This window comes from Pseudomonas sp. GW456-L12 (assembly GCF_059424045.1).
Genome location: NZ_JBWKZA010000021.1, coordinates 1 through 55,804, shown reverse-complemented (window position 1 = coordinate 55,804; position 55,804 = coordinate 1). Strand labels below are relative to the sequence as shown.

Genomic DNA, 55,804 nt, shown 5'->3' with positions numbered 1-55,804 from the left:
GCTGTGGATCAGGTCGTGCTCCAGCTCGTGGGTCAAGGAGGCGAAAAACGCGTTGAGCAGCAGGCAGGCCCACCAGGCCATGTACCCGCCGATATAGAGCGCCGCCGTGCCGATCATCCCGGCCAGGGCCAAGGCCAGGATGCCTGCGCCCAGCGCGTCCTGATGCTTGAGCAGCGGGTAGCGCTCGCGCAACTCGACGCCCCTGGCCAGCACCACCTCGCGAATACGCGCCGATCGTTGCTGTGCATTCAGCCGGTCGGGACTTGCAGAAGTACCGTACATGCTTCCATCCTCTGGTTATTGATGTTCGCATCCTGCCCTGCGCCCGCGCGCCGGGCGCTAGCCGCGGACGCCAACCTGTTGACCGGACGCGCCAACCGCCATGACCGAACCCACTTCCCTCGCCAGCTGGACCCGCGCCCTGCGCAAGCAGCTCGATGCCCTGGGCCTCGACAGCACCGCCTTGTGCCACCAGGCCGGCCTCGACCCACAGCTGATGGACGATCCCAACGCGCGTTACCCGCTGTCGGCCACCACCCGCCTGTGGCAGCTGGCGGTGCAGGCCAGCGGCGACCCGGCCATAGGCCTGCGGGTCTCGCGCTTCGTCAGCCCGACCACCTTCCATGCCCTGGGTTATGCGCTGGTGGCCAGCGGCAGCCTGCGGGAAGTGTTCGAGCGCATCGTGCGTTATCACCAGGTGGTCAGCGACGCCCTGGAGCTGGAGCTGACCCGCACCGAGGACCGCTATCGCTTTCGCCTGAAGGTCCCCGAGGGCAATCCGGAGCCGGCGGTCGAGGCCATCGACGCCTTTGTCGCGATCTACGTGCGCACCTGCCGCAACCGCCTGGGCCGCGACTACGCGCCGCTGGCGGTGTACCTGCGGCGCCCCGAGCCGGCGGACCCCAGGCAATGGCACACGGTGTTTCGCGCGCCGGTGTTTTTCGGCGCCGACGAGGATCGCCTGGAGTTCGGCCTGCACGATTTCGACAGCCACCTGGACGACGCCAACCCGGAACTGGCCGAGCACAACGAGGCGGTGCTCAAGCGCACCCTGATGCAACTGCAACCTTTGACCTGGGAGCGCAAGGTGCGCGGGGTGATCGAGGCCCAGCTGCCGGAAGGCGAACCTTCGGCCGAACGTGTGGCCCAGGCCCTGCACCTGAGCCTGCGCAGCCTGCAACGCCACCTGGCGGACGAGGGTTGTCGCTTCGACACCCTGCTCAACGAATGCCGGGAGAACCTCGCCCTGCTGCACCTGCGCGATCCGCAGTGCTCCCTGAGCGAGATCAGCTACCTGCTGGGGTTCGCCGACGCCAGCAGCTTCAGCCGCGCGTTCAAGCGCTGGACCGGGATGACCCCGGGGCAGTTTCGCGATGGGTTGCGTTAGCCGTGGATTGGCGGTGGTAAGGCCGGCCTCATCGCGATCTGCAGGTCAAACTCCGGCCAATACCCGCAACCGCGCTTCGTCGAGGATCTCAATCTCGCCGTAACCCAGCTTGAGAATGCCTTGCCCCTGCAAGTCCTTGAGGATCTGGTTGGTGGTCTGGCGCGACAGCGACAGCAGCAGCGCCAGTTGCTCCTGGGGCAGGTGCAGGACCCGCCGCGGGGTGTCGGTCTCGCCGTAGCCGCGGGCGATCATCAACAGCCGGTTGGCCACCCGCGCCGGGGCCGGCATCAGGCTCAGCTGTTCGAGGTTGATAAAGGTCAGGCGCAGTTTATGGCTCATCAACAGCGCCAGCTGCCGCCAGTATTGCGGGTGTTCGTCCAGCAGTTCGAGCAGCGCCGCCTGGGGCACATTGAGCAGGCTGCACGGGCCCACGGCATAGGCGTCATGGGTGCGCGGCTGGCCGTCGAACAGGCATATCTCGCCGAACCAGTGCGGCGCCTCCACCAGGCTCAACAGCGCCTCCTTGCCCTCCTCGCTGACCGCGCCGATGCGCACCGTGCCTTCCAGCACCGCGTACAGGCCGCAGGGCGGATCGCCGCGCTGGAACAGCCGTTGGCCCGGCGCCAGCGAGCGCAAACGGGCATTGGCCAGCAGACTATTCTGTAATTGAACGGGCAAGCGGCTGAACCACTGGCCACTCATCAGGCGCTCACGCCAGACCTGCATCTTCATCGATAGCGTTATCCAAACGGGCAGCGAGCCGATTGTCGCCTAGCCGACAGAACCGGCGACCGGCGCAGGGCATGATTCGATCACCCTACAGGAGGAACAACAATGAAAAGCCTCGTCGACCATCTCAGTCAATACGCCGCCTACCACCGTGATCCGCGCAACATCGCCAGCCACTTTATCGGCATTCCGCTGATTGTGCTGGCCGTCGCGGTGCTGCTGTCGCGCCCCGCCTGGCCGGTCGCCGGGCTGTGGCTGTCGCCGGCGCTGCTGCTGGCGCTGGCGTCGTGCGCGTTCTACCTGCGCCTGGAACTGCGCCTGGGCCTGCTGATGACGCTGCTGATGGGGCTGTCGGTGTGGGCCGGCCATGGGCTGGCGCAGCAAAGCACCCTGGTCTGGCTGGCCAGCGGGGTGGGCATGTTCGTGATCGGCTGGGTGATCCAGTTCGTCGGCCATTACTACGAAGGACGCAAGCCGGCCTTTGTCGATGACGTCTCGGGGCTGATCGTCGGGCCGTTGTTCGTGGTGGCGGAGCTGGCGTTTCTGCTGGGGCTGCGCCAGGCGCTCAAGCATGAGATCGAGGCGCGGGTGGGAGGGGTGCGGGTCAATCCGAAGCGTGCCGCTGTTTGAAATGGCTATCGCGAGCAAGCTCGCTCCTACAAGGGATGGGGTTGACCATAAGTTCATGGGTCATCCCCGGATCATTGTAGGAGCGAGCTTGCTCGCGATGCTTTCGGCTTTTAGATATTGGCGACCTTCTGCCAGACCTTGGGCTTGAAGAACAACGTCTCGCCCTTGGCCAGCCCGACCAGGCTGTCATGGTCTTTCACCACTTCGGCCTCGATCAGTTCGCTCTGCCCTTCGACCTTCAAGGTCACCCGGGTGGTGGCGCCCAGCGGACGGATATCGCGCACTTCGGCGGCGTGGTGGTCGGCCAGTTCGGAGCGCGACAGCGACACTTCGTGCGGGCGGAACAGCACATGGTGGTCCTCGCCCAGGTGCAGGCGGTTGGAGTCGCCGAGGAAGTGGTAGACGAAGTCGCTGGCCGGGTTCTCGTACACCTCGCCCGGCGAGCCGATCTGCTCGATCACGCCCTTGTTCATCACCACGATACGGTCCGCCACTTCCATGGCTTCTTCCTGGTCGTGGGTGACGAATACCGAGGTCAGGTTGATGTCTTCGTGCAGCCGCGCCAGCCAGCGCCGCAGCTCCTTGCGCACCTTGGCATCCAGGGCGCCGAAGGGTTCGTCCAGCAGCAGCACTTTCGGCTCCACCGCCAGGGCGCGGGCCAGGGCGATCCGCTGGCGCTGACCACCGGACAGCTGTTCCGGGTAGCGGTCGGCGAGCCAGTCCAGCTGCACCATATTCAACAGCTCATGGACCTTCTCGGCGATCTTGCTTTCGCTCGGGCGCTGGTTCTTCGGCTTCATGCGCAGGCCGAAGGCGACGTTGTCGAACACGCTCATATGGCGAAACAGCGCGTAGTGCTGGAACACGAAACCGACGTTGCGATCGCGCACGTCGTGGCCGGAGACGTCCTCGCCGTGGAACACGATGCTGCCGGCGTCCGGGGTTTCCAGGCCGGCGATGATCCGCAGCAGGGTGGTCTTGCCGCAGCCGGACGGGCCCAGCAGCGCCACCAGCTCGCCGCTCTGGATGTCCAGGTTGATGCTGTTCAGGGCCTTGAAGGCGTTGAAGTTCTTGCTGACGTTACGGACTTCGATCGACATGATTCATTCCTCCGCGGCGCTGGCGCGCAGGCGGTTGATACGGTTTTCGCTCCACTGCTTGAGCAGCAGGATGAAGAGCGCCAGGATCAGCAACAGGCTCGCGACGGCGAACGCGGCGACGTGGTTGTATTCGTTGTAGAGGATCTCGACGTGCAGCGGCAGGGTGTTGGTCACCCCGCGAATGTGCCCGGAAACCACCGACACCGCGCCGAATTCACCCATGGCCCGCGCGGTGCAAAGCACCACGCCGTAGATCAGGCCCCACTTGATGTTCGGCACGGTCACATGCCAGAACATCTGCCAGCCGTTGGCCCCCAGCAGCCGCGCGGCTTCCTCTTCCTGGGTGCCCTGCTCCTGCATCAGCGGGATCAGCTCACGGGCGACGAAGGGCACTGTGACGAAGATGGTCGCCAGGACGATGCCCGGCAGGGCGAACACGATCTGGATATCGTGATCCTGCAACCACGGCCCGAACAGGCCCTGGGCGCCGAACATCAGCACATAGACCAGGCCGGCGATCACCGGCGAGACCGAGAACGGCAAATCGATCAGGGTCACCAGGATGCTCTTGCCGCGGAAGGTGTATTTGCTCACGCACCAGGCGGCGCTGACGCCGAACACCAGGTTCAGCGGCACCGAGATCAGCACGGCGATCACCGTCAGCTTCAGGGCCGACAGCGCGTCCGGCTCGAAGATCGCGGCGAAGAACGCGCCGAGGCCGAGCTTGAGCCCCTGGGACACCACGATAAACAGCGGCAGCAGCAGGAACAGGGCGAAGATCAGCCAGCCGAGGCCGATCAGGATGCGCCGCGAGGTGGCGCTGCCACGACGGTCGGCGTTGGCCGAAGAGGCTGCGGAAATGGACGATTGGGACATGGTTCGCGCCTCCTTAAGGTCGTTCGATGCGCCGCTGCAACAGGTTGATCAGCAGCAACAGGACAAAGGAAACCACCAGCATCAACACGCCGATGGAGGTCGCGCCGGTGTAATCGTACTGGTCGAGCTTGACCATGATCAGCAGCGGCAGGATTTCGGTTTTCATCGGCATGTTGCCGGCGATGAAGATCACCGAGCCGTACTCGCCGACGCCCCGGGCAAAGGCCAGGGCAAAACCGGTCAGCCAGGCCGGCAGCAGCGCCGGTACCAGGATGTGGCGGAACACCTGCCAGGGCTTGGCGCCGAGGCAGGCGGCGGCTTCTTCGACCTCACGGGGAATGTCGGCCAGCACCGGCTGCACGGTGCGCACCACGAACGGCAGGGTGACGAAGGTCAGCGCCAGGGTGATGCCCAGGGGGGTGTAGGCGATCTTGAAACCCAGGTCGGTGGCGAACTGGCCGACCAGGCCAGTCGGCGCGTACAGCGCGGTCAGCGCAATACCGGCCACCGCGGTGGGCAAGGCGAACGGCAGGTCGATCATCGCATCGATGATCTTGCGCCCAGGAAAGCTGTAGCGCACCAACACCCAGGCCAGCAGCGTGCCGATCACGCCATTGATGATCGCCGCGTACAGCGCCGTGCCGAAGCTCAGCTTGAGCGCGGCGAGGACCCGCGGCGCCGAGACAATGGCCCAGAACTGATCCCAGGTGAGTTGGGCGGCATGCACGAACATCGCCGCCAGGGGTATGAGCACAATCAGGCTGAGGTACACCAAGGTGTAGCCCAGCGTCAGCCCGAAGCCGGGTATGACGGGGGAGATACGACGCGACATAAAAGTCCTTGGTTAGCGGGTAGATACCATTGTAGGAGCGAGCTTGCTCGCGAAGAACTCAAGGGCACCGCGCTCAATCAGAATGTACGCGTTATCGTTGACGATCTTCGCGAGCAAGCTCGCTCCTACAGGTAGTGTTGCTTACTGCGCCTGGTAGATCTGGTCGAACACCCCGCCATCGTTGAAGAATTTCGGCTGGGCAGTTTTCCAGCCGCCGAAGTCCTTGTCGATGGTCACCAGGTCCAGTTTGGGGAACTGCTGAGCGTATTTGGCCGCGACGTCCTTGTCCCGTGGACGATAGAAGTTCTTCGCCGCGATCTCCTGGCCAGCCGGGCTGTACAGGTGCTTGAGGTAGGCCTCGGCGATCTCGGTGTTGCCCTTTTTCTCGGCGTTCTTGTCCACCACCGCCACGGGCGGCTCGGCGAGGATCGACAGCGAAGGCACCACGATGTCGAACTTGTCGGCGCCGCCGTCTTCCTTCAGCGCCAGGAAAGCTTCGTTTTCCCAGGCCAGCAACACGTCGCCCTGACCGTTGTTGACGAAGGTGATGGTCGAGCCGCGGGCGCCGGTGTCCAGTACCGGTACGTGCTTGAACAGCTCTTTCACGTATTCCTGGGCCTTGGCTTCGCTGCCACCGGCTTTCAGGCCATAGGCCCAGGCGGCGAGGAAGTTCCAGCGGGCGCCACCGGAGGTTTTCGGGTTCGGCGTGATCACCGACACGTCTTTCTTGATCAGGTCGCCCCAGTCCTTGATGCCCTTGGGATTGCCCTTGCGCACCAGGAACACGATGGTCGAGGTGTAGGGCGTGCTCGCATCCGGCAGGCGTGTTTGCCAGTCGGCCGGCAGGGTCTTGCCGAGCTTGGCGATTTCATCGATGTCGCCGGCCAGCGCCAGGGTCACCACGTCGGCGCGCAGGCCGTCGATCACCGCGCGGCCCTGCTTGCCCGAGCCGCCGTGGGATTGCTGGATCTTGACGTTGTCGCCCGGGTGTTCCTTTTTCCAGAAGCTTGTGAATTCGCTGTTGTAGTCCTGGTACAGCTCGCGGGTCGGGTCGTACGACACGTTGAGCAACTCGTAATCCTTGGCAACGGCGGAACCGGCAAAAACGGCGCTGGCGAGGGCGGCCAGGGCATAACGGCGAATCGACGACATGATGGAGCTCCCGAAATTTTTTAATGTGCTGGCATTTTTCTTATGGCGAATCAGGCCCGCATTCGTGGGCGAACGCTGGGGTTCAGGCTGGGGGTCATGGATGACGCCCTCCGGTGGTCCAGTCGGGCCTCTCGTGCGAGAGGTGGTGCGAAATTCAGCTTGGCTTGTTGCCGGGGTTTTGCAGGCGGAATTTTTCCTTGCGTTCGATCTGCACGACCTGGGCGTTGTGCACGGTGATTTCCACCGCGCCGAAACGCAGGTCGCGCAATGCGCTTTGAATCTCGCGCAAGATGGTTTGTTCGTCCTGGCCGTCAACGCTACGAAGAGATGCGCTCATGGTGTTGCTCCTGAATGAGATGTGCCTGGCAGTGGCGGCACTGCTTGCGGCGTGAGGGCAATAGTAGATAGGCGCAGATATTCTTAAAAATACTATTTAAGAATGTTTATATAACCAGAAGAAATTATTTGAATTGACGCGGGGTTGCGTGAGATTGCACCACCAACCCGCCTCTGTAGGAGCGAAGCTTGCTCGCGATCGAGGCACCACGGTGCATCAGACAGGACGCCATCGCGGGCAAGCCTCGCTCCTACAGAAACGAGCGCCTGCCCGCGATGCCTCGACAGGATCAGTGAATTTGCGGCGCCCGGTTCCATTGCAGTTGCGCCGCCGGCACCGGGCGGCCGAACCAGTAGCCCTGGCCCAGGTCGCAGCCCTGGTCGAGGAGGAAGCGCGCCTGTTCCACCTGTTCGATGCCTTCGGCGTGCACCTGCATGCCCATGCTCTGGGCCAGGGCGATGATCACCCGGGAGATCGCCGCGTCGTCTTCGTCCCCCGGCAGGCCGGCGACAAAACCCTGGTCGATCTTCAGCTTCTGCACCGGCAGGCGCTTGAGCCGCAGCAGCGAGGAATAACCGGTGCCGAAGTCGTCGATGGCCAGGCGCAGCCCCAGTTCGCGCAGGCGGTGCATCTGCTCCAGGGCGACTTCCGGGTCTTCCATCACCGCGCTTTCGGTGACTTCCAGCTCCAGGTAGGCCGGGTCCAGGCCGGTGTCGTGCAGCACCTGGGCCACCTGCTGGTACAGCTCGCGGCGGGCGAACAGGCGGCTGGAGACATTCACCGCGACGAACGACAACGCCATGCCCTCCGCCTGCCATTGGCACATCTGCCGGCAGGCCTGCTGCATGACCCAGGCATCGATCTCGGCGATCAGCCCGGCGCGCTCGGCAATCGGAATGAACTCCCCAGGCGGTACCAGGCCGCGTTGCGGATGCTCCCAGCGCACCAGCGCCTCAACCCCGACCAGGCGGCTGCTGGCAAGGTCGTGCACCGGCTGGTAGAACACCCGCAGCTCCTGCTGCTCCAGGGCGCGGCGCAATTCGAAGGCAATTTCCACCCGTTGCTGGGCGTGGGCCGTCAGTTCCTCGGTGTACAGCGCGTAACTGTCGCGCCCGGCGCTCTTGGCCTTGAACAGCGCCGTGTCGGCATTGCGCAGCAGTTGCTCGGCGCTCAGGGCATCGCTGGGAAACAGGCTGATGCCGATGCTGGCATTGATGAACAGCTGGTTCTCGTCCATCAGGAAAGGCTGCTTCACCCCGTCGATGATGCGCTGCGCCAGCACCGCGGCCTGCCCCGGCTGCGCGCAGCTCTCGACCAGCACCGCGAACTCGTCACCGCCCAGCCGCGCCAGGGTGATACCCGGGCCGAACATGCCTTGCAGGCGCTGGGCCACGGCCTTGAGCAGGCGGTCGCCGATATTGTGTCCGAGGCTGTCGTTGATCATCTTGAAGTGATCCAGGTCGACCATCAGCAGCGCACAGCCGCGCTTGTGGATCTGCGCCGACGCCAGGGCCTGCTCGGCGCGGTCGGTGAACAGCAGGCGATTGGGCAGGTCGGTCAGCGGGTCGTGGTGCGCCAGGTGGGCCAGTTCGTGCTCGGAATCCTTGATCGCGCTGATGTCGGAAAACACCGCGACATAGTGGCTGAGCAGGCCGTCGTCATCGCGGATGGCGCGGATGGTCTGCCACTGCGGGTAGATCTCGCCGCACTTGCGCCGGTTCCAGATCTCGCCGCTCCACTCGCCCGTGGCGCTCAGCGAATCGAACATGGCCTGGTAGAAATCCGCCGTGTGATGCCCGGACTTGAACAGGCTCGGCTGGCGGCCCAGCACCTCGTCGCGCTGATAGCCGGTGATCTCGATGAACGCACGGTTCACGTGGACGATCTGGCCCCGGCGGTCGCTGACCAGCACCCCTTCGCGGGTGCAATCGAACACGGCGGCCGCCTGGCGCAGACGCTCGCGGTCCTCGCGCTGGTGATGCAGCCAGGAGTCGGCACCCAGCAAACGCAGCAGACGGCCCCGCGCGATGAAGATCAGGACCGCGCTGACCAGGGCCCAGAGATACCCGTTGATCAGTTGCCAGCGCGCCAGATCGTTCGACTCATCGAAGAAACTGCTCAATAAATGACCACTGAGCTGCAACCACACCACAGACAACAAGAGATAGAGCAAGGCTGCGCGCAAAGCGTCGCGGGAAGAAACCGACATAAGGTCGTCAATGTCCTTACGGAAAGCTTGGGATTATAGAGGAAGAAACATCTCGCCACTCTTATCTGAAAGGGCGACTGGTTTTCTCTGTGGGCTCGGTGATAATGCGACTGCTGTTTTTTCTTTATCGAGGGCCCTACAGCCTATGTGGTACGAAGGTTTTCTTGGCTTGTCGGCCTGGCAACTGGTGGCAGTCACCCTGTTAATGACTCACGTGACCATCGTTGGCGTCACGGTTTACCTGCATCGCTATTCAGCCCACCGCTCCCTGGAGCTCAATGCCGGCCTGAAACATTTCTTCCGCTTCTGGCTGTGGCTGACCACGGCGCAGAACACCCGCGAGTGGACCGCCATCCACCGCAAGCACCACGCCAAATGCGAAACCGAGGATGACCCCCACAGCCCGGTGATCAAGGGCCTGTCCACGGTGCTGCGCAAAGGCGCCGAGCTGTACCGCGAAGAGGCGAAAAACCCGGAAACCCTGCGCATCTACGGCAAGAACTGCCCGGACGACTGGATCGAACGCAACCTCTACTCACGCTACAAGCTGGGCGGCGTGGCGCTGATGGCGGTGATCGACCTGCTGCTGTTCGGCACCATCGGCATCACCATCTGGGCGATCCAGATGATGTGGATCCCGGTCTGGGCCGCCGGGGTGATCAACGGTCTGGGCCATGCGGTCGGCTATCGCAACTTCGAATGCCGCGACGCGGCCACCAACCTGGTGCCCTGGGGCATCCTGGTCGGCGGCGAAGAGCTGCACAACAACCATCACACCTACCCCAACTCGGCCAAGCTGTCGGTGAAGAAGTGGGAGTTCGACCTGGGCTGGGCCTGGATCAAGGTGTTCAGCTTCCTGCGCCTGGCCAAGGTGCAGCGGGTCGCGCCGATCGCCCACCGGGTCGAAGGCAAGGGCCACCTGGACATGGACACGGCGATGGCGATCCTCAACAACCGTTTCCAGATCATGGCCCAGTACCGCAAGCTGGTGATCGCGCCGCTGGTCAAGCAGGAGCTGGACAAGGTCGATCACTCGGTGCGCCACCAGTTCCATCGCGCCAAGCGCCTGCTGTCGCGGGAGACCAGCCTGCTGGAAGAGCGCCACCATGCGCGTATCCAGAACATGCTGGAGCACAGCCAGGCCCTGAAAGTGATCTACGAAAAGCGCCTGGCGCTGCAGCAGATCTGGGCCAAGACCAGCTCCAACGGCCACGACATGCTGGCGGCGATCAAGGACTGGGTCCACGAAGCCGAGGCCAGCGGGATCCAATCGCTGCGCGACTTCGCCAGCCAGTTGAAAACCTACTCGCTGCGTCCCGCCAGCCTCTGACGCTGGCCCGTTCACCTGCCATGGCAAGCCCGGCTGCCGTGGCGGGTGGGCTTCGCTGCCCTCCCCGCCCCATGAGCTCCAGCCCGTCCTCCGCGCCACCGTGACCGCCCAGCGGCTGCCGGCTCCCAGACCGCGGCAAACGGGAACTTCGTCGCCAATCCCCTATCTCAAGCAACACTTCGCCATCCAGGCGGGCTTTCCGTGGCCGCTTCGTTTCCCGAGCGGCGAGCGCTTTGAGATCGGTGCCGATGGTCAACAAGAACCCACAACTCCCATCCGCTTTTCCCCAGTGGCCCGAGGCCGCGCAAACCCTGATGGCGCTGATGCATGCCCAGGGCGAGGTCGCCCGGCTGACAGAACGCGAACAGCTGTTCAGCTCGTTGCTGGTCAGCGTCAATGCCGTGCTCTGGGCCTTCGACTGGGAAGCCCGCCAGGTGCTGTATGTCAGCCCGGCGTATGAACGCATTTTCGGCCGCTCCGCCGGCCTGCTGCTGGCCGACGCCAACGAATGGCGCGACAGCGTCTACCCCGACGACCTCGAATACGCCGAGCGGACCCTGGCCCAGGTGCTGGAAAAAGGCGCGGTGGAAGACCGCGAATACCGCATCATCGATGCCCAGGGCCAGGTCCGCTGGCTCAGCGACAAGTGCTTCATCAATCGCAATGCCGCCCCCGGGGACCGGGTGATTATCGTCGGCCTGGCCGAGGACATCACCGAGAAAAAGCACCTGGAAACCGAGCTGCAACGCCTGGCCACCACCGACGTGCTGACCCAGAGCAGCAACCGCCGGCACTTCTTCGAATGCGCCAACCGCGAATTCGAGCAGGCGTGTCAGCAAGGCACGCCGCTGGCCTTCCTGCTGCTGGATATCGATGACTTCAAGGTGGTCAACGACACCTACGGCCACCCCGAGGGCGATAACGTCCTGCAACGCATCGCCGAGACCGGCCGCGCGACCCTGCGCCGTGGCGATCTGTTCGGGCGTATCGGTGGCGAGGAATTCGCCGCCCTATTCCCCGGTTGCGCCCCGGACATGGCGCGCCAGGTTGCCGAACGCCTGCAGCGGGAAATCCAGCGCCTGACCTTCAACCATGGCGAGGAGCAGTTCAGCATCACCGTCAGCCAGGGCCTGACCAGCCTCACCGCCGACGACGAAAACCTCGACAGCCTCTTCGCCCGCGCCGACGCGGCGATGTACGAAGCCAAGCGCCAGGGCAAGAACCGGATCGTTTCGGGGTAGGTCGCAACTGCAACCCACCGTAGCCGCTGCCGAGGTACGGGGGGTCATGAATTGGCCAAACGCAATAAGAGCTGCGAAAAGAGGTACTGCGAAAGCTCAGCACCTCAGCCGGCTGCGCACCTGTAGCCGCTGCCGAGCAACGCGAGGCTGCGAACGATGGCGCAGCCATCGCAAAGCAGGCTCCGCGTTACATCAGGTACACCGCGTGCGCTGGTTTTGCGGCGGCTGCGCCGCCGATCGCAGCCTCGCAGGCTAGGCAGCGGCTACAGGATTGCGCGGCGTCCTCACGCTTCTCGCGTATCGGTTTTACGCAGGCGAACCAGCTCCGGCAGGCCGATCTTGAGCAGGCGCGCGGTCTTGCTGTCGGCCAGCTCTTCGAGGCCCTCGGATGGCCGCAGGCGGGCGAGCTGGGCGGAGAGGTTCATCACCAGGGCCTCGCGGGAATAAACCCCGCCACCGAGCTGGTAGGCCGAGGCAATCAGCTCGCGCAGCTCCAGCGGCAGGCGCCAGCGGGTGCGCAAGGCCGAACCATAGGCCGCGCCGAACTGTGCCAGGGCATCGCCGATCTCTTCCATGTCGTCCAGCGCGCCACCGGCCTGCTTCCACTCTTGCAGGCAACGCAGCAGCGCCAGGTCCCCCAGGCGATGCAGCATGCCGGCGCAATAGCAGCGCTCCTGGTCCAGGTCCAGCAAGCGGGCCAGGGTCCGGCCGTATTCCGCGGTGTGCAGCGACAGCTCCCAGTAACGCTCGGCGTAATCGCCCAGGGCCGGGTCGCTCAGGCGCGCGCTGCGCTTGAGCGCCAGGCCGAGAATCAGGTTCATGCTCTGCCCGGTACCCAGCCGGTGGAGGGCCTGGGCCAGGGTCTGCACCGCGCTGCCATGGTGCTGGGCGGCGCTGTTGGCCGCGGCGATCAGCACCGCGTTGATCTGCGGGTCGGTACGCACCTCTTCTTCCAGCAGCTTGAGGTCGAGACCGTCGGGGTTGAGGCTGCGCTTCACCGCCAGTTGCACATCGGCGAGCAACGGCGCGCCGTCGGCCAGCTCGCGGCGGCGCTCGAGAAAGGTCCACAGGGTCATGCCCGGCGCCAGGGTCGGCACCTCGCACGACACTTCCTGGCCGGGGTCCAGCAGCAGGTCCTGCAGGCGCTGGGTCAGGCCTTCCATGTTCAGCGGCTTGGTCAGGTAGGCCGTCGGCGCCAGCGGCAGGGCTTCGCGCACGCTGGCGCTGTCGTTGCGGCTGCTCATGAGGATGAACGGCAGCACCGGGTTGCGCTTGCGCTGGCGCACGCTGCGCAGCAGGCCCAGGCCGTCGACACCGGGCAGCTCCCAGTCGGCAATCACCAGGTCATAGGGGTTTTCGGCCAGCAGCTGCAGGGCTTCCTGACCGTCGGCGCACACGTCCAGCCGCGCGTCGCAACGTACATTCAACAACACCTGCTTGAGCAAATCGCGCGACCAAGGGTCCGCCTCGGCAATCAACACTCGCGGTACAGCGGGTAAATCCACAGCAGTCATGCAGCACGCTCCCTGGGCAATCCTTTGCACCTTAGTCAATGCCGAGCCTTCCATACAGCGCAAATGCACTGCGCAGCCTCTATCGGCACAAAAAAACCCGCCGAGGCGGGTCTTTTTGTCAATCAGGTCACAGGCGGGATCAGAGTTCGGAGAAGCACTCTTCGATGATCGCCAGGCCCTTGTCCAGCTGCTCGTCCGGCGAGGTCAGCGGAACCAGCACGCGCAGGACGTTGCCGTAGGTGCCGCAGGACAGCAGGATCAGGCCCTTGTCGCGCGCCTTGGCAACAACCTGTGCCACGGCGGCCGCGTTCGGCTTGTGGCTGTCGCCGTTCTCGAACAGCTCGACCGCGATCATCGCGCCCAGGGCACGCACGTCGCCGATTACCGGGTACTTGGCCTGGATGGCCTTGAGGCCGGTCACCAGACGCTCGCCGACCGCCTTGCAACGGTCCAGCAGGTGCTCTTCCTCGAACACTTCCATCACGGCCAGGGCCGCGGCGCAGGCGATCGGGCTACCGGCGTAGGTGCCGCCCAGGCCGCCTGGCGCGATGGCGTCCATGTATTCGGCCTTGCCGCAGACACCGGCCAGCGGGAAGCCGCCAGCGATGGACTTGGCGAAGGTGGTCAGGTCGGCGGCAACGCCCATCTGCTCCATGGCGAAGAAGGTGCCGGTACGGCCAGCGCCGGTCTGCACTTCGTCGGCGATCAGCAGGATGCCGTGCTGGTCGCAGAGGGCGCGCAGACGCTTCATGAACTCTTTAGGCGCGACGTAGAAACCGCCTTCGCCCTGTACCGGCTCGATGATGATCGCGGCGATGTCACGTGGCTCGGCATCGTTCTTGAAGATGCGCTCGATGCTGGCGATCGAATCGTCGATGCTCACACCGTGCAGCTCGTTCGGGTACAGCGCGCGGAAGATGCCGCCTGGCATCAGGCCCATGCCGGCCGAGTAAGGCACGACCTTGCCGGTCAGGCCCAGGGTCATCATGGTGCGACCGTGGTAGGCGCCGGTGAAGGCGATCACGCCGGCGCGGCCAGTGGCGGCACGGGCGATCTTCACCGAGTTTTCCACGGCTTCGGAACCGGTGGTCACCAGCAGGGTTTTCTTGGCGAAATCGCCCGGCACCTTGGCGTTCACTTTTTCGCACAGTTCCACGTAAGGCTCGTAGGCCAGGACCTGGAAGCAGGTGTGGGTCAGCTTGTTCAGCTGCTCGGTCACCGCGGCGACGATTTTCGGGTGCAGGTGGCCGGTGTTGAGTACGGCGATACCGCCGGCGAAGTCGATGAACTCGCGACCTTCAACGTCGGTTACCGTGGCGTTCTTCGCGGAGTCGGCGAAGATCGGGTGAATCTGGCCAACACCGCGCGGTACGGCGGCTTCACGGCGTTTCATCAGGGATGCGTTGGTCTTGCTCATAGTGTCCTCATTCGCCGCTCATCGGTCGGCGTGGTTCAAGGATGACGTGGCGGGGAGGCAACCGCGGCAGCATGCGATGATCGACTGCCCCGGCTATCCCGGCCACTACTGAAATATCGTTTACAGCACGCCAGGGGACAGCGCTCTCGTGCCCCTGGCGTTTAAAACCATGCCTTGGCGCGGGTATCAGATGCCCAGGCAGAGGTATTTGATTTCCAGGTAATCCTCGATACCGTACTTGGAACCTTCACGGCCCAGGCCCGAGGCCTTGATACCGCCGAACGGCGCGACTTCGTTGGAGATCAACCCGGTGTTGACGCCGACCATGCCGTATTCCAGGGCTTCGGCCACACGGAACACACGGCCCAGGTCGCGAGCGTAGAAGTACGAGGCCAGGCCGAACTCGGTGTCGTTGGACATCGCGATCACTTCGGCTTCGTCCTTGAAACGGAACAACGGCGCCAGCGGACCGAAGGTTTCTTCCTTGGCCACGGCCGCGTCTTTCGACACGTTGACCAGGATGGTCGGCTCGAAGAAGTTGCCTTCCATCGGCTTGCCACCGGCCAACAGGGTCGCGCCTTTGCCCAGGGCGTCGGCGATGTGTTCCTGGACCTTGGCCACGGCTTTTTCGTCGATCAGAGGACCTGTGGTGGTGCCTTCTTCCAGGCCGTTGCCGATTTTCAGCTTGGCCACCGCGACCTTGAGCTTCTCGGCGAAGGCGTCGTAGACCGAATCCTGGATGTACAGGCGGTTGGCGCAGACACAGGTCTGACCGTTGTTGCGGTACTTGGAGATGATCGCGCCTTCGACGGCCTTATCCAGGTCCGCGTCGTCGAACACGATAAAGGGCGCGTTGCCGCCCAGCTCCAGGGAAACCTTCTTGATGTCCTTGGCGCATTCGGCCATCAGCTGGCGACCGATTTCGGTCGAGCCGGTGAAGGACAGCTTGCGCACGATCGGGTTGCTGGTCAGCTCGCCGCCGATGTCGCCGGCGCTGCCGGTGACCACGCTCAGCACGCCTTTCGGAATGCCCGCGCGGTGCGCCAGCTCGACCAGGGCCAGGGCCGAGAACGGGGTCTGCGAGGCCGGCTTGATCACCATGGTGCAACCAGCGGCCAGGGCCGGGCCGGCTTTACGGGTGATCATCGCCGCCGGGAAGTTCCACGGGGTGATGGCCGCGGTCACGCCGATCGGCTGCTTGATCACGATCAGGCGCTTGTCCGGCTGGTGGCCGGGAATCACGTCGCCGTAGATGCGCTTGGCTTCTTCGGCGAACCATTCGATGAAGGAGGCGGCGTAGGCGATTTCGCCCTTGGCTTCGGCCAGTGGCTTGCCCTGCTCCAGGGTCATCAGGCGACCGAGGTCGTCCTGGTTTTCGATCAGCAGCTCATACCAGCGACGCAGCTTGGTCGCCCGCTCCTTGGCGGTCAGCGCGCGCCAGGCCGGCAGGGCCTTGTCGGCGGCTTCGATGGCACGACGGGTTTCGGCAGCGCCCATCTTCGGCACGGTGCCGAGGATTTCGCCCGTGGCCGGGTTGTTCACTTTGATGGTCTGGCCGTTATCCGCGTCGACCCAAGCCCCATCGATGAAGGCTTGCTGGCGGAACAACTGGGCGTCTTTAAGCTGCATGTCGGTTTCCTTAACAGCACCGCGCGGGGCGGAGCGAATTGTGATTGTTGAAAGGCGCCTTGACAGGCTGCCGTCAGGAAAAACTGTTACCGGGCTCAAGCACAGAAATAGCGCCTGTCAGAATAGACGGGCGGATCGGCTCTCAGACAAGAGCGTTTGAAATCTCAAACGAATCCTAGGGTCAACCAGGGGACAGGGCAATAGGCTGTTCGAAAAAAAGAACGAAAACGCCGCTTTGGCAGAATCTTTCGGATCAACGACACCGTCCCTGCGATTGCCCCCTCTGTAGGAGCGAGCTTGCTCGCGATGGCGGCCTGGCGGTCGACATGGGTGTCGAATGGGCGTTCTTTATCGCGAGCAAGCTCGCTCCTACAGGGGGGTGGGCGTGCCAAACGCAAAAAACCCCGCAGCCGGAAGGCTGCGGGGTTGTTCCAGGGCCAGGCCTTAGGTGAACGACTTGAGGATCGTCAGCAGGCTGGCGAGGTTGTCGCCGACACCGCCCTGGGCCATTTTTTCGGTGGCCGCCGCGCCTGCGGTGGTGTTGACGCTGTAGATCTGCATCACGCCCTGGTTGGTCGCCGCCTGGGCCAGGGTGTTTTGCTGTTGCTGGGCCGAGACCGAGTTCTGGAACAGGATCGCTACGGATTGCCCCAGGGACTGGTAGATGGTGCCCATCGACATGGCCGGCGCTTCGGCCACGACCTTGACGTTGGTCTGGGTCACGGCGTCGGTGATTTGCGGACTGACTGTACTCATAGGTGAAACTCCTTATTTCAAGAAAGAACAACTTCCGTTAGCGCTCGCCCGATCAAGGGTTGAACGATTTGAGGACTGTCAGCAGGCTGGTCAGGTTGTCGGCCACGCCGCCCTGGGCGACTTTTTCGGTCGCCGCCGCGCCGGCGGTGGTATCGACGCTGTAGATCTGCATCACGCCTTGGTTGGTGGCGGCCTGGGCCAGGGTATTTTGCTGCTGCTGGGCGGAAACAGCGTTCTGGAACAGAATCGCCGTGGCCTGGCCCATGGACTGGTAGATGGTGCTCATCGCCATCGCTGGGGATTCGGCCACCACTTTGACGTTGGTCTGGGTGACCGCGTCGGTAATTTGCTCGTTGACTAATGGCATGGTTCAACTTCCTTTGTTTAGTACACGGCGGGTTCCGTGTTAACCAATGAACGTGGCAAAACACAGGCTGTGAACGAGCAAATGCTCAAGGGTCCTCCGGCGCGTCGCCTGCCTGGTCGATACGGGAAAGCACCGCCTCGACCTGCTGCACCAGCCCCAGCATCCGCGCTTGCACGGCTTCCTCGACGGTCTGGCGGATCAGTTGGTTCTGCGCGCTGCTGAGCATCCGCACAGGCTCCTCCGGCGCATCGATAACCGTCGCCTGTTGCTTGGCCGCCAGCCACTGGCGGATCACCGCTTCGCGCTGCTGAGGACTGCCCAGCAGGCTGCTTTCGCTGACCCTGGCCTGCTCCATCAAGTCGCGGGTGCGTTGTCTCTCGCTCTCGATCAGGTGCTGGGTCTGGTTGAGCACCCGCTCCATGACACCCGTGCGCGGCTCGCTGCGCATCCAGGCTTCGAGAATCTGCTTTTCGCCCGGGGACAGGCTCAGGTTGAGCGCATCGGCCAATTGATAAAGACTCGCTAGCGAGTCGGAATTTTCCTGGGGCATCTCGGCCTCCTCCTTGCTCATTAAAGAACGTGCTGCTGCCCAGTCCCGGTGGGGCTCCGGGACCGGGTGCTCATGACGCCAGGACGGCGTGACTCAGGACGGCGGCGCGCCGCGATTGGCCAGGGTGTTGCTGTACTTGGCGATGCTCTCGTCGATCTTGTCGATGGCAATACCCGCCGCTGTCGCCTCCAGGGCGCCGGCGGCCGCGGCAACGGCGGCGGCCGCCCCCACCAGCAGATCGGTGGCCAGGGCGCCCAAGGCGTCCTCGGCGGCTTTTTCGGGATGGTTCTCGACGATGTTTTTCGTCATCTGCTCGAGCAATACCGCCTGGGCCGCCAGCGCCAGCTTGCTGACCCCGTCGAAATAGCCCGCCGCCGATTGCGCGACCAGGCCGGCGGCCTGGCTGATCATCATGTCCGGGGCAATGGCGATCTGCGCCGGGGCGTAGCTGAAGGTCTGCGCGTTGGTGAACTGCACCGCCTCGACGATCTGGCTGTTCAGCGCATCGGTGCTGCCGGTCGGCGGCGCCGCGACCTGGACCATCATGTAGTCGTTCATGCGGTCCATCACCGTGCGCGGCGACTTGCTGGGAGTACTCGGTGGCGGGGAGTCGCCCGCTGGGGTGGGATCGGCAACCTGGGGCCCCGCAGCCGTAGGCTCGGCGGCTTCGGGATTGCTCGGCCTGGGATTGCGCGGTTCGGTATCGCTTGGCTTGGGATCAACCGCCTCGGGGTCGGTCGCCGACGTGGCGTCAGTCTCCGGCTCGACGGCGGCAGCGGGTTTTTTCTTGAACCAGAACATGAGGCATCTCCCCAGGCGTCAAGGCTTCTCGCCGATCTGCATGATCAGCGACACCGCCTTGGAGATCACCGCATTGGAGATCTGATTCAACGCCTGCTGGCTGTTGACCGCGTTCTGCAGGGACAGCCCCGCCGAATGACTGGCCACCTGGTACAGCGAGGCAATGGCCTGGGCCGGCGCCTCGGCCACCACCTTGACGTTGGTTTGCGTTACAGCGTCGGTAATCTGGCTGTTGACCTCTGGCATACATCTCTCCTTGATGGAAGGCGCCAGCGCAGGCGCGCTGACGGTGAACTCGTCGACGGTTTCAGGTGCTCATGACACAAGAACGCCCGGCATCCACGGCTGTGAACGCAAAAGCGCTGTCAACGCAGCGCCGCCCGCAGCAACTGCACGCGCTTGCGCACCAGGGGCTGGGCGATGCCCAGCTCGGCGGCGATCTGCGGGTACGGCAATTCCTCGACAAAGCGCATTTCAAACAACCGCCGCTGGAGCAATGGCAGTTGCTCCACGCGATTGCCCAACTGCACCAGTCGTTCGAACCGCTCGGTGTACTCGAACACCGATAGGCAAGGCGCGGCGAGAAGGGCCTGGTGATCGTGCTCAAGGTCGATCGAATGATCGAATAGCTGCCCTTCACGCTTGCTGCGCCGCAGGCTGTCGAGAAACACATGGTCCAGCACCAGAAACAGAAAACCCTGCGGCTCTCGTATGCGTTCCGGGGAACGCCTGAAGAACAGCAGGGCTTTCACGGCCGTGTTGGACAGCCACTCCTGGGCCAGGGCCAGGTTGCCCCTGGCTCTCCGGTTGGCCCGGCGCATCAGCTCGGGGTACACCGCTCGCCAGCTTGCCTCGAACAACCGATCGACCGCCGCCACTTCACGAAAAGATCCCATCGCCAGCACTCCCTGTGCATTCCTTGATGAGTCGACAGTCTCTGATCGCGCAGCAGGCGTTCGCTGTTACCTGGGGAACAGTTGGACAATTAATTCAGCGAGCAGGCCTTGCGCCGTAAATGCTCGACATCGTTGATCACCAGGCGGCCGCTCTGGCAACTGATCACCCCCGAACGCCGCCACAGCTGCAACTGCACATTGAGCTTCGGCCGACTGGTGTTGAGCATCGAAGCCAGGATGCCCTGGTTGCGCGGCACCGCCGCACAGGTCGCCGGGGCCAGCTCGAAGTCATCGATATTGGCCAGCAGGAACCGCGCCAAACGCGACTCCAGGCGATGCAGGCAAACCAGTTCGAGCAACTCCAGGATCTTCATCAGGCGGGTCATCAGCAGCATCAGGACCCGCTGCCAGAACAGCGGTTCGTCGTACAGCGCCCGGAAATGCCGCCGCCCCAACAGCAGCACCCGGGTCGGGCCACAGGCGAAGGCCGAGGTTTCCCGGGCGTGGCCCTCGATCAGCGCCGACTCGCCCACCACCTGGCCGACGCCGGCGCTGCCGACAATCTGCTCGCGCCCGTCCGGGCCATGAATCACCGAATACACCTGCCCTTCGGCGACCAGCGCGATGAAGTCCAGCGCCTCGCTCTTGAGGTAGAGCACCTCCCGGTCACTCAACGAGCGCTCCACGGCATGGGTGGCCACATAACGGATCAATGTGTCCGGCAGCCCCCTGAACAGGTCAGAGCGTGCCAGCAGAGTCTGACGCAACGAAAAATCGAGCATTACCGCGCCTTTTGAATGCATGCGTTCGCCTTGACTGGTAGGAAATCGCTGCGCGAGCACGCAGCGGTTAGAGCGCTTGAAGCCATAGAGCAAAGCAAACAAAGGGACGTCCGAGGGGAGGACTTGTGAATGGGGCGAGGGGGCTTGCGGGTATCGCGAAGGACAAGATAAACAACGAGGCGACGACCAATCATCACGCGAAAAAAAACCGCATGGACGCCCCAAGCCGACATGGGTATGATGTCGCCCGCACTGCACTCGTAGCTCAGCTGGATAGAGTACTGCCCTCCGAAGGCAGGGGTCGTGGGTTCGAATCCCGCCGAGTGCGCCAGCTAGAAACGCAAAAGCCCCAGGTCGCATGGCCTGGGGCTTTTGCGTTTCCATCCGTTGAGTCGATCGAAGAATCACCGAGGCGTGTGCCGACCCACGCCTCGCGGACAGGAGGTCCCGATGCTGCGCCATCCTTTGCTCAACCAGCCCTACCAGCCGGACCTGCGTTCCTGGATCGGCGGTTTCATCGGCTATGACATGCCCCCGGCCCTGGATGCCGAGCTGAGCCGCTACGACCCCAACGACCCTGATGATCGCGAGCACCTGATCCGCCATTACTGCCTGGCGCGCTTCAACGCCCGGGAGAATTTCCGTCACCGGCAGCGGTTGGTGGAGGTCCTGCAAGCGGCCCTGGACGACCCGGATTTCGACTTCCAGAAGGTTTGGGAGCCCATTGAAGACGACTACGAATACGATCAATGGCCCGCCGGCTGGCCGGCACAGATCGACGACAGCCGGGACTTCTTCCAGCGCCTGCTCCTGGCGGCCCGGCAGCTGTGGCACGACGATCTGACCCGCGCCCGGTTGCCGTCCCTGGCCGAATGCCGGGCGATTCCGGCGCGGGATCGCGGCTCCCGCGACTGGCTGTTCAGCGTCGATAATCCCCAAGCCTGGAAAGTCCTATTCGACGTAGCGGCCACGCCCTACGACCTGCACACCCCGGGACCACAATTCCAGGGCGAGCAACTGAGCCTGCCGTTGGCGGGCGCATTGCATCGCCAGTCCCTGCCGTCCACCTGGCCGGCCAGCCAGGCGCTGACCCACTGCCGCCTGGACCTGAAGATCCAGGGCATCAGCGAATTGCACGTCAGCGGCACGCGTTTCGACGGGCGTATACGCACCCAGCTCACGCGCTTGCAGCCTGGTTATTACCTGCGCCTGGACATCGGCTTCGACTGCGTCATCGAATGCGTGGCGCAGTCCGTCGGCATCGCCAACGTCCAGGGCTCACGGGAGGAAGAGCGGCATGAACAGCAACTTTGAACGGGCCCTGGCGCGCCAGGAGATACCGCAGTTCTTTCGTGGCCAGGGCGAGTACCTGACCCGGGACGGCGATTGGGACGAGCACCTGTTCTGCATCAACTGGCCGGGGATATTCGCCTACCTGCGCGATAACGCCGACGGCGAGCAGCAGTTGAGCGCCAGCTTCGAGCTGTATGTGTACAGCATCGAGGAAAGCTTCGAGGACTGCTTCGGCCTGCGGGAAAACCTGTTCGGCTATTACTCGACCCGGGCTCGCTGGGCGCCCGCCAGCACCGATCTGCTGGCGCAGCTGCCAGCACCTTGCCGACGACGGATAGTCCAGCGCCTGAGCTGGTATCGCTGGCAACTGGAAAACCACGCCCGGCTGCTGCCGGAGCGGGCCCGGCGCATGGCCGAGGACGGTGCCGCCACCGAGTTCATCGACCTGCCCGCTTCGCCCTACGCCTGAACGCGCCTGCCACCGGCCGGTGGCAGGGCTACCGCCCTCAGATATTCCACTGCCGCCCACCCAACCTGCGTTTTTTCTACCTTGAGCTCTCCCCCCACAATCAGCCCCGCCCCGAAAGCCCTTTAGGTGTCTCCAATCTTTTTTGCGATGATGCCTCCCCTGATGCCATTCACGCGCCCGGCCCACTGCCGAGCGCATACACAGTGTTTCTCGCCAGACTCATGGAAGACCCCAAACGATGAATATCCCGAACCTTTCCGGCAACACCGCGCCGTCGCACCAGGCGCGTTATTACTACGGGCCCAACTACAAGAAAATGACCCTGGCGGGCCTGGTCTTCGGCGGGCTTTCGCTGTTCGCGGTATTCGGCACACCCAGCGAGAACAACAGCGTGATCCGGCTGATAGAGGCCCTGGGGCTCAATGGGCATCTGGTCATGCAACTGCTTGGCGTCGTGGGCGTGGCCATGACCGTCGCCGTTGCCGGTGCGCTGATCTTCCTGCGCGGTGCCGGCAATCGTTATGTAGTGCTGACAGATAAGAAGCTGGTGGCCCCGGTCAGTAATTTCAGTTCGAAGATCCGCGAGATTCGCCTGATCAATATCTCGGACGTCGAGCTGGTGGAGGTCTTCAACCAGCGTTTCATCCGCGTCCAGCACAGCGACGGCAAGATGGAACTGGTGGAGAACATGTTCAAGAACCAGGAACTGTTCTACGACTGCTACAAGGCGATTGCCCTGGCCATCGAGGCCAAGGGCCAGAACGTGAAACGCGCGCCCGCCCGCAAGTAACCGCGCCGGGTTTCAGCCTGGCGTCTGCCGCTGCGGCGCCGCTTCATCGTGATCCGCGGCAGGCTGGGCCTGCTGCGGGTCTTCATCTTCTTCATCGGCCTCGAGCAGAAAGTCCTTGCGACTCTCCTTGATGGCCTGGCGGATATCCGCGCCCTTGGTCGGGCAATTCAGCAGTGCAGCGATACGGTCGATGCGTGGCGCCATGGCCAGCCTCTCACTTTCAGGAAACTGCCTCGATAGTGCGCGTTTTCGTGGTGCCAGGCCATTACTTGCGCGCGTTTTGCCCTCAGGGTTGCTGCAAGGCCTCCAGGCGCTCGGCAATTTCCTCGTCGGGGAAGCGCTGCTTCAGGGCGATGATGTACTGGTCGGCGACCTTGTCCTGGCCGGTCTTGCGCAGCCGCAATACCTCGCGCAGGGCGTCGTCGAGGATCGACTCCGACGCATGGCGTTCAACCGGCTCCTTGCCCTGCTCCTTACCCGGGAATGACGCCAGGTGCCCCAGGGACTCATAAGGCTTGGCGGTGAAGGCTTGCGTGTCATGGACCAACGGCAGGCCCGCCCCGGGTGCCGCGGGAGCGGGTGCCGACAAGGCGCCGGCGGCCGCCTCCGGCGTCGCGGCCAGTTCGAAGCGGTTCGATTCCTCCATGGTTGATTCCGCACGGGCGGATTCCACAGGAGCAGCGCCAACGGGCGCGGACTCGGCCTGGCGCCGTGCAAGCTGCGGGGCAGCGGCCTTTGCCACGGGTGCCGGCGCGGGAGCGAATGCCTGGCTCGGTGCCGGTTCTGGAGAGCGCTGCAACACGCCCAGCAGCAGGGTCACGCCGAACAGACCGGCGAACGCCACTTGCCAGCGCGGCTGGCGGCACAGATCGAACCAGCGTTGCCACAGGGACGGCCGGGGCGCCGGGGCTTCGCGGCGGGCCGTGGCCATGATCAGGGCGTCGAGGCTGGCCGGCGGCTCGCCATGGCTGTGCTGGCGAATATGCTCGAGCATGCGCTCTTCTTCAGTAGGGGGAAGCTGTCGGGCGTCAGTCATGTCAGTACCTCCTCGGCCAGGAGCCGACGCAGTTTTTTCAGCGCATAACGGAAACGGCTTTTCACCGTTTCCAGCGGCGTATCGGTAAGGCTGGCGATCTGCGGCAACTCCAGTTCGCCGTGGGCGCGCAGCAGGAACACCTCGCGCTGGTCGGCGGGCAGATCCTGCAAGGCGGCGTCGATGCGTTGCCGTTCACGGCTCAGGCTCAGGTGTTGTTCCGGGCCGCTAGCGTCATCGGCCAGATCGTGCAGTTGCTCGTCGTAGCTGTCGTGCAGCGGGTTGCGCATGCCGTGCTTGCGCCAGTGGTCGATCAGGCGATTGCGGGCGATCTGGTACAGCCAGGTACGAAAGCTGGCCCGGCCCTGTGGCGCACTGGTGGTGCGGATCAGGCTGAGCCAGGTGTCCTGGTAGACCTCGTCGGTCAGCTCGGCCTTGTCGCACAGGCTCAGCAGGAACCGGTACAACCCCTGGCGATGCCGCTGGTAGAGGACCTCGAAGGCAGCGCTGTCGCCCGCGCGATAACGCGCCAGCAGCGTTTCGTCGCTGCTGGCGGGCTCTGGTCGATTCGCCGCAGGCATAGTCGTGCTGAACTCCTTCTGGTGGCTCGTCATGACGTTACTCACGGCGGCTCAACGCCTCCCCGGAACGGCCCGGCTGATTCGCCGGAGCGGCAGTCTGCAGGCTCTGCGCCAGTTCCACCAGTTGCACGAACTCGCCGCGCAGGCCGAAACGGTCTTCGCCCTTGGCGCCGCGGGCCAGGGCAACGGTGTCCTTGAGGCCGAAGTCGCCGGTGTAACGAGCGTCCTTGAGCTGCTGGGCGAACGCCGCCACGGCTGCGGCAAATCTTAGATCATCGCTGGCCTGGACGAGTTTGCCGTGCTGTTGCGACGCCAGGATCGGCCGCTCGATCAGCCGGCTGCTGCCGCCTTGCGGCGCCTGGTAGCGCACCCGCAGCATGGCCAGCTCGTCGTCCTTGATGTTCGATTCCGACAACGCCTGGGCCTGGCCGTAACGCAGCGGCTCCAGCCAGCCCTGCTCGCCCTTGGGCACGATTTCATACAGCGCGGTGACCGTATGCCCGGCGCCGATCTCGCCGGCATCGACCTTGTCGTTGTTGAAGTCCTCGCGTTTCAGCGCGCGGTTCTCATAACCCAGCAGGCGGTATTCGCTGACCTGGGCCGGGTTGAATTCCACCTGCAGCTTCACGTCCTTGGCCACCACCGCCAGGGTCGAGCCGAGCTGGTCCACCAGGACTTTGCGCGCCTCGCGCAGGTTGTCGATGTAGGCGTAGTTGCCATCGCCGGCGTCGGCCAGTTGCTCCATCAGGTGCTCGTTGTAGTTGTCCACGCCAAAACCGAGGGTGGTCAGCGACACACCGCTTTTACGCTGCTCGACGGCCATCTGCTTGAGACGGTCGAAGTCGCTGATGCCGACGTTGAAGTCGCCATCGGTGGCCAGCAGGATGCGGTTGATGCCGTTCTTGATGAAGCCTTGCCGGGCCATCTGATATGCCAGTTGGATGCCCGAGGCACCGGCGGTGGAGCCGCCCGCCGTCAGTTGCTCGATGGCGTTGCGGATCTTCGCCTTGTCGCGCCCGGAAGTGGGCTCCAGCACCACCCGCGATTCACCGGCATACACCACCAGCGACACCCGGTCCTGTTCGCGCAACTGGTCCACCAGCAGCTTGAGGGTGCTTTGCACCAGTGGCAGGCCCTCGCGGCGATCCATGGAACCGGACACGTCCACCAGGAACACCAGGTTGGCCGGCGCCAGCTCGGCGACGGCGCGATCCGAAGCCTTGATGCCGATGCGCAGCAGACGGGTGTGGGGGTTCCAGGGCGACGGCGCGATCTCGGTGGTCACGCCAAACGGCGAGCCGTCGCCGGGCAGGGCGTAATCGTAGGGGAAGTAATTGACCAGTTCTTCCAGGCGCACCGCGCCTTCCGGCGGCAGGCTGCCCTGGTTGAGCAGACGCCGGACGTTGGCGTAGGCACCGGTATCGACATCGACGCTGAAGGTCGAGACCGGAGCCTGCGCCACGCTGTGGATCGGGTTGTCCGGCAGGTTCTGGTACTGCTCCCGCGGCTCGGCGCGATAACCGGCGGGCAGAGATTCGCGCGTCATCATCGAGGCGTGCCTGGGTGCCGGGGCGAGCGCCTTGGCGTTGTTGTATCCGGCCAGGATCACATCGGCGCGCGGGGCCTCGCTCGACGAGGGCACGGCGGCCTGCGGCTCTACCGCCTCCGGGGCGGGCAAGGCAGCGCCCCGGGTCTCAGGCGAGGACGGGCCGCAACCGGCCATGGCCAACAGCAACCCTGCGGCGCACCCCTGAACGGCGGGGCGAAGGTAGTACGGAGGAAGGAACATGGGGGCTGACCTCGGGGGAAATTGATCCATTCCCCCCTTCAGACGAAGCCCCTTGGCGATTCGGGTTAAGCCCCGGAAAAAATTTTTCCTTAGCGCAGGTAGCGCCGCACCACGCTGCTGTTACGCAGCACGTGGCCGTTGATCTTTTCCAGCAGCTGGGCGCGGGTCAGGCCGGCCGGCAAGGCGTCGGGCGCCAGCTCCAGGGCGTAGATCTGGATGATGTAGTGGTGCGCGCTGTCGCCCACCGGCGGGCAAGGACCGACGTAGCCGGTGGTGCCTTTGCTGTTGGTGCCTCCCAGCCCTTCCAGGGTGCCCTTGGCCCCCGCGCCCGCGGCAATCTGCCGGGTCGTGGGCTTGATCCCGTAATGCACCCAGTGGTCGATACCCTGGCCTTTGGCGCCGTCCGGGTCGTGCATCACGATGGCGTAGCTGCGGGTGCCTTCCGGGCCGGCGGTCCAGGCCAGGGCCGGCGACAGGTTATGCCCGCCGCAGCCCTTGGCATCGCTGGCGCTGGCCGGGGTGAACAGGCGATTGTCCGAGACACCGGGCACGTTCAGGGTGAAACGCTCCTGGGCCTGGGCCGGCAACTGCAGGCACAGCAGGACGGCGCCGGCGGCCAGCCAGGTATTGAGAGAGGCAAAACGGGACATACGCGAGCACCTTCTGCGAATGGGTTCATCGGGGCCTGGAGACTATAGCTGCGCAGCGTTGCGCTTGAAGCTTGAAGCTTGAAGCTTGAAGCTTGAAGCTTGAAGCTTGAAGGCTGATTGAGCTTGAGCCGCCGTCGCTTGTAAACGAAAAAACCCCGGTTTTTTTTCAGCTCCGGGGCTTTTTTCGACGACCGCCGGGATTTTTACCCGGCCGCCCTGACCCTGCCACCTTCAACCAGCAGCCGAATCAGCGTTCCACGGAATCCGCCAGCAACGGCGGATGTGGCTGGCGCTCGGGGCTCAGGCGCAAGAAACCGGTGGTGACAAGGCTGATGCCGCCCTCCTCGTCGTTGTGCACCGTCATGGTCCCGGGCTGGCGCATGCGCGCAAAGTTGGCGGCACTGAGCTTGAAGCTTTCGCTCAGGCGCTGGTCGTCCAGCGCCGGCGACGGCAGGCGGCGCCGGGCAAAACCCTTGCTCTTGCGCTGCTGGTAGCGCGCCCAGAGGATCAGCACGGCGGCGTTGAGCAGGGCCACCCACAGGTAGGTCTGCAAAGTGCCCAGCGCTTCCAGCACACCGACCTCGATACGCGGGCCGTCGTGGGTGTCGATCAGCGGCCACAGGCCGCGTACCAGCAGGTACAGCAGGCCGATCCAGGCCAGCACGGTGAACGCCGCATCGACGATCACCAGCAATGGGCGTTGACGGGTTCTGATGATTTTCATCAGCGAGCCTCCTCTTCATCATCTATCGGCTTGATGCCACGGTCGGGGCTGACCCAGCGCGCACGCTTCTGGTGTTGGCTGAACAGCACCTTGGGGAAACTGACAAGCGTGGTGAACAGGCTGACGAGCCAGAACACCAGGGGGTACCAGACCACCCAGAACATGGTCTTGCCCAAACCCTTTTCATACCGGCGATCGATCAGGATGCTGACCGCGAACTGCAGCAGGCAGACCATCGCCAGCACCAGCCCGGTGAAGGCCGGCGGCATCAGGCGGTCGACGGCGATGGCCTCGGGCATGACGATGAAATGGCCGACGCCCCAGAAGATCACCGACAGCAGGAAGGTGAAGGCCCAGCCGGTGGACAGGCAGTATTCGAACAACAGCGGCCACAGGTAGCGGTGGCGCCATTGCCAGATCCCGCGGATGTTCTTGAACAGCACCTCGGCGCCCCCCTGGGCCCAGCGCAGGCGCTGCTTCCACAGGCCGCGCAGGGTTTCCGGCATGAGGATCCAGCACAGCGCCCGTGGCTCGTAGAAGATGCTCCAGTGATCGAGCTGCAGCTTCCAGCTGATGTCGATGTCTTCGGTGATCATGTCCGGGCTCCAGTAGCCGACCCGGTGCAGGGCCGAGCGGCGGAAGGCGACAATCACCCCGGAGACCGTGAAGATCCGCCCGAACACCCGCTGGGTACGCTTGATCAGGCCGATGATCGAGGAGAACTCGCCTACCTGGACCCGGCCCACCAGGGTCGAGCGGGTGCGAATCCGCGGGTTGCCGGTCACCGCGCCCAGGCGCGCATTCTCCAGCAGCGGCGCCACCAGGTAGGCCGCGGTGTTCGGCGCCAGCAGCGCGTCACCGTCGATACACACCAGGTATTCGCTGCGCGCCGCCACGGCGCCCATGCGCAGGGCCACGGCCTTGCCCTGGTTTTGTGCCAGGTGCACCACCCGCAGCCGCGGATCCTCCAGCGCCAGGGCGTCCAGCACTTGCGCGGTGTTGTCCTTGGAGCCGTCGTTGATCGCGATGACTTCGATGTTCGGGTAGTGCTGGGCCAGCGCCGCGTGGATGGTGTCGGCCGCGTTGTCGCCCTCGTTGTAGCAAGGGATCAGGATGCTGATCAGCGGCTCGCCCGCCAGCGCCGGCGGCAGGGTGTCGTCCTTCCAGGGCCAGTGGCGTTCCCAGTGCAGCCAGAAGTACAGGCCGCCGGCGATCCACAGGCCGGACATGAACAGCGGGTAGAAGAACACGAAGTCCATCAGGAACTGGCCGGTCACCAGGAAGATCAGGCCCAGCGGCACACCGAGGACAATCGCCAGGACGAGCAGGGCTAGCAGTCGATCCAACATGATTTAGGGATTCCACTTGGTGGAGAGCGCGGGACGGATGGTCTTCAAGTCCGGCGAGTTCTCGAGAAAGTTATCCGGGTAGTAGCCGAAGCTGGTCGCGCCCTGGCGCTTGAGCCGGCCCATCCAGTCGGCCATCTGCGCGGCGTCGATATCGCTCGCCGGTTTTTGCGCCCAGTCCCGGGCCTGCAGTTCGAAGACGGTACGGTTGAGCGCGCCGGGGCGTGCCTTGACCGTGGCCACCAGTTGCTCCAGCCAGGCGCCGGAAGCCTTGCGCGGCTGGCCCTCCATCAACGGCATGGCCATCGGCGCGGTCCAGTCGTAATTGGCGAGGAAGTCGTCGAGGTTCTGGGCGAACCAGGCTTCGCTCTGCGGGTTGAGCATCGGCTCGGCGAACAGGTTGCGCGCGGTCAGCACCTGCGGCCCGCGGATCGCCTTGACCTTGGCGGTCAGCTCATGGGTGAAGTCGATCAGGTAGCGGCTCTTGAAGCGGGTCCAGCGCTGCAGGGTCGCCGGATCGGCGCGCAAGGCGGCGATCGAACCGGGCAGGCCGTTGGCGACATAGGCGCGCAGGGCTGCGGGGCTGGCGTCTTCGAAGTCGGAGAACACCGCGTCGTCGTGGTAGAGGATGCCGTCCACCGAGGTCAGGCGCGCCACGTCTTCGTAGATCTCACCGATGATGCGCCGCACCCGCGGGTCGAACGGCGACAGGCGCCGGTACTGGTCGGGGTCGGGCGCAACCTGGCCGGTTTCCGGGTCCCAGCGGGTCACGCGTGGCAGGCTCGGGTCGAGGGCGAAACTCAGCACCGGCATCCAGGCGAACACCTTGACGTTGGCCCGGGTGCGCAGTTGCCAGGCGACCCGGTCGAAGATATCGGCGCGCACCGGCAGGTGGCGGTTGGCGAAGTACAGCGAGTGCACCAGGCCATCGCCCTTGGGGTCGGCGAAGGCTTGCAGGAACACGGTGTTGACACCCAGGTCGGCCATGCGCTGGACCAGCTTGCCGAGGTTGATTTCCTGCTGCTGCGGGTCCGGGTCGTAGACGTTGTCCAGGTCGACATGGGCCACGCGCATCGGGTTGCTGGCCTCGACGCCGACGATGCTGTTGGAGAAGTGGATGGCGTCCGGGTCCGAGGACACCAGGAAGCGCGGGCTGCTCATCAGGTTGTCGAGGGCATCGAGGCCGTCGTCTAGGGTCAGGGCCATGTCGTAGCCCTCCTCGCCCACCACCCGCAGCGCGGTGCCGTCGGCAGCGCCATAAGGCCAGACCCAGACCCGTGGGCTGTAGCCGGTGGCGGCGCGGATTTTTTTCGAGATCGCCGCCACGTCGCTGCGCAGGCGCGCCTCGAATTCGGCTTCGCTTTCATAGCGCCCGGTGCTGGCGTCATAGCGCCGGGTGGCGGCGGCCGGTTGCAGGTTGCCCTGGGGGTTGGCCAGCACGCCCTTGTGGTTGGCATCGGTGTGGGCGGCGATTTCCACCAGGCCGGAACGGGAGATCTCGCGGACCTGCTCCCAGGTCAGGAAGTCCGAGCGCTTGCGCGGGGTGCCGGCAAAATCCACCGGCTGGTTCAGCGGGGTATCGACCCACGCCCCCACCGGCGCCAGCAGGGCATGCCAGTTGTAGCTGCGCAGCACCGGCAGCACGCGGGTGTAGAAGCTCGCATAACCGTCGTCGAAGCTCAGCAGCACGGCCTTGGCCGGCAGCTCGGGGCCGCCTTTGCGCGCCGCCATGATCTGGTCCACGGTGACCGGCTGGTAGCCGTTCTCGCGCAGCCAGGCCAGCTGTTCGATCAGGCGTTCGGTGCGCACGGCCACCACCGCCTGGTCGGGGTCGCGGTCTTCGACGTCGTGGTAGGCAATGCCCAGCACGTGGTTTTTCGGCCACGGGGTTTCGCTGGCGGGCACCGGGCGTTGCGCCGGCGCCAGGAAATCCGCGGCGGGCTGGGCGCAGGCGCTGAGAATCAGGGCTCCCAGCAGGAGGATGCAACGGGTCATCGGAGGCATCTTCGGACTCTTCTAGAAGCGGTAGGTAAGGTCGAGGAGCAGGCGCAGGTCGGTTTCCCGGTCGCCGTCGTAAGGCCGGTTGAGCACGCTCAGGGCGGCACCGGCTTCGAACACGTCGTTCCAGGTCACGCGCTGGCCATAGCTGAGCAGGCCGATCGCCCCGGTGGAGTAATCGCGCTGGCTGTAGGTACCGGCGCCCACCTGGAACTGCTGGCTCCAGGAGGTTTCGTAGCGGTGATAGAGCACGTGGTTGACGTTCACCGTCGGCAGGACCGTGAAGTCCGACTTGGGGTTGAAGTAGGGCGTGTCTTCCTTGCTGTTGCGGCTGGCGCCGACTTCCAGGCCCAGGTCGACCTGTACGTGGGGCGTGGCATAGACGCCCTCGCGACCGGTGAGCACAGCTTCGAAACGGTTGTTGCCATCGCTGAAATGCGAGGGGCTCAGGGCCAGCCGCCATTCCCGGCTCTCGTTGGCCCGCCAGCGCACGAAGCCGCTGCCGCCATTGGCGTAGATGTTGCTGTTGAGCGCCCGCAGCGGCGTGTTGGCCGACAGGTATTCCAGGCTGGCGCCGTACTGCCAGTGATCGTCGATGTCGCGGGCCAGGGACAGCCGCGCGCCCTGCTTGTCGTCGAAGCCGTAGGAGTGGTTGGAGACTTCCGCCTCCAGGGTCATGTCGCGGGTCCGGCGCTCCACGCCGATCCGCTGCCAGCGGTGGTGCCCGGTGCCTTCCTGGAAGTCGCCGGTGGCATAGCCGAGGCCGCCGAACAGGCGCCAGTCTTCATTGATCGGCGGGCTGTAGAGCACCGTCTCGATGCCGAAATCCTTGCTCCCGGAAACCGCGCCGGCGCCGCTGTTGCCACCGCCGTAGCTCTTGCCGCCATAGGTCTCGACCCGCAGCTCGGCCATGTCGTGCACTTGGCGCTGGCGGGCCAGGCGCTGCACCTGACGGTTGTCGGGATAACGCTGCACCACGTCGTCGGTCAGGGCATCGAGCTGACGCCATTCCTGCAGGTCCTGGGCGGTGTGGCCCTGGGCAACCTCGAGGCCGACATCGCGCGGCGCCATGCTCTCGGTTTCCTTGAGCAGGCCCTCGGCGCGCCGCGGCCAGTCCCGGGCCTGGTACAGGTTGGCCTGGGCCACGCGCAGGCCGATATTGCCCGGCGCCTGGTCCACCAGGCTGGCCAGGCGCTGCTCGCTGCCCGGCAGGTCGGCGCTGTAGGTGCCGGACTGCGCGGCGAGCTGCTGGGCGTCCATCCATTCATCGTTGGGGTTGCCCACCGGCAAGCCCTTGAGCTCGACCCGCGGCTTCTGGTTCCTGGCCAGGTCGTCGGCGACCTGTTGCGCTTCCTGCGGGCGGTCGCTTTCCAGCAAGGCGTAATACAGCGCAGTGCTGTCTTCGACGCGGTCGCTGACATCGGCATCCGGCGCCGCCAGCACCTGGCGATAGAGGTCGCTGGCGATCTCTGGCTGGCGCTGGTCCAGATAGGCGGCCGCCACCCAACGCCGGGCGTAGGTGGGGATGGCCACGTCTTCGGCGGTCAGCGTGTGGTACTGGTCAATCACCTGGGCGGTACGCGCCCGGGCCTTGAGCGCGCCCATGCGGTCGATACGCCAGCGGGTCACGTCGTCCCTGGCCGCCGGGTCCGGGGTCCAGGTGGCGAGCAGTTGATTGTAATCGGCCAGGGCACGGTCGGCGATGACATAGCGCTCTTTCTCGCTGCGGGTCGCCAGTTCGGCCAGGCGCACGCGCTCGGCGGCCAGGTCGCCTTGCAGACGACGTTCTATGACGGGATCGATCAGCCCCGGGCGCTGGCGGGCCAGGCGCAGGGCCGGCTCCGGCAGGCGGGCCCGTTGCAGGGCGAACACGTATTCGCGGGCGACTTCCGGCCGGGTGCCGGCGCGGACGAACGCCTGGTCGAACTCGAACAGCGCGTCATACGGCGAACCGGCGCGAGTCAGGGCGTAGCCCAGGGCCAGGCGGCGGGTGGCGTCGTCGGGCTTGGCCGCCACCAGCTCGCGGGCACGGCGCACGGCCTCCTCCGGCTTGCCGGCGTCGGCCTGGGTCAGGGCCAGACCCAGTTGCAGGTCGGGGTTACGCGGGTCGCGTTCGAGGGCCAGGCGGTACACCTGGATCGCCGAGTCCCAGCGCTGCAGATTGCGGTAGGCCCGGGCGGTGGCCGTCAGCGCCTGGATCGGCAGCACCCGGCCATGGGCCTGGGTTTCATAGACATTCACGACTTCGGCGTCGAGGCCGGCCCAGCTGGCGATCTGCAGGTGATCGCTGACCAGCCCGGTGCTCAGCCGTTCGGCCGGCACCTGGCGCAAATGGCTCAGGGCTGGCGCATAGCTGCCAGCGCGGGCGTCGAGAATCAGGCGGTCGTACGCCGGGTCGGCGAGGGCCAGGGTCGGCCACAGCAATTGGCTGCATAACGTCAGGCGCAGCAGCGGTCGCAAACCATAAAGGCGAACAGGATGAACAATGAACGGCATTTCTTCAGCATCCTTACATGGCTAGCCGGGGTCTTGTGTCCCCCCGCCTGATACGTGCCAGGAAGCCGAATCAGATGACTCGGCCAGATTGGGCGGAGTCTTCCATGCAAGGCTGATGCGGATGCGCAAATGCAATATTTCTTCAGATTCGTTTCTGCGCGAATCCGCGAACGACGTGGCCTGTAGCCATGTTCAAGGAGGCTCTGGGGGGGAACTCTCCAGCCAGCTACAGGCAAAAAAACGCCCGGCGACTCCGTGGTACGGAGGCCGGGCGTTTCTGGCTGAAAACCCCGTGGAGGGGTTTTGCGCGGTTTACTGGATGGTGACCGGACCCAGTTTGCTCATGACAAAACCGACGAACTGCTCAGGCGTCATTTTCTGGCCGTTGAAGTCCACTTCGTTGTTGGCATAACGCAGCTTGGAGATGATGTCGTTGCCTTCCAGCTTGGCCAGCTGGGTGCCCAGCGCCATGCCACTGACCATGTCGGCGGCCATGCTGCCCTGGTCGGCGATCGCCTTGGCGTCGGTCACGCCGTCCAGCTGCGCCTGCACCGATGCCATGTCGGCGATCATCGGCTTGGACAGCAGCAGGTTCAGGTCCAGCTGGGTGAGCAGTTGCTTGCTCAGTTCGGCCGGCGGCAGCTCCATGGATTGCGGCTTGTTCAGGTCCACCACCAGGCTCAGGCGGCTTTCGCCATTGGTGGTCTTGAACGAGAGGTTTTCCAGGGCGATATGCGGCTGGGCGGCCAGCAGCTTGTCCAGGTCAGCCTTGACCTGGGCCTGCTCGGCCTCGCTCAGGTTCAGCTCGGGCGCTGGCTCCCCGGCGGCTTCGGCCGCGGCGACGGCGTCTTCGTAGGGTTGCAGCTTGTTCTGGTAGACCTGCATCAGCGACATGCCGGAGGCGATGTCGAGGTTCTTCATGCTCCAGGTCATTTGCGCCGAACCGACGGCTTTGCCGTTGAGGGCGACTTCGCCGATCTTGTAGTCGGCACGGCCGGCCAGGTGGGCGCCCTTCTCGTCGGTGGCGCTCTTGATCTGCGAATTCTTGAAGCTGAGCACCGATTGTTTCTCGCCGAACGTGGCCTTGGTGCTGGTCAGCTCCAGGGTGTTGTCTCCGACGTAGAAGCCATAGTTACTCTTGGTCAGGTTACTGGCCAGGGTCAGGCCGTTGAGCTCGACCTGCACCGGCGCCTGGTCTTCGGCGACGCTGTTGAGCTTGAGGCTGTCCATGTAGCCTTCGGCCTTGACCTTCTGCGCTTGGGCGCTGGTCGAGAGGTCCAGCTTCAGGCCGGAGAACTTGAGGGTCGACTTGTCGTCCAGGGCCGTCTCCAGCGGCAGCAACTCCAGGTTGCCGGTGGCGGAACGGTCGTAACCCAGGTTGACCACGCCCTTGAGCGGGGAAACATCCTTGGTGGCGGCGAACCATTTCTCGGTCAGGGTGTTCTTTTCCAGCTCGTAGTGACTGGTGGCCATGACCGGCAGCCATTTCAGGGTCATCAGGCGCGAGAACGGCAGCGGGCCGTGTTCGATGCGGTCGACGAACACCAGCTCGACGCCCTCGGCGCTGTCGCCGAACATCTCGCCCTGGCCCTTGAGGCGGTAGCGCGCGGTGCTGCTGAACAGGTTGCGCTCCAGCGATACCAGCTCCAGGCTGGCAGTACCGTTGGAACCGACCATGGCGGCCTGGAGTTCCTTGTTGGCGTCGGCGATAGAGGTTTGCAGCACCCCTTCCAGCTTGGTCCCGGTATACCAGGCGCCGCCGGCACTGATAGCGCCCACCGCGACGACGATTCCTAACAGTACGCCTGCTGATTTATTCATTATTTGACCCGATCGATCCGTTGTTGAAATGTGTGGTCGTCTTCCCTGAACCCGGCACGGGTTGTGGCTCGACTGTGCGTAAAACTGCCGAAGATTAGCACCGGCCAGGCCAGGCGACCCAACCTTTCCATGTGAAAAGTCGTGAATGTGCGGGACGGTTCCTGTAGCCGCTGGCGCAGCCTGCGATCGACGGCGTAGCAGTCGCCAAGCCAGCCAATGCGTTTATCCAGGCAGATCGCGGATTCAGGTTTTGCGATTGCTGCGCAACCGGTCGCAGCCTCGCGGGCTCAGCAGCGGCTACATGGCTACGTGGCGTGTTCGGAGTATTCGACCTCCAGCGCGTCGAGCTGGTGATCGAAGCTTTTCAGGCGGGCGGTCCAGGTGTAGACCAGCACTTCGAAATCGCGGTTGATCACCGCGCCGCCCGGGGTTTCCGAACGCGGGTCGCAGAAATCCAGTTGATAGCGTTCGCGGGCCATGGCGGCGGCGACATCGGACAGTTCGCGGGCATTGTTCAGCCAGTGGCGACCGTCAGCGGCCTGTTTATCCAGTAATACGCACTGTTTTTTCAGGGCTTCGAGGCTTTTTTCCAGGGGGGTGCCGGTCAACTCGCCCATGACTTCCTGAAAGGTTCGCCCCGGCTGCCAATAACTGCCCCAGAAGTAACGGTCGAATACCGTCTCGACCCGGCGCAGGGCGACTTTGGTGTCCCAGATCGCGACCAGGGTCTTGCCCTGCTCCAGCTGCCTTTTCTTGATTTTCTGGGTCTGGAACGACGTCCAGGCCACGAAGACAATGGCGCTCACCGCAATCAGCGCGCTGGCGCTGTCGAGAAAGATCATGGCCTTGTCGATCTGGTGCGCCAGCATGACACCGTAGAAATAAGTCGCAGAAAGCAGCACCAGTGCGACGATGGCGCACCAGAAGCCGAGAGCATAAGGGTTTTTCATTATTGGAATCCCCATGACCATCACGTGCCTGACCGCTGGCCGAGCACTGGACGCAAGGTGCTCAGCCAACTGTTCAAAGCATAGCAACGGCCTCAGGGTTTGGCGGGGTTCGAGGCTTGCGTTCGTCCGCTTTCCCAGCCACCGCCCAGGGCCAGGAACAGGTCGATCTGACTCATCGCCACCTGGGTGTTGGCCGCGGCCAGTTGGGCCCGTACGTCGGTATAAGTGCGGGTCGCCTGCAAGTCGGCGAGGAATGACTCGCGGCCGGCCTGGAAGAAGCGATGGGTCTGGTCGGCGGCCTGCCGCGCCGACTGCTCGGCCTCGGCCAGGGCGTCGCGACGCTGCAACTGGGCACTGTATTGGGCCAGGCCGGTCTGGGTTTCGCGGATGGCGTTGAGCACCACCCCGTCGAAATGCGCCAGGGCGCCCTGGCTGGCAGCTTCGGCCTGGTGAATGCGTTCGCGGGCGCCGTTGGCCGGTACCGTCCAGCTGATCAGCGGGCCGAAGCCCCAGCGGTTGGTGGAGGGTTTGCCGAGGTTGTCGACGATGCCCACGGTGCCGACGGTCGCGCCAATGCTGATGTCCGGGTACAGCGCGCCAGTGGCGACGCCGATATCGGCGGTGGCCGCGGCCAGGCGACGTTCGGCCTGGCGCACGTCAGGGCGACGCTTGAGCAGGGTCGCGCCGTCACCCACCGGCAACAATTGCGCAATGTGCGGCAGCTCGGCGCAGCTGTCGGTGCCGGCCGGCAACTGGTTCAGCGGCTTGGCCAGGAGCATCGACAAGCGGAACAGGCCGGCCTGGCGCGCCGCTTCATAGCGCGGCAGTTCGGCGCGCAGGGACTTGAACTGGGTCTGGGAACGGGTGACCTGGGTCTCGTCGCCACGCCCGGCGTCGCGCAGGCGCTGGATCAGCGCGGTGCTCTGGGCCTGCAGGTCCAGGGAGTGCTCGGCGATCTCGCGCTCTTCATTGGCCGCGCAAACCTGGGTGTAAGCCCGCACCACGTCGGCCACCAGGGTGATGCGCGCGGTATCGGCCGCCGCCTGGGTGGCATCGGCGTTGGCCTGGGCCGCCTCGATGCCGCGCTGTAGGGTGCCGAACAGGTCGAACTGATAAGAGGTGCTGACGGACAGGTTGCCGACGTTGGCCACCGGCACTTTCTCCGGCAGCAGGAAGGCTTCGCCGGACTCCTGCAGACGCTCGACCCCGGCCTTGACCCCGCCGCTCCAGCCGCCGGCCGCCTGGGCCTCGTCGACCTGGGCGCGGGCCCGCGCCAGGTTGGCCGCCGCGACCCGCAGGTCGGTGTTGGAGGCCATGGCCTGCTGCACCAGTTGGTCCAGGCGCGGGTCCTGGTACAAGCGCCACCAGTCCGCCGGGACCGGCGCCGAGACCACCTTGTCGCTCGATCCGGCCAACTCGCCCTGCAAATCGCCGCGATGCAGCGCCGCGTCGTCCGGCAGGTGATAGTCCGGGCCGACCATCTGGCAGGCTGACAGCAGCAAAAAGCCGAGCCCGGCCGTGGCCACACGCAGGGCGCTGTTCATTGCGCCGGCTCCGAGCGGATTGGCGCCTGATCGTCGATGATCGACACGGTGGCGGTGCGCCCGGCGATCATGCGGAAGTCTTCCGGCACCTCGTCGAAGGCAATGCGCACCGGAATCCGCTGGGCCAGGCGCACCCAGCTGAAGGCCGGGTTGACGTTGGGCAGCAGGTTGGAGCCGCTGCTGCGGTCGCGGTCCTCGATGCCGGCGACGATGCTTTCGACATGCCCGCGCAGCCGCGCGCGATCGCCGACCACGCGGATATCGACGCCCTGGCCGATATGAATGCCGTCGAGCTTGGTTTCCTCGAAATAACCGTCGATGTGGAAGGAGTTGCTGTCCACCACCGACAACACCGGGCGCCCGGCGGTGACGAATTCCTGGGTGCGTGGCGCGCGGTCGTTGACGTAGCCGTCCACCGGGCTGCGGATCACCGAACGGTCAAGGTTCAGCTGGGCGCTGTCCACCGCCACCTGGGCCTCGGCCAGGGCCGACTGGGCACGGGCCACGCGGGACTGGCTTTCTTCGAGCTGCTCGCGCGGCACCAGGTTGCCCAGGCCGAGGTTACGCCTGGCCTCGCGCTGGGCCTGGGCCAGGGTTTCCTGACGGTCGGCCAGGGACGCCTTGGCCTGGCGCAGGGCCAGGCTGAAGCGGTCCTGGTCGATGCTGAACAGCACCTGGCCGCGCTTGACCAGCTGGTTGTCGCGCACCTGCACCTGCTGGATCAGCCCGGAGACGTCCGGGGCGATCTGCACGATGTCGGCGCGGATATGCCCGTCCCGGGTCCAGGGCGCGAACATGTAGTACATCACCATGCGCCAGACCACCACGACCGCGAAGCTCACCACCAGCAACGTCAGGACCACACGGCCAATGGTCAATAAAGGTTTTTTCATGTCATCAGGTATCGACTGAGTGAGTCCACGGCGCCGAGCAACAAAGCGTACAGACCAACGTTGAACAAAGCCCGGTGCCAGACCAGGCGATAAAAATGCAGGCGCGTCAGCAGCCCGTGGACCACCAGGTACAAGCCATAGGTAAGGCCCATCAGCACCAGCAGCGTGGGCAGGAACACCCCGCTGATATCCAGGTCACCGATCATAAAGGCGCTCCATCGATACCATGGGGAAGCGGTTCCTCGAGCTCGCCACCGCCGACGAACTCGACGCCGGGCAGCAGGGCCAGGCGCAGGCCGCTGAGGGCGTGCAGCAGGTGCAAACGGGTTTCGCGGTCGTCCTGGCTGTGGGCATCCAGGGTGCGACGGGCGCGGTCCAGGGTCATCAGCAGGCCGCTCGGCGCCGGCAGGCGTTCGCCGGCCTTGAGGCAAGCCTTGAAGTAGGCGCCGACCTCGGCCACCACCTGGCGCAACAGCACCTGCGCGTTGCCCTGGGCCCGCGGCGCATAGGCCAGCAGGTCCAGCAGGTTCAGGCCGACGCGCACTTCGCGCAGGGCGCCGCCGGTGTCCTGGCCGGTCATGGCCAGGCGCGGCAGGTGCTGCATCAGGCGGTCGAGCATCTGCACCCCCAGATGGCGGTGTTCGGCCAGGTTGGCGGGCTCGGTCATGCCGACGATGTCCTGCCAGCTGAAGCGGGTCATGCGCTTGGCCGCCAGTTCCGAGCCGAACGGCCGGGCGACCAGGGTCCAGACAAAGGCGAACAGCAAGCCCATGGGCCCGGCCAGGTTGGAGTTGGCGAAGCTCAGGAAGTCGGCGTCGTAGGCGCCCTGGATGCTGATGAAGGACGAGGTGTTGACGATGGTCAGCAGCATGCCCAGGTAAAAGCGCGGCTGCACCGTGAGGGTGCCGACGCAGATGAACGGCACGGCGAAGGCCAGCACCAGCATCGGGAAATCGTGCAGGTTGGGCAGGATCAGGAACAGGTAGAGGCTGGCGAACAGCACCGACATCGCGGTCCAGAAGAAGAACCGGTAGATCTGCGGCGCCGGGTCGTCCATCGAGGCGAAGAAGCTGCAGGCCACCGCCGCGAGGATCACCGCGCTGCCGCCGTCGGTCCAGCCCAGGAGAATCCACAGCACCGAGGCGACGATGATCGCCAGGACGGTGGAGGCCACCGAGTACAGCATCAGCCCACGGTCGAGGAATGGCGTCAGGCGGCCCAGGCGCCAGTGGCGATAGACCGCGCGCCAGATGTCCTGGCTTTCGCATTGAATGGCGTGTTGCAGGCTGCGGCAGTCCTGCCATAGGTCAATCCACTCGCCAAGGCGGTACAGGGCATTGGAAAACAGCAGCTGGCGCCGGTCGTCGAGGGCTTCGGCGTCCGGTTGCAGCGCTTCGAGCTGGCCACGCAGGGCCTGCCAGCGCTCAACCGAGGCGCCCTGGGCGGTGCTTTCCAGCCATTGCCCGGCCTGGGCCAGCAGCGGCGCGAACTGCTCCACCAGCTCCGGGGTGCGTCGCTCCAGGGCGTACAGGGCATCGTCCAGGGCATCCACCACGGGCAGCAGGTGGATCATGCGCCCGCGCAGCTCCTTGGTATTGCGCACGGTCTGCGGGCGCGCGCCCTCATGGGGCAACTGGCCGATCATCAGCTCCAGGCTGTTGAAGGTGGCGACCATGGACGCACGCAAGGCGCTGACTTCTTCGGGCTGCACGTTGCGGCTGAGAAAGCGCTGGCTGTAGGTGGAGGCATCGGCGAACCATTTGCCCGCCGAATCGACGAACACCGGCGCCAGCCGCCGTGGCCAGAACATACTGCCGATCACGGCCGCGCAGACGATGCCGAGGAAGATCTCCTCGGTGCGGGCCTCCGCCACGTCCCACACCCCCAGCGGGTTATCCACCACCGGCAGGGCGATCAGCGGCAGGCTGTAGCCAGCCAGCATCAGCGCGTAGCTGTTGGCGGTGCGCAGGTGCAGGGAGAGGAACAGCAGGATCCCGGTCCACAGGGCGATGATCACCACCAGCAGATAGGGGCTCTGCACGAACATCGGCACGAACAGCACCGCCGCCGAGGCGCCGAGCAAGGTGCCGATCGCACGGTATAGCGCCTTGGAACTGGTGGGCCCGACGAACGGGCTGGAAACGATGTACACCGTGGCCATCGCCCAGTACGGACGCGGCATCTGCATGAGCATGGCGATGTACAGCGCGATCATCGACGCGGCAAAGGTGCGCACGCCGTAGAACCAGTCGCGCGCCGGCGGCACGCCGGTAAAGAATCCGCTCAAGAAGGCACCGCCGGCGGCTGGGCAGCCGACTCGAAGGCGCGGATCACCTTCAGCGCCGCCTCAAGGTCCGCTGGTGTGATGCCTTCCAGCACCTCGCGACGCAGGCGCACCAGCTCGGCTTCCACCGACTGCACCAGCTCGCGGCCGGTGTCGGTCAGGCTCAGGCATTTGGCCCGGCGATCGTGGGGGTCCTCGGTACGGCAGGCGTAGCCGGCGCTGCACAGCTGGTCCAGCAGGCGCACCAGGGACGGGCTTTCCATCCCCGCCGCCTGCGCCACCGTCACCTGGCGCACGCCCTCGCCCAGGCGCCCGATCATCAGCAGGGGCACGGCGCAGGCTTCGGAGATTCCATAGTTGACCAGCGTGCTCTGGCAGATCCGCCGCCAATGCCGGGCGGCGACCACCATGCCACTGCTGATATTCATCTGGAGTGATTCGAGAGAGTCGGGCAAAAGAAGGTTCGCACACTGTTAGTTTGCTAACTATCAATGGTGCATGAGGGGGTTAAATCCAGTCAAGTTTTGAAACAATTTAGCGACCAGCGACTGAAAGCGGCTCAGCGCTTTCGTGCCCGCTCATACACGGCGCTGCGTTCACGTTTACCCACGGCCACCACCGAAACCACGACCTGATCCTCGATCACTTGGTAAACCAGGCGATAACCAGAGGCTTTGAGCTTGATCTTGTAGCAGTCCGCCATGCCGTGAAGGGCGTCCGCGGGCACCCGCGGCATTTCCAGGCGCTCGGCCAGCTTCTTCTTGAATTGCTCGCGTAGGGTATGACCGAGCTTGTCCCATTCCTTGCGCGCCGAAGGCAGAAACTGGAGCTTATAAGTCATCCAGATTTACCGGGACCGGGGTCTCGTGACGACGGGCACGGACAATCTCCGCCAGTTCAAGATCGTCAAGACGCTCCATCATCGCTTCAAACACGTCGGCCGGGACCATATAGCCCATGACCCGATTGTGATTGAGCACCGCAACCGGACCACCCTGTGCGCCGTTCAGGACAGCCGAAGGATTTTTTTTCAGTTCAGACACGCTGACAGCTTTATCAGCCAATACGCTTTGCATGATTAAGACCTCTAATTTGGTCTTAATTCTGGTCTATTTGCATGGCAACATCAATTCGCGCCTCAAACACCCCGCCCCTTCCTCAACAACACATCCAGCTGATCCACCACTTCCGCCCAGTCGGCGTCGTCGAGGATCTCGTTGCGCAGGAAATCCGCCTGGCTGCTGGTCCAGAAGAAGGCATCCGCCAGGTGCAGTTCCGGCTTGAGCGGCGAATGGGTGGCGATGAAACGGTCGATGCCCTCGGGGTCGTCGGGCAGGCCGAGTTGTTTGAACAGGGCGGGCAGGCTGTGGGATGGGGATTCCATGGGGGCTCCTGAACGGGTTGGGTGTTGGTTGAACCACTGCTGCGCAGTCGATCGCGAACAAGCTCGCATCTACAGAAAACAAGCATTTTTGCAGGAGCGAGCTTGCTCGTGAAAGGTGGGTACATACGCCGACGGCGCTAGTAACTGACCTCGCACACCTCGGCATGAGGCACCATTTTCAGGTACTCGTCCATGCTCAGATGCACCAGGTTGTTGTGGTTGCCGGCTTCCAGGTAGATGTCTTTCTGCCGGGTCAGCAGCGGATCGATCACCACGTCCAGCCCATAGGATTCACCCAGGGCCGGTACCGCGCCGCGTTCGCAATCGTTGAACAGATGCGCCAGGGTGCTTTCCCGGGTGATCTGCCATTCGTTGCTGCCGCGCACCTTGCTCAGATCCAGGTGGCGGCTGGCCGGCAGCACGGCCATCAGGTAGTGGCCGTGACTGTCGTCGAGGATCACCGACTTGGCCACGCGCTCGGCGGGAACTCCCGCCACCCGGGCGGTCTCCAGGCTGCTCGACGAATGTGGATGAGCCACCACGTCAAAATCGCAATGCGCCTGTTCCAGGCTGCGTTGCACGGTTCTTGCCATACGCATGATGCACCTCGGTGTCCTGAACGGCTTTGCAGGACTATGGGTTAACGACTGTCGCTCCCTTCACAAAGTCTAGGCCGCGCCGCCCTCGCCCACTGACGAACTTCCGAACGGCACGCGAGCAAGAGGCTGCTCAAAATTTGCTCAATCCCACGCTCTACTAGACTCAAGGACAAAGCCAGCGAACGGCTGGCAACCGAGGCACATGACTCTCCAGGAGGGTCGAATGAACGAGCGTGGGTGGCGGGCGACACTGAAAGGGCTGCTGCTGGGTGTGCTGATCGGCCTGCCGACCGGGCACGCCCAGGCCGTGAAGCCAGTGGTGGTGCTCACCGTCAACGATGTGATCAGCCCCGCCAGCGCCGACTACGTGGTGCGCGGCCTGGACAAGGCCGCCGACGAGCACGCCCAACTGGTGGTGCTGGGCATCGACACCCCGGGCGGCCTCGACACCTCGATGCGCTCGATCATCAAGGCGATCCTCGCCAGCCCGGTGCCGGTGGCCAGTTTCGTCGCCCCCGGCGGCGCCCGCGCCGCCAGCGCCGGCACCTACATCCTGTATGCCAGCCACATCGCCGCCATGGCCCCGGGCACCAACCTCGGGGCCGCCACCCCGGTGCGGGTCGGCATGCCGGGGCAGCCCGACCCGGGCGGCAACCCGCCCGCCGCGCCACGCTCGGACAAGAACCCGGAACCGGACACCGACACCCTCAGCCACAAACAGATCAACGACGCCGCGGCCTATATCCGTGGCCTGGCGCAATTGCGCGGACGCAACGCCGAATGGGCGGAACAGGCCGTGCGCGAGGCCGTCAGCCTGCCGGCCCAGGAAGCCTTGAAGCTGAAGGTGGTCGACTATGTCGCCGATGACCTGAACGGCCTGCTCAGGCAACTCGACGGCAAGTTCCTCATCGCCGCCGGCCAGGCGGTGCAGCTGCATACCCTGGGGGCGGCGGTGATCCATCACGACCCGGACTGGCGCACCCAGCTGCTGTCGGTGATCACCCACCCCAGCGTGGCGCTGATCCTGATGATGATCGGCATCTACGGGCTGTTCTTCGAGTTCGTCAACCCGGGCACCGCGGTGCCCGGCGTACTCGGCGGCATCTGCCTGCTGCTCGGTTTGTACGCCTTGCAACTGCTGCCGGTGAACTACGCCGGCGTGGCCCTGATCCTGCTGGGCATCGCCTTCATGGTCGCCGAAGCCTTTCTACCGACCTTCGGCGTCATCGGTTTCGGCGGAATCGTTTCCTTTGTCGTCGGCGCGGTGATCCTGATGGACACCGATGTCCCGGGCTATGGCATTCCCCTGCCGCTCATCGTCGGCCTGGCAGTGGTCAGCGCGCTGCTCCTGGCGACGCTGGCGAGCATGGCGCTGCGCGCGCGACAGCGCCAGCAGGTGGCCGGCGACGCGGGGCTGGTGGGCAGTGTCACGGCGATCACCGCGGTGCAAGCGGGCAACCCTTACAACGGCTGGGTGCTGTTGCAGGGCGAACACTGGCAGGTCCTGAGCGCAACGCCGCTGCAAACCGGACAACAGGTACGGGTGGTGGCGCGCAAGGGGCTGCTTCTGGAAGTGACAACGGCCGAGGCCACGTCGCGAGGAGGATGAAATGGGTCTGGAATTGGGTTTTGGCGCGCTGCTGGCGCTGCTGTTGGCGCTGGCGGTCTCGACGTTTCGCATCCTGCGCGAATACGAGCGCGGGGTGGTGTTCCAGCTCGGGCGCTTCTGGAGGGTCAAGGGGCCGGGGCTGGTCCTGCTGATTCCGGTCGTCCAGCAGATGGTCCGCGTCGACCTGCGCACCGTGGTGCTCGACGTGCCGCCGCAGGATGTGATCACCCGCGACAACGTCTCGGTCAAGGTCAACGCCGTGCTGTATTTCCGCGTGCTGGACTCACAGAAGGCGATCATCCAGGTCGAGGATTTCCTCATGGCCACCAGCCAACTGGCCCAGACCACCCTGCGCGCGGTGCTGGGCAAGCACGAGCTGGACGAACTGCTGGCCGAGCGCGAACGCCTGAACGCCGATATCCAGCAGGTGCTGGACGCCCAGACCGATGCCTGGGGCATCAAGGTGGCGAACGTCGAGATCAAGCATGTCGACCTCAACGAATCGATGATCCGCGCCATCGCCAAGCAGGCCGAAGCCGAGCGGGAACGCCGGGCCAAGGTGATCCACGCCGAAGGCGAATTGCAGGCCTCGGAGAAACTCATGCAGGCCGCCGAAATGCTCGGCCGCCAGCCCGGCGCCATGCAACTGCGCTACATGCAGACCCTGGGCGCGATTGCCGGCGACAAGAGCTCGACCATCGTTTTCCCGCTGCCCATCGAATTCCTCAAGGGCATGGCGGACTTGTCGCCGAAGAGCTGAGACGCGTTTGCGGGACTGCGCTGGCCGCCCTGCTGCGCCACTGTTCCAGCGCCGCGTAAGGCGCCTGCGCCCATTGCTCCAGCTGTTCCCGCAGCCGCGCTGAAGCCTGTTGCTGCTTGCCCTGGCGATCATCGACAAAGGCCTGCGCCGGCTGCTTGGCATGCTGGCCGATACGGGCGAAGGCCGCTCTGCGTTGCTCGGCACCCAGGCCGAGAAAATCGCCCAGGTGGCCGTCCATGGCGGCAGGCAGCTGGCTGTAGTTCAGTGCCAGGCCATGGTGTTCGCGGCAGTGTTCCAACCCCAGCTGCAACAAGCGCCCCAGGCGCCGGGCAACCCAGCTTTCCCGGTCCTGGAAAGGCTCGCCGTCGTCCAGCGCGCTGGGCCCGATCAGGCCCGGCGTCATGTGCATGCCAGCCCGGCGCAGATGCGACACGGCGATTTCCAGCGGGTCGCGATACACAAACAGCCACGGCGTATCGGCGAAGCACTGGCGCAGCAACGGCAGCTCGCCGATGTTCCAGGCATCGAGCTTGATCACCAACCGCTGCTCAGTACCACGGCGTACCTGCCCATAGGCCGACAGCAAGCCCACAAGCGCGGCAGCCCGCTCCTGTGGCGCCAGCGAGCCGCGCAGCAGGGCATCCAGCGGCGGCGGTTCGGACACCACGACATGGTCGTCCAGGCAGGCCAGCATCTGGCTGAGCAGGGTCGAGCCGCAGCGCGAGGCATGCAAGATAAAGGCGCTGGGAGCCAGGCCCGGGCTGCGTTGACGCCATTCGGTCAGGGCAGACAAAGGCGTCTGGCGGCGGAACGCCTGATTGAACGGCAGGCGCAGGGCCTCTTCGACCGCCTCGCGGAAAAACGGCTGCGACAGCGGCCTGTCGCCGAACCAGCACCAGTCGACCCGCCATTCGTCACCCGGCTGCCAGAGGCGGATCGGCAACCAGCCGTGCAGGTTCAGGCCATCCATTGTTCATTCCACAGACGCCGTCCCTGGCGCATGGCCGAACGCAGGTCTTCGCGGGTGAACGCCAGGCCACGCTCGGCCGCCAGGGCCAGGGTGCGCTCGATAAAGGCTTCGCTGTCGGTCGGCGCCTGCAAGGCCTGGCACAGCGCGGTGTCCTCTTCAAGCAGCCGGCAAAACCGCGCGAAGTCCAGGGCCGCGCGGCCCAGGCCAGGCGCCGGGGTGGTCGGCGCTCCGGCGGCAATCGCCTGTTCCAGCCAAGGGTCGGGGCGACAGTCGAGTACCAGATTAATACGTGCCTGAGTGTCGTAGTTATCCACCCGATGCGGGCGCGACAGGTCGAGAAACCAGCACTCTCCCGCCAGCATCGGCATGCGCTGCCCGTCGAGCAGGAAATCCACCCGCGGCGGGCTGAGCAGGGGGATATGCAGGCGCAGGTCGGCGTCCGGGCCGCCCAGGTCGTAGTCGCGGTGTTCATGAATGCGCGCCCCCGACCCCAGCCGCAGCAGGCGCGCCGAGACGATCCGCAACGGCAAGTGCCGCAATGCCTGTTGCCAGTCCGGGTCCTGCCGCCAGGGCTCGCGCTGCACCGGCAGGCCCTTGCCCGGCGCCAGCTCGGAGGGCGCGTCAAGCGCCGAGATCAAGGCCACGCCGCTCCAGTCGCCTTCGTAATAACCGCCGTTGAAGTGGCCCTGCCAGGCACTCGCGTCGATTCGCGCCAGGGCGCGCAACAGCCGCGACAGGTCCACGCTGACGGGCAGGCGGGCGAACGCCGGACGGCTCATGAGGCCGGCAGCACCTGGCGCTCGACCAGCCAGCCGAGCAATTGCCCCAGGCAGTCCTCGACCGACTGCGCGCCGGTATCCAGTTCCAGCGCCGCCCGTGGCGGCTCGTAGGGCGCCGAGATACCGGTGAACTCCGGCAACTCGCCGCTGCGGGCGCGGGCGTAATGACCCTTGGGATCGCGCTGCTCGCAGACCGCCAGCGAGGCGCTGCACCAGACTTCCAGGTAGTCCTCGCCCAGGCGCCGGGCGAACAGCTCACGCTGCTCGATCAGCGGGGCGATCATCGCCAGGATCACAATCTGCCCGTTGTCCACCAGCAGGGCCGCCAGCTCGCTGGCGCGACGGATATTTTCCCGGCGGTCGGCCTCGGTGAACCCCAGGTCGCGGTTCAGGCCGCCGCGCAAGGCATCGCCGTCCAGCACCAGGCTCTGCCGACCGTGCTGGAACAGCCCGGCTTGCAGCGCCTGGGCCAGGGTCGACTTGCCCGCCGCCGGCAGGCCGGTCAACAGGATCGCCACACCGCGATGGCCATTGCGCGCCTCGCGCTGGGCCCGGCTGACGCTGGCCTGGGGGGCCTGCAGGTTATTGTCTTTGGGCATGGGCCACCGGCGTGCTGATGTTGCCCGCCGCCCAGTCGGCCTCGCGGCTGGCCAGCGCCGTGGCGATGGACTGCACCTGGGTCGATTGCACCTCGTCGGGCAGCGGGTCGAGGCCGGCGCTGGCGAAGATTTGCCCGTAGGCGTTGCGCAGGTCGGCATAGGCCAGGTCGCGCCGCAGGTCCGCCTGCAAGGTGTTCAGCTCGCCCTGGATCAGGTCCAGTTCGCCGATGCCGTTGGCCTGGTAGCGGTTGCGCAGCTGGCCAACGATCTGCCCGTCGATGTCCGCCAGCTCCTGGCTGGTCTTGAACTGGCGCAAGGCGTCGCGGTAGTTGGCGTTGGCCACGTAGACCTGGGCCAACACGGCAATCGACATGGCCTGGCGACGGGCCGCGGCGACGTCTTCACCGGCCTTGGCGGTGTCGATGGCCGCCGGCGCGGAGAGCACATTGAACAGGTTCCAGGTGACCTTCACCCCGTAGTCGGCCCACTTGTCGTTGACCAGGAACGAGTTGCTGTCGTAATGCCCGCCGGCGGAGAACTCCAGGCCCGGCAGCAGGCGCAGCATGGCCTTGCGGGTCTCCGCGGCGCTGATGCGGCTCTGGTAATCCTGCTCGCGCAGTTCCGGGCGGCTGGTCAGGGCCTCGTGCTCGAGGCGGGCCATATCGACCTTGAGTTCCGGCACCGGGTAATCGTCGCTGGTCGCCAGGGTCAGGTGGGTGGTCATCGGCAGGTTGATCAGGGTCGCCAGCTCGGTCTTGGCCAGGGACAACGCCCGGCGCTGCTCCTCGAGCTGGCGCGTGGCCTCGATCAGCGAGCGCTGGTAGGCCAGGGCCTGCACCGGGTCGCCGATGCGTTGCTGGCTCATGCTCTGGCTGTTGCTGCGGGCCTGCTCGACCCGGCCCATGAGGCTGTCGATCTGCTTGAGCAGGCGTTCGGCCGCCACCGCCCGCCAATAGGCCGAGCGCACGTCCTGGACGATGGTGTTGATCACCTTGCGCCGACGCTCCTGGACGATCAGTCGCTGGTCGCCCTGCTGCTTGGCGTTGATGTAGCTGACGCCGAAGTCCAGGACGTTCCAGACCATGGTCAGGTCGGCCACCCTGCGGTCCCGGTCCTGGGAGGTCGAAGGTTCCAGGGACTGGGTGCCGGTCTCCACGCTCTGGCTGCTGGAGGCGCTGACGTTGTTGCGCCCCACATAGCCGGCGGAGAGGGCCATGCGCGGCAGCATGTCGAAACTGGCGAGGTCCAGCTGGCGCTTGGCCAGGGCCTCTTCCATGATTTTCAAGCGGCCTTCGAGGTTGTACTTCACCGCCCGGGCCATGGCCTGGTGCAGGGTCAGCGGGCCGCTCAGCGGCTCCTGGTCCTTGTACATGCTCTGCAGGTCGCTCCTGGCGCGCTGCTCACTGGCACTGCGTTCGATCGGTTTACTGCTGACGGCACAACCGCTGACCATCAGCGCCAACAAGCTGACCCCGAACAACTTCTGACTTTTATTCATCCTTGTCTCGCCCCTGGGTGCCGCATCGTATTTATGTAGTGTTTCAGGCCTGCATTGCGCTGACGCCGGCCTGTTCGAATGCCTTGGCCAGATCGCGGATCGGCCGTTGTTCTGTGTCTTGCATCACTTGCAATTGCTGGGTCAGCGACGGTGCCCCGAACACCCCGCGCCCGCCCTGGGAAAGATCGCCAGTCTTGGCCTTGTCGCCGAAAGACTTCAGCGAACCGCCATCCTCGGCGGAGTCCTGGTCGAACAGCAGCGACAGCGTGCTTTGGCTGAACACCCCGCCATCGCCGCCACCGAAGCCGAGGAAGCCATGGCCATTGCCATCGCCCCCGGCATCGCTGCTACCGAACACCTGGGCAATGAAACTCGGCGCCAGGGCCCCGCGATTGATGAAAATATCCCCCAGCGGCCGGATGCCATCGCCCAGCACCCGCTGCTCGAACAGCGGCGCGAAGGCCAGTGGCGAGCCCAGGTCGCCAATGGGTGGCGTGGTGACCGTGGGTTGCAACGGCACATAAGGCGGCAGCGGCGGAACCACCGGGTCGCTCGAACGGAATTCCGGATCGCCCACCGGCAGCTGCGTGGGTGGGTTGGCCGCCGGCACGGTGTTGATCGCGTAGTTGTTGGAGTCGGTGCTGCCAGCGCCGGTATTGCCGAAGGAGTCGCTCACCCCGCTGTTGTTCAGGGTGATCAGGTTGCTGGTGTCGCTGATATTGGCGGTTGGCGTCAGGGTCGCGGTCCAGGTCCGGCCGCCGTCGCTGCTGCCCAGGGCGCTCAGGGTGCCGTTGGCCACCGTCAGGTCCGAGTTGGTGAAACCGCTCACCGCTTCGCTGAAGGTGATGGTCACGCTGCTGGTCTGGCCCACGCCGAGGCTGCTGTTGGCGACCACGATGGTCGCGGTCGGCCGCTGGGTATCGATCAGGTAATTGTTCGAATCCGTGCTGCCCAGCCCGGTATTGCCCGAGGCGTCGCTGACCCCGCTGTTGTTCAGGGTGATCAGGTTGCTCGTATCGCTGAGGTTGGTGTTCGGGGTAAAGGTCGCGGTCCAGGTGATGCCGCCATCGCTGCTGCTCAGCGCGCTCAAGGTACCGTTGGCCACCGTCAGGTCGCTGTTGTCGAAGCCGCTCACCGCCTTGCTGAAGGTGATGGTCACCAGGGACGTGTCGCCCACGGCCAGCATCGGGTTGGCGACCACCACGGTAGCGGTGGGGCGCACGGTGTCGATGACGTAGTTGGCCGAGTCGGTGGTGCCGCTGCCGGCGTTGCCGACGGCGTCTATCACTCCGGCATTGTTCAGGGTGATCTGATTGCTGCTGTCGCTGATGTTGATGGCCGGGGTAAAGGTGGCAGTCCAGGTCACCCCGCCATCGCTGCTGCTCAGGGCCCCCAGGGTACCGTTGGCCACTGTCAGGTCCGAATTGGTGAAGCCGCTGATCGCCTCGCTGAAGGTGATGGTGACCGTGGTGGTTTCGCCCGCTTTCAGGGCCGTGTCGGCCAGCACGATGGTGGCGGTCGGCCGCCCGGTGTCGATGATGAAATTGTTCGAGTCGGTGCTGCCGCTGCCGGCATTGCCCGCCGCGTCACTGACCCCGCTGTTGTTGAGGCTGATCAGGTTGGTCGCATCGCTGACGTTGACGTTCGGGGTGAAGGTCGCGGTCCAGGTGATGCCGCCGTCGCTGCTGCTGACCGCGCTCAGGGTGCCGTTGCTCACCGTCAGGTCACTGTTGTCGAAACCGCTGACCGCCTCGCTGAAGGTGATGGTCACCAGGCTGGTTTCGCCAATCGGCAGGATCGGGTTGGCCACCACTATGGTCGCCGTTGGGCGAGCCGTGTCGATGACATAGTTGTTCGAATCGGTGGTGCCGCTGCCCGTATTACCCGAGACATTGATCACGCCGCTGTTGTTCAGGGTGATGACGTTGCTGGTATCGCCGATACCCACAGTCGGCGTGAAGGTAGCGGTCCAGGTGACCCCGCCATCGCTGCTGCTCACCGCGCTCAAGGTACCGTTGGCCACCGTCAGGTCGCTGTTGTCGAAACCACTGACCGCCTCACTGAAGGTGATGGTCACCAGCGAGGTTTCGCCAGCCTTCAGGGCCGTGTCGGCGATCACGAGGGTGGCCGTCGGCACTACGGTTTCGATGCTGTAGTTGGCTGAGCTGGTGGTCCCGGTACCGCTGTTGCCGGCCACGTCGGTGAAACCGGTGTTGTTCAGGGTGATCAGGTTGCTCAGGTCGGTGATGCCCGCCGTCGGGGTGAAGGTGGCGGTCCAGGTGATACCGCCGTTGCTGCTGCTCACTGCGCTCAGGGTACCGTTGGCCACTGTCAGGTCGCTGTTGTCGAAACCGCTCACCGCTTCACTGAAGGTGATGGTCACCACCGAGGTTTCGCCAGCCTTGAGGGTCGAGTCGGAGAGGACGATGGTGGCGTTCGGACGCAGGCTGTCGATGGCGTAGTTGTTGGAGTCGGTGGTGCCACTGCCGGCGTTGCCCGCCCCATCCGTAATGCCGGTGTTATCCAGGGTAATCAGGTTGCTGCTGTCGCTGATACTGGCAGTCGGGGTGAGGGTCGCCGTGTAGGTGATGTTATCGCTGGTGCCCAAGCCGCTCAGCGAACCGTTGGCCACGGTCAGGTCAGCCAGGGTGAAGCCGGTCACCGCCTCGCTGAAGGTGATGGTCACGGTACTGGTCTGGCCCACGCCCAGGGCGCTGTCGGCGACCACGATGGTCGCCGTCGGGCGGACGGTGTCGATCGCGTAGTTGTTGGAATCGGTGGTGCCGGTGCCGGCGTTGCCCGAGGCGTTGGTCACCCCGCTGTTATCCAGGGTGATGACGTTGCTGGTGTCAGTGATGCTCGACGTCGGGGTGAAGGTGGCAGTCCAGGTGATGCCACCGTCGCTGCTGCTGACCGCGCTCAAAGTGCCGTTGGCGACGGTCAGGTCGGCGTTGCTGAAGCCGCTCACTGCCTCGCTGAAGGTGATGGTCACCAGCGAGGTTTCACCGATCTTCAGGGCGTTGTCCGCCACCACTATGGTCGCGGTCGGCAGGACGGTGTCGATGCTGTAGTTGTTGGAGTTGGTGGTGCCGCTGCCGGTGTTGCCGGCCAGGTCGGCAATGCCGGTGTTGTTCAGGGTGATCAGGTTGCTGGCATCGTTGATACCAACGGTCGGGGTGAAGGTGGCGGTCCAGGTGATACCGCCATCGCTACTGCTCACCGCGCTCAAGGTGCCGTTGGCGACGGTCAGGTCGGCGTTGGTGAAGCCGCTGACTGCTTCGCTGAAGGTGATGGTCACCAGCGAGGTTTCACCGGCGCTGAGAGTACTGTCGGCGACCACAATGGTCGCGGTCGGCCGCACCGTATCGATGGCGTAGTTATTGGAATCGGTGCTGCCGCTACCGGCGTTGCCGGCCAAGTCGGCGATGCCGGTGTTATCCAGGGTGATCAGGTTGCTGGTGTCGCTGATGCTGGCGCTCGGAGTGAAGGTCGCGGTCCAGGTGATGCCGCCATCGCTACTGCTCACCGCGCTCAAAGTGCCGTTGGCAATGCTCAGGTCGGCGTTGGTGAAGCCGCTCACCGCTTCGCTGAAGGTGATGGTCACCAGCGAGGTTTCGCCGATTCTCAGTGCGGTATCGGCGACTACGATGGTCGCGGTCGGGCGCACGGTATCGATGGCGTAGTTGTTGGAGTCGGTGGTGCCGCTACCGGCGTTGCCGGAGGCGTTGGTGACGCCGGTGTTGTCCAGGGTGATCAGGTTGGTGGCATCGGTGATGCTGGTGCTCGGAGTGAAGGTGGCGGTCCAGGTAATGCCGCCGTCGCTGCTGCTCACCGCGCTCAGGGTGCCGTTGGCGACGGTCAGGTCGGCGTTGCTGAAGCCGGTCACCGCCTCGCTGAAGGTGATGGTCACCAGCGAGGTTTCACCGATCTTCAGGGCGTTGTCCGCCACCACTATGGTCGCGGTCGGCAGGACGGTGTCGATGCTGTAGTTGTTGGAGTTGGTGGTGCCGCTGCCGGTGTTGCCGGCCAGGTCGGCAATGCCGGTGTTGTTCAGGGTGATCAGGTTGCTGGCATCGTTGATACCAACGGTCGGGGTGAAGGTGGCGGTCCAGGTGATGCCGCCATCGCTACTGCTCACCGCGCTCAAGGTGCCGTTGGCGATGCTCAGGTCGGCGTTGGTAAAACCGCTGACTGCTTCGCTGAAGGTGATGGTCACCAGCGAGGTTTCACCGGCGCTGAGAGCACTGTCGGCGACTACGATGGTCGCGGTCGGCCGCACCGTATCGATCGCATAGTTGTTGGAATCGGTGGTGCCGCTGCCGGCGTTGCCGGACAGGTCGGCGATGCCGGTGTTGTCCAGGGTGATCAGGTTGCTGGTGTCGCTGATGCTGGCGCTCGGGGTGAAGGTCGCGGTCCAGGTGATGCCGCCATCGCTACTGCTCACCGCGCTCAAAGTGCCGTTGGCAATGCTCAGGTCGGCGTTGGTGAAGCCGCTCACCGCTTCGCTGAAGGTGATGGTCACCAGCGAGGTTTCGCCAATTCTCAGTGCGGTATCGGCAACGACGATGGTCGCGGTCGGCCGCACCGTGTCGATCGCGTAGTTGTTGGAGTTGGTGCTGCCCTGGCCCAGGTTGCCCACGCTGTTCTGGACGCCGGTGTTGTCCAGGGTGATCAGGTTGGTGGCATCGGTGATGCTGGCGCTCGGGGTGAAGGTGGCGGTCCAGGTAATGCCGCCGTCGCTGCTGCTCACCGCGCTCAGGGTGCCGTTGGCGACGGTCAGGTCGGCGTTGGTGAAACCCGTCACCGCCTCGGAGAAGGTGATGGTCACCAGCGAAGTCTCACCGATCCTCAAGGCATTGTCGGCCACCACTATGGTCGCCGTCGGGTGCGCGGTGTTGATCACGTAGTTGCCCGAGTCCGTGGTGCCGCTACCGGTGTTGCCGGCCAGGTCGGCGATGCCGGTGTTGTTCAGGGTGATCAGGTTGCTGCTATCGCTGATGCCATCGGTCGGGGTAAAGGTGGCGGTCCAGGTGATGCCGCCATCGCTGCTGCTCACCGCGCTCAAGGTGCCGTTGGCGATGCTCAGGTCGGCGTTGGTGAAGCCGCTCACCGCTTCGCTGAAGGTGATGGTCACCAGGGAAGTTTCGCCCGCCGTCAGGGTGCTGTCGGCGACCACGATGGTCGCGGTCGGGCGCACCGTATCGATCGCATAGTTGTTGGAATCGGTGGTGCCGCTGCCGGCGTTGCCGGCCAGGTCGGCGATGCCGGTGTTGTCCAAAGTGATCAGGTTGGTCGTATCGGTGATGCTGGCGCTCGGGGTGAAAGTGCCGGTCCAGGTGATGCCGCCGTCGCTGCTGCTCACCGCGCTCAGGGTGCCGTTGGCGATGCTCAGGTCGGCGTTGGTGAAGCCGCTCACCGCTTCGCTGAAGGTGATGGTCACCAGCGAGGTTTCACCGACCCTCAAGGCGTTGTCCGCCACCACTATGGTCGCGGTCGGCCGTACGGTATCGATCGCATAGTTATTGGAGTCGGTGGTGCCGACCCCGGCGGTGCCCAGGCCATTGATGACCCCGGTGTTATCCAGGGTGATGACGTTGCTGGTATCGGTGATGCTCGAAGTCGGGGTGAAGGTGGCGGTCCAGGTGATGCCGCCGTCGCTGCTGCTCACCGCGGTCAGGGTGCCGTTGGCGATGGTCAGGTCGGCGTTGGTGAAGCCGGTCACCGCCTCGCTGAAGGTGATGGTCACCAGCGAGGTCTCGCCGATTTTCAGCGCGCTGTCCGCCACCACTATGGTCGCGGTGGGCGGTGGTGCATAGGCGGTATTGAGGATGCCGCCGTCGTTGTAGATGGTCGCCACCGACGTCGGCGAAGTACCGGTGCTGCCACCGCCCAGCGCTACGCCACCGGCGCCACTGGCCGCCGCGTTACCGCTCAGCGCGGCGAAGTTGGCCGCGGTGATCAGGAAGGTGCCCTTGTTCCAGACCGCGCCGACGCCGCGGCCGCCAATCCCGCCATTGCTGGCGTTGCTGCCTTGGCCGCCACCACCGCCACCGCCGCCGCCCGCGCCGATGTTGTTGCTGATGGTCGAGGTGCCGATCACCGTGAGGGTGCCGCTGGAGGCGTTGTAGATCCCGCCGGCGGCATTGCCGCCCGCACCGCCGACCTTGTCCCAACCCGCGCCGCCGCCGCCACCGCCGATGGAAATCGTGCCGTTGGTGGCCGTGGCGCCGTTACCGCCGTTGCTGTAATAAGACACGCCCACGCCGCCGGCGCCGCCGGTGCTGGTACCGCCGCGACCGCCCATGTGGGTGGCGTCGTAGCCACCGCCATAACCGCCCACGCCACCGCTGCCTGCCTGGCCGCCCAGTGTGCCGGTGCCGGGGCCGGCGGAACCGCCGTGGCCGCCACCC

The 55,804-nt window shown here is 64.9% G+C and carries 52 protein-coding genes and 1 tRNA gene (1 of these 53 cut by a window edge); 10 read left to right on the top strand and 43 right to left on the bottom strand.

All coding sequences use genetic code 11. The features are described from left to right. On the bottom strand, positions 1–282 hold the 5' portion of the coding sequence (locus AC07Y9_RS22810) for a fatty acid desaturase (RefSeq protein ID WP_102680822.1). 792 nt of this gene lie to the left of the window's left edge; 282 of the gene's 1,074 nt are visible here — the first part of the coding sequence; it begins with the start codon at positions 280–282; its stop codon lies beyond the left edge, outside the window. A gap of 100 nt (positions 283–382) precedes the next feature. Here AC07Y9_RS22810 and AC07Y9_RS22805 point away from each other — a divergent pair, with 100 nt between their 5' ends. Then, positions 383–1,387, top strand: coding sequence for an AraC family transcriptional regulator (locus tag AC07Y9_RS22805; RefSeq protein WP_009041634.1), 1,005 nt, complete (start codon positions 383–385; stop codon positions 1,385–1,387). A 45-nt stretch (positions 1,388–1,432) separates the two neighbouring features. Here the strand turns inward: AC07Y9_RS22805 and AC07Y9_RS22800 are convergent, their stop codons facing one another. Next, positions 1,433–2,119, bottom strand: coding sequence for a Crp/Fnr family transcriptional regulator (locus AC07Y9_RS22800; RefSeq protein WP_102680821.1), 687 nt, complete (start codon positions 2,117–2,119; stop codon positions 1,433–1,435). Between the two features lie 102 nt (positions 2,120–2,221). Between AC07Y9_RS22800 and AC07Y9_RS22795 the strand changes: the two genes are divergently transcribed. After that, positions 2,222–2,746 carry an Mpo1 family 2-hydroxy fatty acid dioxygenase gene (locus AC07Y9_RS22795; RefSeq protein WP_007921526.1) on the top strand — a complete coding sequence of 175 codons (525 nt, stop codon included), beginning with the start codon at positions 2,222–2,224 and terminating at the stop codon, positions 2,744–2,746. Positions 2,747–2,856: 110 nt separating this feature from the next. Here the strand turns inward: AC07Y9_RS22795 and AC07Y9_RS22790 are convergent, their stop codons facing one another. The 6 genes from AC07Y9_RS22790 to dibA all read right to left on the bottom strand — a co-directional run bounded on the left by AC07Y9_RS22790 (position 2,857) and on the right by dibA (position 9,252). Then, positions 2,857–3,846, bottom strand: a complete 990-nt coding sequence (locus AC07Y9_RS22790) for a sulfate/molybdate ABC transporter ATP-binding protein (protein WP_007921524.1) — start codon at positions 3,844–3,846, stop codon at positions 2,857–2,859. A 3-nt stretch (positions 3,847–3,849) separates the two neighbouring features. Next, positions 3,850–4,722: a sulfate ABC transporter permease subunit CysW gene (gene cysW / locus AC07Y9_RS22785; RefSeq protein WP_007921522.1), complete on the bottom strand. Its 873-nt coding sequence runs from the start codon at positions 4,720–4,722 to the stop codon at positions 3,850–3,852. 13 nt (positions 4,723–4,735) lie between these two features. After that, on the bottom strand, positions 4,736–5,554 hold the full coding sequence (gene cysT / locus AC07Y9_RS22780; protein WP_007921521.1) for a sulfate ABC transporter permease subunit CysT: 819 nt from the start codon (positions 5,552–5,554) through the stop codon (positions 4,736–4,738). A gap of 141 nt (positions 5,555–5,695) precedes the next feature. Next, positions 5,696–6,706 (bottom strand): sulfate ABC transporter substrate-binding protein, encoded by a 1,011-nt coding sequence (locus AC07Y9_RS22775; protein ID WP_102680820.1) that lies wholly within the window; start codon positions 6,704–6,706, stop codon positions 5,696–5,698. 154 nt (positions 6,707–6,860) lie between these two features. Next, positions 6,861–7,043, bottom strand: a complete 183-nt coding sequence (gene oscA, locus AC07Y9_RS22770) for a sulfur starvation response protein OscA (protein WP_009041629.1) — start codon at positions 7,041–7,043, stop codon at positions 6,861–6,863. A gap of 289 nt (positions 7,044–7,332) precedes the next feature. Then, a complete protein-coding gene (gene dibA, locus AC07Y9_RS22765; protein WP_102680819.1) occupies positions 7,333–9,252 on the bottom strand; it encodes a phosphodiesterase DibA in 1,920 nt (639 codons plus the stop codon). Positions 9,253–9,397: 145 nt separating this feature from the next. Here dibA and desA point away from each other — a divergent pair, with 145 nt between their 5' ends. Both desA and AC07Y9_RS22755 read left to right on the top strand, forming a co-directional pair. Then, entirely contained in the window at positions 9,398–10,582 is a 1,185-nt protein-coding gene (gene desA, locus AC07Y9_RS22760; RefSeq protein ID WP_007921512.1) for a delta-9 fatty acid desaturase DesA, read from the top strand. A 248-nt stretch (positions 10,583–10,830) separates the two neighbouring features. Then, positions 10,831–11,823 (top strand): GGDEF domain-containing protein, encoded by a 993-nt coding sequence (locus tag AC07Y9_RS22755; protein ID WP_102680818.1) that lies wholly within the window; start codon positions 10,831–10,833, stop codon positions 11,821–11,823. A 284-nt stretch (positions 11,824–12,107) separates the two neighbouring features. On the opposite strand, the gene AC07Y9_RS22750 is transcribed toward AC07Y9_RS22755, so the two are convergent. The 10 genes from AC07Y9_RS22750 to AC07Y9_RS22705 form a co-directional block, all read right to left on the bottom strand. Further along, positions 12,108–13,337 (bottom strand): HDOD domain-containing protein, encoded by a 1,230-nt coding sequence (locus tag AC07Y9_RS22750; protein ID WP_102680817.1) that lies wholly within the window; start codon positions 13,335–13,337, stop codon positions 12,108–12,110. A 139-nt stretch (positions 13,338–13,476) separates the two neighbouring features. Continuing rightward, positions 13,477–14,754: a 4-aminobutyrate--2-oxoglutarate transaminase gene (gene gabT, locus AC07Y9_RS22745; RefSeq protein WP_007930337.1), complete on the bottom strand. Its 1,278-nt coding sequence runs from the start codon at positions 14,752–14,754 to the stop codon at positions 13,477–13,479. A gap of 186 nt (positions 14,755–14,940) precedes the next feature. After that, positions 14,941–16,383 carry an NADP-dependent succinate-semialdehyde dehydrogenase gene (gabD, locus tag AC07Y9_RS22740; protein WP_009041623.1) on the bottom strand — a complete coding sequence of 481 codons (1,443 nt, stop codon included), beginning with the start codon at positions 16,381–16,383 and terminating at the stop codon, positions 14,941–14,943. Positions 16,384–16,827: 444 nt separating this feature from the next. Then, entirely contained in the window at positions 16,828–17,139 is a 312-nt protein-coding gene (locus tag AC07Y9_RS22735; protein ID WP_025808521.1) for a RebB family R body protein, read from the bottom strand. Between the two features lie 52 nt (positions 17,140–17,191). Then, positions 17,192–17,506 (bottom strand): RebB family R body protein, encoded by a 315-nt coding sequence (locus AC07Y9_RS22730; protein WP_009041621.1) that lies wholly within the window; start codon positions 17,504–17,506, stop codon positions 17,192–17,194. Between the two features lie 85 nt (positions 17,507–17,591). Further along, positions 17,592–18,056, bottom strand: coding sequence for a hypothetical protein (locus AC07Y9_RS22725; protein ID WP_102680828.1), 465 nt, complete (start codon positions 18,054–18,056; stop codon positions 17,592–17,594). Between the two features lie 93 nt (positions 18,057–18,149). Continuing rightward, positions 18,150–18,857: a hypothetical protein gene (locus tag AC07Y9_RS22720; protein WP_087092330.1), complete on the bottom strand. Its 708-nt coding sequence runs from the start codon at positions 18,855–18,857 to the stop codon at positions 18,150–18,152. A gap of 18 nt (positions 18,858–18,875) precedes the next feature. Further along, entirely contained in the window at positions 18,876–19,103 is a 228-nt protein-coding gene (locus tag AC07Y9_RS22715) for a RebB family R body protein (protein ID WP_007930328.1), read from the bottom strand. Positions 19,104–19,222: 119 nt separating this feature from the next. Next, positions 19,223–19,753, bottom strand: coding sequence for an RNA polymerase sigma factor (locus AC07Y9_RS22710; protein WP_172963020.1), 531 nt, complete (start codon positions 19,751–19,753; stop codon positions 19,223–19,225). Positions 19,754–19,842: 89 nt separating this feature from the next. Continuing rightward, positions 19,843–20,535 carry a Crp/Fnr family transcriptional regulator gene (locus tag AC07Y9_RS22705; RefSeq protein ID WP_158245994.1) on the bottom strand — a complete coding sequence of 231 codons (693 nt, stop codon included), beginning with the start codon at positions 20,533–20,535 and terminating at the stop codon, positions 19,843–19,845. Between the two features lie 254 nt (positions 20,536–20,789). Here AC07Y9_RS22705 and AC07Y9_RS22700 point away from each other — a divergent pair. The 4 genes from AC07Y9_RS22700 (at position 20,790) to AC07Y9_RS22685 (ending at position 23,087) form a co-directional block, all read left to right on the top strand. Next, a tRNA-Arg gene (locus AC07Y9_RS22700) sits at positions 20,790–20,866 on the top strand. A 119-nt stretch (positions 20,867–20,985) separates the two neighbouring features. Next, on the top strand, positions 20,986–21,849 hold the full coding sequence (locus AC07Y9_RS22695) for a hypothetical protein (protein WP_102680816.1): 864 nt from the start codon (positions 20,986–20,988) through the stop codon (positions 21,847–21,849). Beyond that, on the top strand, positions 21,833–22,297 hold the full coding sequence (locus AC07Y9_RS22690; protein ID WP_102680815.1) for a hypothetical protein: 465 nt from the start codon (positions 21,833–21,835) through the stop codon (positions 22,295–22,297). Before AC07Y9_RS22695 ends, AC07Y9_RS22690 begins: the two co-directional genes overlap by 17 nt. 238 nt (positions 22,298–22,535) lie before the next feature. Then, positions 22,536–23,087 (top strand): hypothetical protein, encoded by a 552-nt coding sequence (locus AC07Y9_RS22685; protein WP_102680814.1) that lies wholly within the window; start codon positions 22,536–22,538, stop codon positions 23,085–23,087. Between the two features lie 12 nt (positions 23,088–23,099). On the opposite strand, the gene AC07Y9_RS22680 is transcribed toward AC07Y9_RS22685, so the two are convergent. From AC07Y9_RS22680 to AC07Y9_RS22585, 20 genes are all read right to left on the bottom strand, one after another. Then, positions 23,100–23,291: a hypothetical protein gene (locus AC07Y9_RS22680; RefSeq protein ID WP_102680813.1), complete on the bottom strand. Its 192-nt coding sequence runs from the start codon at positions 23,289–23,291 to the stop codon at positions 23,100–23,102. Positions 23,292–23,373: 82 nt separating this feature from the next. Next, entirely contained in the window at positions 23,374–24,123 is a 750-nt protein-coding gene (locus AC07Y9_RS22675; protein ID WP_102680812.1) for a hypothetical protein, read from the bottom strand. Further along, positions 24,120–24,701, bottom strand: a complete 582-nt coding sequence (locus tag AC07Y9_RS22670) for an RNA polymerase sigma factor (protein ID WP_102680811.1) — start codon at positions 24,699–24,701, stop codon at positions 24,120–24,122. The genes AC07Y9_RS22675 and AC07Y9_RS22670 overlap by 4 nt, the downstream gene beginning before the upstream one ends. A 37-nt stretch (positions 24,702–24,738) precedes the next feature. After that, complete coding sequence (locus tag AC07Y9_RS22665) at positions 24,739–26,490, bottom strand: vWA domain-containing protein (RefSeq protein ID WP_102680810.1); 1,752 nt, start codon at positions 26,488–26,490, stop codon at positions 24,739–24,741. An 89-nt stretch (positions 26,491–26,579) separates the two neighbouring features. Continuing rightward, positions 26,580–27,140 carry a YbhB/YbcL family Raf kinase inhibitor-like protein gene (locus AC07Y9_RS22660; protein WP_007930309.1) on the bottom strand — a complete coding sequence of 187 codons (561 nt, stop codon included), beginning with the start codon at positions 27,138–27,140 and terminating at the stop codon, positions 26,580–26,582. A 247-nt stretch (positions 27,141–27,387) separates the two neighbouring features. Next, a complete protein-coding gene (gene pgaD / locus AC07Y9_RS22655; protein WP_053259202.1) occupies positions 27,388–27,864 on the bottom strand; it encodes a poly-beta-1,6-N-acetyl-D-glucosamine biosynthesis protein PgaD in 477 nt (158 codons plus the stop codon). Continuing rightward, on the bottom strand, positions 27,864–29,213 hold the full coding sequence (gene pgaC / locus AC07Y9_RS22650) for a poly-beta-1,6-N-acetyl-D-glucosamine synthase (RefSeq protein WP_102680809.1): 1,350 nt from the start codon (positions 29,211–29,213) through the stop codon (positions 27,864–27,866). The genes pgaD and pgaC overlap by 1 nt, the downstream gene beginning before the upstream one ends. A 3-nt stretch (positions 29,214–29,216) precedes the next feature. Further along, positions 29,217–31,214, bottom strand: coding sequence for a poly-beta-1,6-N-acetyl-D-glucosamine N-deacetylase PgaB (gene pgaB, locus AC07Y9_RS22645; protein WP_102680808.1), 1,998 nt, complete (start codon positions 31,212–31,214; stop codon positions 29,217–29,219). Positions 31,215–31,226: 12 nt separating this feature from the next. After that, entirely contained in the window at positions 31,227–33,704 is a 2,478-nt protein-coding gene (gene pgaA / locus AC07Y9_RS22640; protein WP_102680807.1) for a poly-beta-1,6 N-acetyl-D-glucosamine export porin PgaA, read from the bottom strand. 312 nt (positions 33,705–34,016) lie between these two features. Then, the gene (locus tag AC07Y9_RS22635) at positions 34,017–35,525 is read right to left on the bottom strand and encodes a YdgA family protein (protein WP_102680806.1); all 1,509 of its coding nucleotides are present in this window, start codon (positions 35,523–35,525) and stop codon (positions 34,017–34,019) included. Between the two features lie 305 nt (positions 35,526–35,830). Next, positions 35,831–36,475 carry an NADH:ubiquinone oxidoreductase subunit N gene (locus AC07Y9_RS22630; protein WP_037004411.1) on the bottom strand — a complete coding sequence of 215 codons (645 nt, stop codon included), beginning with the start codon at positions 36,473–36,475 and terminating at the stop codon, positions 35,831–35,833. Positions 36,476–36,567: 92 nt separating this feature from the next. Continuing rightward, a complete protein-coding gene (locus AC07Y9_RS22625; protein WP_102680805.1) occupies positions 36,568–38,019 on the bottom strand; it encodes an efflux transporter outer membrane subunit in 1,452 nt (483 codons plus the stop codon). After that, on the bottom strand, positions 38,016–38,912 hold the full coding sequence (locus AC07Y9_RS22620) for an efflux RND transporter periplasmic adaptor subunit (RefSeq protein WP_087092319.1): 897 nt from the start codon (positions 38,910–38,912) through the stop codon (positions 38,016–38,018). Before AC07Y9_RS22620 ends, AC07Y9_RS22625 begins: the two co-directional genes overlap by 4 nt. After that, the gene (locus tag AC07Y9_RS22615; protein WP_007932080.1) at positions 38,909–39,118 is read right to left on the bottom strand and encodes a DUF1656 domain-containing protein; all 210 of its coding nucleotides are present in this window, start codon (positions 39,116–39,118) and stop codon (positions 38,909–38,911) included. Before AC07Y9_RS22615 ends, AC07Y9_RS22620 begins: the two co-directional genes overlap by 4 nt. Beyond that, complete coding sequence (locus AC07Y9_RS22610) at positions 39,115–41,199, bottom strand: FUSC family protein (RefSeq protein WP_087092318.1); 2,085 nt, start codon at positions 41,197–41,199, stop codon at positions 39,115–39,117. The genes AC07Y9_RS22615 and AC07Y9_RS22610 overlap by 4 nt, the downstream gene beginning before the upstream one ends. Then, positions 41,196–41,624, bottom strand: a complete 429-nt coding sequence (locus tag AC07Y9_RS22605) for a MarR family winged helix-turn-helix transcriptional regulator (RefSeq protein WP_053259193.1) — start codon at positions 41,622–41,624, stop codon at positions 41,196–41,198. The genes AC07Y9_RS22610 and AC07Y9_RS22605 overlap by 4 nt, the downstream gene beginning before the upstream one ends. 131 nt (positions 41,625–41,755) lie before the next feature. Next, on the bottom strand, positions 41,756–42,037 hold the full coding sequence (locus tag AC07Y9_RS22600) for a type II toxin-antitoxin system RelE family toxin (protein ID WP_009041601.1): 282 nt from the start codon (positions 42,035–42,037) through the stop codon (positions 41,756–41,758). After that, positions 42,027–42,272, bottom strand: coding sequence for a type II toxin-antitoxin system prevent-host-death family antitoxin (locus tag AC07Y9_RS22595; RefSeq protein ID WP_023969916.1), 246 nt, complete (start codon positions 42,270–42,272; stop codon positions 42,027–42,029). Before AC07Y9_RS22595 ends, AC07Y9_RS22600 begins: the two co-directional genes overlap by 11 nt. 62 nt (positions 42,273–42,334) lie before the next feature. Further along, positions 42,335–42,580, bottom strand: a complete 246-nt coding sequence (locus AC07Y9_RS22590) for a DUF2789 domain-containing protein (protein WP_009041599.1) — start codon at positions 42,578–42,580, stop codon at positions 42,335–42,337. Positions 42,581–42,717: 137 nt separating this feature from the next. Continuing rightward, positions 42,718–43,179, bottom strand: coding sequence for an aminoacyl-tRNA deacylase (locus tag AC07Y9_RS22585; protein ID WP_062824058.1), 462 nt, complete (start codon positions 43,177–43,179; stop codon positions 42,718–42,720). Between the two features lie 223 nt (positions 43,180–43,402). Between AC07Y9_RS22585 and AC07Y9_RS22580 the strand changes: the two genes are divergently transcribed. Continuing rightward, positions 43,403–44,788: an NfeD family protein gene (locus AC07Y9_RS22580; protein ID WP_102680804.1), complete on the top strand. Its 1,386-nt coding sequence runs from the start codon at positions 43,403–43,405 to the stop codon at positions 44,786–44,788. Between the two features lies 1 nt (position 44,789). Beyond that, positions 44,790–45,548 carry a slipin family protein gene (locus tag AC07Y9_RS22575; RefSeq protein ID WP_007932057.1) on the top strand — a complete coding sequence of 253 codons (759 nt, stop codon included), beginning with the start codon at positions 44,790–44,792 and terminating at the stop codon, positions 45,546–45,548. Here the strand turns inward: AC07Y9_RS22575 and AC07Y9_RS22570 are convergent. The 5 genes from AC07Y9_RS22570 to AC07Y9_RS22550 form a co-directional block, all read right to left on the bottom strand. Then, positions 45,514–46,518 carry a sulfotransferase family protein gene (locus AC07Y9_RS22570; protein WP_102680803.1) on the bottom strand — a complete coding sequence of 335 codons (1,005 nt, stop codon included), beginning with the start codon at positions 46,516–46,518 and terminating at the stop codon, positions 45,514–45,516. The two genes, AC07Y9_RS22575 and AC07Y9_RS22570, sit on opposite strands and share 35 nt — an antisense overlap. Further along, positions 46,506–47,297: an aspartyl/asparaginyl beta-hydroxylase domain-containing protein gene (locus AC07Y9_RS22565; protein ID WP_102680802.1), complete on the bottom strand. Its 792-nt coding sequence runs from the start codon at positions 47,295–47,297 to the stop codon at positions 46,506–46,508. Before AC07Y9_RS22565 ends, AC07Y9_RS22570 begins: the two co-directional genes overlap by 13 nt. Next, positions 47,294–47,896 carry an adenylyl-sulfate kinase gene (cysC, locus tag AC07Y9_RS22560; protein ID WP_102680801.1) on the bottom strand — a complete coding sequence of 201 codons (603 nt, stop codon included), beginning with the start codon at positions 47,894–47,896 and terminating at the stop codon, positions 47,294–47,296. Before cysC ends, AC07Y9_RS22565 begins: the two co-directional genes overlap by 4 nt. Continuing rightward, positions 47,880–49,394 carry a TolC family protein gene (locus AC07Y9_RS22555; protein ID WP_053259186.1) on the bottom strand — a complete coding sequence of 505 codons (1,515 nt, stop codon included), beginning with the start codon at positions 49,392–49,394 and terminating at the stop codon, positions 47,880–47,882. Before AC07Y9_RS22555 ends, cysC begins: the two co-directional genes overlap by 17 nt. Positions 49,395–49,437: 43 nt before the next feature. Then, a partial coding sequence (locus AC07Y9_RS22550; protein ID WP_256581619.1) for an Ig-like domain-containing protein occupies positions 49,438–55,804 on the bottom strand: 6,367 nt, incomplete at its 5' end.

Excerpts from the sequence above, each read along its gene's own strand:
- AC07Y9_RS22805 (WP_009041634.1), top strand. The coding sequence starts at position 383 with ATGACCGAACCCACTTCCCTCGCCAGCTGGACCCGCGCCCTGCGCAAG.
- AC07Y9_RS22800 (WP_102680821.1), bottom strand. The coding sequence starts at position 2,119 with ATGAAGATGCAGGTCTGGCGTGAGCGCCTGATGAGTGGCCAGTGGTTC.
- AC07Y9_RS22795 (WP_007921526.1), top strand. The coding sequence starts at position 2,222 with ATGAAAAGCCTCGTCGACCATCTCAGTCAATACGCCGCCTACCACCGT.
- AC07Y9_RS22790 (WP_007921524.1), bottom strand. The coding sequence starts at position 3,846 with ATGTCGATCGAAGTCCGTAACGTCAGCAAGAACTTCAACGCCTTCAAG.
- cysW (WP_007921522.1), bottom strand. The coding sequence starts at position 4,722 with ATGTCCCAATCGTCCATTTCCGCAGCCTCTTCGGCCAACGCCGACCGT.
- cysT (WP_007921521.1), bottom strand. The coding sequence starts at position 5,554 with ATGTCGCGTCGTATCTCCCCCGTCATACCCGGCTTCGGGCTGACGCTG.
- AC07Y9_RS22775 (WP_102680820.1), bottom strand. The coding sequence starts at position 6,706 with ATGTCGTCGATTCGCCGTTATGCCCTGGCCGCCCTCGCCAGCGCCGTT.
- oscA (WP_009041629.1), bottom strand. The coding sequence starts at position 7,043 with ATGAGCGCATCTCTTCGTAGCGTTGACGGCCAGGACGAACAAACCATC.
- dibA (WP_102680819.1), bottom strand. The coding sequence starts at position 9,252 with ATGTCGGTTTCTTCCCGCGACGCTTTGCGCGCAGCCTTGCTCTATCTC.
- desA (WP_007921512.1), top strand. The coding sequence starts at position 9,398 with ATGTGGTACGAAGGTTTTCTTGGCTTGTCGGCCTGGCAACTGGTGGCA.
- AC07Y9_RS22755 (WP_102680818.1), top strand. The coding sequence starts at position 10,831 with ATGGTCAACAAGAACCCACAACTCCCATCCGCTTTTCCCCAGTGGCCC.
- AC07Y9_RS22750 (WP_102680817.1), bottom strand. The coding sequence starts at position 13,337 with ATGACTGCTGTGGATTTACCCGCTGTACCGCGAGTGTTGATTGCCGAG.
- gabT (WP_007930337.1), bottom strand. The coding sequence starts at position 14,754 with ATGAGCAAGACCAACGCATCCCTGATGAAACGCCGTGAAGCCGCCGTA.
- gabD (WP_009041623.1), bottom strand. The coding sequence starts at position 16,383 with ATGCAGCTTAAAGACGCCCAGTTGTTCCGCCAGCAAGCCTTCATCGAT.
- AC07Y9_RS22735 (WP_025808521.1), bottom strand. The coding sequence starts at position 17,139 with ATGAGTACAGTCAGTCCGCAAATCACCGACGCCGTGACCCAGACCAAC.
- AC07Y9_RS22730 (WP_009041621.1), bottom strand. The coding sequence starts at position 17,506 with ATGCCATTAGTCAACGAGCAAATTACCGACGCGGTCACCCAGACCAAC.
- AC07Y9_RS22725 (WP_102680828.1), bottom strand. The coding sequence starts at position 18,056 with ATGCCCCAGGAAAATTCCGACTCGCTAGCGAGTCTTTATCAATTGGCC.
- AC07Y9_RS22720 (WP_087092330.1), bottom strand. The coding sequence starts at position 18,857 with ATGTTCTGGTTCAAGAAAAAACCCGCTGCCGCCGTCGAGCCGGAGACT.
- AC07Y9_RS22715 (WP_007930328.1), bottom strand. The coding sequence starts at position 19,103 with ATGCCAGAGGTCAACAGCCAGATTACCGACGCTGTAACGCAAACCAAC.
- AC07Y9_RS22710 (WP_172963020.1), bottom strand. The coding sequence starts at position 19,753 with ATGGGATCTTTTCGTGAAGTGGCGGCGGTCGATCGGTTGTTCGAGGCA.
- AC07Y9_RS22705 (WP_158245994.1), bottom strand. The coding sequence starts at position 20,535 with ATGCTCGATTTTTCGTTGCGTCAGACTCTGCTGGCACGCTCTGACCTG.
- AC07Y9_RS22695 (WP_102680816.1), top strand. The coding sequence starts at position 20,986 with ATGCTGCGCCATCCTTTGCTCAACCAGCCCTACCAGCCGGACCTGCGT.
- AC07Y9_RS22690 (WP_102680815.1), top strand. The coding sequence starts at position 21,833 with ATGAACAGCAACTTTGAACGGGCCCTGGCGCGCCAGGAGATACCGCAG.
- AC07Y9_RS22685 (WP_102680814.1), top strand. The coding sequence starts at position 22,536 with ATGAATATCCCGAACCTTTCCGGCAACACCGCGCCGTCGCACCAGGCG.
- AC07Y9_RS22680 (WP_102680813.1), bottom strand. The coding sequence starts at position 23,291 with ATGGCGCCACGCATCGACCGTATCGCTGCACTGCTGAATTGCCCGACC.
- AC07Y9_RS22675 (WP_102680812.1), bottom strand. The coding sequence starts at position 24,123 with ATGACTGACGCCCGACAGCTTCCCCCTACTGAAGAAGAGCGCATGCTC.
- AC07Y9_RS22670 (WP_102680811.1), bottom strand. The coding sequence starts at position 24,701 with ATGCCTGCGGCGAATCGACCAGAGCCCGCCAGCAGCGACGAAACGCTG.
- AC07Y9_RS22665 (WP_102680810.1), bottom strand. The coding sequence starts at position 26,490 with ATGTTCCTTCCTCCGTACTACCTTCGCCCCGCCGTTCAGGGGTGCGCC.
- AC07Y9_RS22660 (WP_007930309.1), bottom strand. The coding sequence starts at position 27,140 with ATGTCCCGTTTTGCCTCTCTCAATACCTGGCTGGCCGCCGGCGCCGTC.
- pgaD (WP_053259202.1), bottom strand. The coding sequence starts at position 27,864 with ATGAAAATCATCAGAACCCGTCAACGCCCATTGCTGGTGATCGTCGAT.
- pgaC (WP_102680809.1), bottom strand. The coding sequence starts at position 29,213 with ATGTTGGATCGACTGCTAGCCCTGCTCGTCCTGGCGATTGTCCTCGGT.
- pgaB (WP_102680808.1), bottom strand. The coding sequence starts at position 31,214 with ATGCCTCCGATGACCCGTTGCATCCTCCTGCTGGGAGCCCTGATTCTC.
- pgaA (WP_102680807.1), bottom strand. The coding sequence starts at position 33,704 with ATGCCGTTCATTGTTCATCCTGTTCGCCTTTATGGTTTGCGACCGCTG.
- AC07Y9_RS22635 (WP_102680806.1), bottom strand. The coding sequence starts at position 35,525 with ATGAATAAATCAGCAGGCGTACTGTTAGGAATCGTCGTCGCGGTGGGC.
- AC07Y9_RS22630 (WP_037004411.1), bottom strand. The coding sequence starts at position 36,475 with ATGAAAAACCCTTATGCTCTCGGCTTCTGGTGCGCCATCGTCGCACTG.
- AC07Y9_RS22625 (WP_102680805.1), bottom strand. The coding sequence starts at position 38,019 with ATGAACAGCGCCCTGCGTGTGGCCACGGCCGGGCTCGGCTTTTTGCTG.
- AC07Y9_RS22620 (WP_087092319.1), bottom strand. The coding sequence starts at position 38,912 with ATGAAAAAACCTTTATTGACCATTGGCCGTGTGGTCCTGACGTTGCTG.
- AC07Y9_RS22615 (WP_007932080.1), bottom strand. The coding sequence starts at position 39,118 with ATGATCGGTGACCTGGATATCAGCGGGGTGTTCCTGCCCACGCTGCTG.
- AC07Y9_RS22605 (WP_053259193.1), bottom strand. The coding sequence starts at position 41,624 with ATGAATATCAGCAGTGGCATGGTGGTCGCCGCCCGGCATTGGCGGCGG.
- AC07Y9_RS22600 (WP_009041601.1), bottom strand. The coding sequence starts at position 42,037 with ATGACTTATAAGCTCCAGTTTCTGCCTTCGGCGCGCAAGGAATGGGAC.
- AC07Y9_RS22595 (WP_023969916.1), bottom strand. The coding sequence starts at position 42,272 with ATGCAAAGCGTATTGGCTGATAAAGCTGTCAGCGTGTCTGAACTGAAA.
- AC07Y9_RS22590 (WP_009041599.1), bottom strand. The coding sequence starts at position 42,580 with ATGGAATCCCCATCCCACAGCCTGCCCGCCCTGTTCAAACAACTCGGC.
- AC07Y9_RS22585 (WP_062824058.1), bottom strand. The coding sequence starts at position 43,179 with ATGCGTATGGCAAGAACCGTGCAACGCAGCCTGGAACAGGCGCATTGC.
- AC07Y9_RS22580 (WP_102680804.1), top strand. The coding sequence starts at position 43,403 with ATGAACGAGCGTGGGTGGCGGGCGACACTGAAAGGGCTGCTGCTGGGT.
- AC07Y9_RS22575 (WP_007932057.1), top strand. The coding sequence starts at position 44,790 with ATGGGTCTGGAATTGGGTTTTGGCGCGCTGCTGGCGCTGCTGTTGGCG.
- AC07Y9_RS22570 (WP_102680803.1), bottom strand. The coding sequence starts at position 46,518 with ATGGATGGCCTGAACCTGCACGGCTGGTTGCCGATCCGCCTCTGGCAG.
- AC07Y9_RS22565 (WP_102680802.1), bottom strand. The coding sequence starts at position 47,297 with ATGAGCCGTCCGGCGTTCGCCCGCCTGCCCGTCAGCGTGGACCTGTCG.
- cysC (WP_102680801.1), bottom strand. The coding sequence starts at position 47,896 with ATGCCCAAAGACAATAACCTGCAGGCCCCCCAGGCCAGCGTCAGCCGG.
- AC07Y9_RS22555 (WP_053259186.1), bottom strand. The coding sequence starts at position 49,394 with ATGAATAAAAGTCAGAAGTTGTTCGGGGTCAGCTTGTTGGCGCTGATG.